This is a genomic window from Labrenzia sp. PO1, assembly GCF_012273635.1.
GTDB lineage: Bacteria > Pseudomonadota > Alphaproteobacteria > Rhizobiales > Stappiaceae > Roseibium > Roseibium algicola.
Map to the genome: position 1 here is coordinate 225953 of NZ_JAAXCR010000004.1, position 57671 is coordinate 283623.

The window sequence follows — 57671 nt, forward strand, 5'->3', positions numbered from 1 at the left end:
TGCAATCCGATCGCTCGACCAGTTCGATCCGGCCACCCGGCTCGACAGCTGGATGTTCCGGATTTTGCAGAATCTGTACTTCAATTCGGTTCGCGACACCGCAAACCGGGCCAGGCTTTTCGACCTTGCCATGCTGGATTTCGAGGAAAGCTACGACGGCGCGAAAGCCGCCGCCGACAGCCTGGAACTCCAGAAAGTGCAGGATTTCATTGGCGAGCTGGAAGAAGACAACCGCGAGGTGCTTCTGAAGATCGCCGTTGAGGGCAGAAGCTACAAGGATGTGGCGGATGAACTCGGTGTTCCGATTGGAACGGTAACCAGCCGGCTTGCCCGCGCAAGACTGAAACTGCGCGAGTGGCTGGACACGAACGATGCCCCGCAGGGCGTCAGGCTGCGCAGCATGCCAGGGGGTATGTGATGACATTTGACGAAAAGCGCGAACAGATCCTGCTTGCAAAGGATATCGGCAAGATCCTGGACGAGGAAGGTTCGGAAGAGGAGCGTGCAGCTCTGCTTCGCCGGATCGAGGCAACTGGTGGCGGACATGAACTGCTGGAGCAGATGTCCAAGGGCAATACCATTCTGCAAAAAGCGGTTGCCGCGCCGGTGCCTGACGAATCAATGGCACGGTTCGAAGCACTCATCGAAAAGGAATTCGCCAAGCGCGAAGGTCCTGCGCCCCGTCACGCGCATGCGTCCTGGACAGGCGTGCTGATCCAGATCGCCGCCGCACTTGTGATGGTTGCCGGTACATTCGGCTTTACCACCTACTGGATGCAGACGCGGATGGACAGTGCCGTGTCTTCTCTTGCCGCACATATGGAAACTGAGCGGATGCTCCTGGCACAGACTGTCCAGGAAGCGCTGGAAACGAAAGTCAGCGGCGAGCCCGTGTTCGTTGGGCAGGAAGGCGACTGGCGCGAGATCCTGACGCCGATCAAGACCTACCGCAGCAAGAGCGGGCACTGGTGCCGCGAGTACCTTCGCGAGACCACCTTCAGCAGGCTGGACCTTTCCATTCGTGGCACGGCCTGCCGGGACGAGAACGGCACCTGGGTAACCGTGTTCGCCGAACCGGTGTCCGACAAGTTCTCGCCGCAGACCCCCGGCATCTGACCGGGGACCGGCACCAGGAAAACAGAGAAGTCGCCGCGTGTTGCCGTAACAGGTGCGCGCGGTTTCTTTTTTGCGGTGAGCCCCGGTTTTCCACGCATTGTTGCGTTGCCGAACTATCATCATTGCGACGCATGTTTTTCCAAGCCCGGCAAATTGCCGCCTTAGACCTTTTACCGCAATTGACAGGTGCCGTGTCGGTCAGTACCGTCCCCCGCCATGCGCCACGATTGGCTCAATTCTGCCGTTTGTAACCTAGCGTCATGAGGGCAGAGAGCCGGAGAATGCGGTGCGGTGAAAGCCGGCCCAGCAAGAGGTTGAGACCAAATGAAGATCCTCGTACCCGTAAAACGGGTCATCGACTACAACGTGAAGGTCCGTGTGAAGGCGGATGGTTCTGGCGTCGATCTTGCCAACGTCAAGATGTCCATGAACCCGTTTGACGAAATCTCCGTCGAAGAAGCCCTTCGGCTGAAGGAAGCGGGCAAGGCGAGTGAAGTGATCGTCGTGTCCGTCGGGCCGCAACAGGCTACCGAAACGCTGCGCACCGGCCTTGCCATGGGCGCCGACCGCGGCATTCTGGTGAAGACCGACGACACCACCGAGCCGCTGGCAGTCGCGAAGATCCTGAAAGCGATCGTCGAAGCCGAAGAGCCGGGTCTCGTGATCCTCGGCAAGCAGGCGATTGACGACGACTGCAACCAGACCGGCCAGATGCTGGCAGCCCTCCTCGGTTGGAGCCAGGGCACGTTTGCTTCCAAGGTCGATCTGGGCGACGGCACTGTCGATGTGACCCGTGAAGTGGATGGCGGCCTGCAGACCGTGAAGCTGAAGCTGCCGGCCATCGTGACCACGGACCTGCGCCTCAACGAGCCGCGCTATGCGTCCCTGCCGAACATCATGAAAGCGAAGAAGAAGCCGATCGACGAAAAGTCTCCGGCCGATTTTGGTGTCGACACCACGCCGCGCCTCACCGTTGTCACCACCACCGAGCCGGCATCTCGCCAGGCCGGTATCAAGGTCGGTTCCGTTTCCGAGCTGGTCGACAAACTCAAGAACGAAGCCGGCGTCCTTTAAGACCCGTCGCAGGAGGATAAAACATGACAACACTTCTTGTGGCCGAATACGCCGGTGGCGAACTGAGCGATGCCACGGCAAAGGCCCTGACGGCTGCCGTCGCTCTTGGTGCCGACGTTCACGTGCTGGTCGCCGGCAAGGGCGTTCAGGGCGTTGCGGATGCCGCGTCCAAGCTTTCCGGCATCGCCAAGGTTCTGCTTGCTGAAAGCGATGCGCTGGAGCACCAGCTGGCCGAGCCGACCGCCGATCTGATCGTCGGCCTCGCAGGCGATTATGACGCGATCGTTGCCCCGGCAACCGCCAACGGCAAGAACACCCTGCCGCGCGTCGCAGCCCTTCTGGACGTGATGCAGATCTCCGACGTGACGGCTGTTGTCGACGCGGATACTTTCGAGCGTCCGATCTACGCTGGCAACGCGATCCAGACCGTGAAATCCGGCGATCCCAAGAAGGTGATCACCGTGCGGACCTCCACGTTCGCGGCAGCGGAAGCAGGCGGTTCTGCCGCTGTTGAAACCGTTGCGGGAACGGACGGTTCGGGTCTTTCGGAATTCGTCGGCGAGGAGCTTTCCAAGTCCGACCGCCCGGAACTGACGTCTGCCAAGATCATCATTTCCGGTGGCCGCGCGCTCGGTTCTTCCGAGAAGTTCCAGGAAGTCATCATGCCGGTGGCCGATGCTCTCGGCGCGGCGGTTGGCGCATCGCGCGCCGCCGTCGATGCGGGCTACGCCCCGAACGACTGGCAGGTCGGCCAGACCGGCAAGGTGGTTGCTCCGGATCTCTACATTGCCTGCGGCATTTCCGGTGCCATCCAGCACCTTGCCGGCATGAAGGATTCCAAGGTGATCGTCGCGATCAACAAGGACGAGGAAGCTCCGATCTTCCAGGTCGCGGACTATGGCCTCGTGGCGGATCTCTTCGACGTGCTGCCGGAATTGAAGGCTGCCGTCGAGTAAGACCTGCGGCAAATTGATCACGGACCCCGGAGCGAATGACAGTTTTCGCTCCGGGGTTCTTGCTGTTCGGCGCAAGACTTGCCAAAAATAGCCGCAACCCGTCCAATCGGGATGTTTTCTAAAGATCGGATTTTCAGGATGGCAGTCGAAATCAAGAAAGTCGGCGTAATCGGCGCTGGTCAGATGGGCAGCGGTATTGCGCATGTGTGTGCACTTGCGGGCTTCGACGTGGGATTGAGCGATCTCTCCATGGAACGGATCGAATCCGGCCTGGCTTCGATCAACGGCAACCTGGCGCGCCAGGTGTCCAAGTCCATGATCACCGAGGAAGAGCGCAACGCTGCGCTGGATCGCATCAAGGCAGCCGAAGATCTCGATCTTCTGCGTGATGCAGACCTGGTGATTGAATCCGCCGTCGAGAACGAGCAGGTCAAACGCAAGATCTTTTCGCAGCTTTGCCCGATCCTGAAGCCCGAAGCGATCCTGGCGACCAACACTTCGTCGATCTCGATCACGCGTCTTGCCGCTTCGACAGATCGTCCGGAACGCTTTATCGGCATCCACTTCATGAACCCGGTTCCGGTCATGGAACTGGTCGAGCTGGTGCGCGGCATAGCCACGGAAGACGAGACTTTCGAAGCCTCGAAAGGGTTCTGCGTCCGTCTCGGCAAGCAGATTGCCGTCGCAGAGGATTTCCCGGCCTTCATGGTCAACCGTATCCTTCTGCCGATGATCAACGAAGCAATCTACACGCTCTATGAAGGCGTTGGTTCTGTTGATTCCATCGACAAGGCCATGCGTCTCGGGGCCAACCATCCGATGGGGCCGCTGCAGCTTGCGGATTTCATCGGCCTCGATACCTGCCTGTCGATCATGCAGGTGCTTTACGAAGGTCTGGCGGACACCAAGTATCGTCCGTGCCCGCTGCTCGTGAAATATGTTGAAGCAGGCTGGCTCGGCCGCAAGACCCAACGCGGTTTCTATGATTACCGCGGCGAGCACCCGGTTCCGACCCGGTAATCGGTTCGCCAGCCACCGCAGAAGCCCGGTAACGATGAACCTAGCCCGCTATTGCCTGACCAGCGCCGCCCCGGACCCGGGCAAGACGGCGCTGGAACTGGTTGGGGCCGGTGGCGCCCTTCTGGAAACATGGAGCTATGGCTCGCTGACGCGGGCTGTTCTTTCGGTTGCCGCGGGTTTGCGCGCCACGGATCTTTCGCCCGGTGACCGTATCCTTCTCAGGATCGGTCACTCCAGTGATTTTCCGCTGGCGTTCTTCGGGGCGATTGCGGGTGGTTTCGTGCCGATCCCGACGTCTTCCCAACTTACTGCATCCGAAGCTGACGCGATCCTGGCCGATAGCGGCGCGCGGATGGTGCTGCACGACGGACATACTGTGCTGCCGAACGCGGGCAGTGCGACGTTGCTGGGTCCAGAGGCCTTGGTCGAACTGAAGCAGGCAGAGCCGGGAGACTTTGCGGAGACCCACGCTGACGACCCGGCTTTTCTTGTCTATACGTCCGGTACCAGCGGCACGCCGAAGGGCGTCCTGCATGCGCAGCGCGCCGCCAGTGCGCGCCGGCCCATGTATTCCGGCTGGTATGGCATCGGCGCTTCCGACCGGCTGCTTCATGCCGGAGCGTTCAACTGGACCTATACGCTGGGTGCCGGCTTGATGGACCCCTGGGCCAATGGCGCGACCAGTGTTGTTTATGACGGGCCTCGAGACCCGAACCTCTGGCCGGACCTGATGACAGACACAAGGGCGACGCTGTTTGCGGCCGTGCCCAGTCTCTACCGGCGTATCCTGAAGTATGGCGCTGTTACGCCCGCCTCCTTTCCCGACCTTCGCCACGGCCTGACGGCCGGAGAAGCGCTTCCGGCAAGTCTTTATCGGGAGTGGAGGGAACGCACCGGCCGGGAACTTTATGAAGCGCTCGGCATGAGCGAGATCTCCACCTATCTCTCCAGCAGCCCCGGCGTTCCGGTAAAGCCGGGTTCCCCGGGCAAACCTCAGGAAGGCCGGAAGGTTTCCATTCTCAGCGAGTTGGATGACACGCCGGTGCCGGTGGCCGGAACGGAGACAGGGCTTCTGGCTGTTCACAGGGATGAACCCGGCCTGATGCTGGGATATTGGAACCGTGCCGAGGAAACGGCGGCCGCATTCAGGGGCGACTGGTTCCTGACCGGCGACAGGGCGCGTACGGATGAAGACGGCTATTTCTGGTACGAAGGCCGTGCTGACGATCTGATGAACGCGTTCGGCTACAGGGTCGCTCCGGAAGAGGTGGAGCGGGTGCTGGCAGCTGACCCGCAGGTGCAGGAAGTGGCCGTGACGGCGGTGCCTGCGCGCGAAGGTGTCAGCCTGATAACGGCCTTCGTGGTGCCGGCCCTCCCCGGAAAGCTGGATGCAGACCGTCTTGCCGCTCATGCGGCAGAAAACCTGGCGGAATACAAGCGTCCCAAGGTTTACAAGGTGCTGGAACAGTTGCCACGCACACCGTCCGGCAAGGTCCGGCGCAGTGTCTTGCGGGAGGGGCACTGACATTCGTTAACACCTGATTAAGGGTAGGGGGTTAGGGTGGCCACAACCTCAGGAGTTAATGATGGACAGCGTTGGCATTGCCACGACATTCGTTGCGCAGACCCAGGCACAGACAGCCCAGACGCTTCAGACAGAGATGATGAAGATGGCCGCCCAGCAGGACGCCAATCTGGTGGCGCTGCTGCAGCAAGGGGCTGACAATCTTCAGGCTCAACAGGCCACACCACCTCCCGGTCTCGGCGGACGGGTTGACGTCAGCGCCTGATCCCGTTCCTTTGCAGTTTTGTTAACGGCCCGTGCGGATTTGCCCCGCACGGGCCGTTTTCGTTGCTCCGCCGGGTGTCTTTTTTCGGGTAAAGCCTGAAAAACGCCTCTCGAAAGATGCTTCTGAAAGTTCCCGTCTTTCAGATGCTTATCCATAATTACGTAAAGTTTTAAGAAAAATATTCTGATCAATTCAGTATTTGAGTCAGCAACTCTGACAGTTGTTTTGGAAATTTACCTTTGAATTCAGGTATTTCATACAAGATGAAGTTTGAAATCGTATCCAAGGATTGGAACGACCATGCCTGAAGCAATAGGATATGGAGCATCCCAGGCGTATCAGCCGAACCAGGCCAACACGCGTGCGGGCCAGGTTGCAGAACAAGCCGAAGCGTTCAAGACCAAACGCTCCGAAGCTGCAGCCGTGATTGCGCAACGCCAGGCGAGTTTCAGCACGAACCGGGCAGAATTCCTGAGCCGGCAAGCTGAGCAACTGGAAAATCGCGCGGAAACGCGTCGGCTGGAAGATGGTGTCGGATTACAGGTCAACATCCTGGCCTGATGTGGCGCATCTTCCGGATAAGCCGACTGGAAGCGTAAGACGAACGAACAAAAGCCGAGTTGCCCGATTGCAAGGATGACGGGTGACTAACGGCTGCGGACAAGCCTCATCACCACGGCGAAGGAGTAACCCATCATGCCGAGTGCTATCGACAGTTCCTCTTCCTCGGCCGCCTATAGCGCTGCAAGTGTTCGCAGCGAACTTGCTGCCAATGCGGTAAGGGACCAGAACCAGCAGGAACGCCAGGTTGCCGAGCGGCTGGAGCAGGCCCAGGCGACCCAGGAAGAAGACCGGCGCGAGTCGCGCCGCATTCCAGGTCTGGGCAACGCGGTCGACATCAGCGTCTGATCCGGCGGAGGGTCACCTCCACCGGCTTCGAAAGGTCTGATGATCTTGATATTTCTGGCGGCAGCCGGACGTCAGGCGTCCGGGGCCGCCATTGCGTTTTTAATAAGCGCCTTGGCCTCGCCGGAGGCCCATTCGGCAGGGCCGTACATGGTGCCGATCTCGCAGCCCTTCGGGCTAACCAGAATGGTTGTCGGCAAACCGGTTGCCCGCGCAACCTTGCGCAGGTCCTTCAGAAGATCGTTCGAACTGTCCTGATAGAAGGTGAGATTGCCGACGCCGATCTCGTTCAAAAAGTCTTTCGGCTTTTCCGGTCCGCCCCGGTCGAGATTGACCGCAACCACCTCGAAATTGTCGTCTCCCATCTCCGCCTGCAGCTCGTCCAGCGCCGGCATTTCCTTGCGGCACGGGGCGCACCATGTTGCCCAGAGATTGAGGAGCACTGTCTTGCCGCCGAAGTCCGACAGCGCCATCTGCTGGTCGTCGGGCCCCTTGAAGGTCAGGTGCTGAAGGTCCAGCGGCGCGCTTGCCGGAAGGAAGGCGGCCACTTCTCCAGTGGCAAATGGCTTGGCCGCCGCCGCAAAATCGAGCGCAGCCGAACAGCTTTGCGCACCGGCGATGTTGCCATTCGGTCCAGCGATCACGTATAGAGCCGCTACGGCGGCCACTGCACCCGCAAGCCCGGCGGCAACAATGCCGCGTCTGTTGGTTTTCGCTGGTTCGGTTGGCTTTGTCATTCGTTCACACCCCGCAAGGGGGCGCCTTCTAAGGGACAGGACATGAGCAATCGCATGTGGGGAGGCCGGTTCGCTGAGGGACCGGACGCCATCATGGAGGAGATCAACGCCTCCATCGACTTCGACCGGAAGCTATATAAGCAGGACATCGACGGCTCGAAAGCCCATGTGCGCATGCTCGCGGAAAAAGACATTGTGACGCGGGACGATGCCGACAAGATCGTTCAAGGTCTAGACACAATCCTGTCAGAGATCGAAAGCGGCAAATTCAAGTTTTCCCGCGCGCTTGAAGACATCCACATGAACATCGAGGCGCGCCTCGCTGAGCTGATCGGCCCGGCTGCCGGACGCCTGCACACGGCGCGCTCACGCAATGACCAGGTGGCGACCGATTTCCGCCTGTGGGTGCGCGACACGCTCGATACACTCGACGACCAGCTGGGTGAGCTGATGCAGGCCCTGGCGGAAAAGGCGGAAACCCATGCTGCCGACGTCATGCCCGGGTTCACGCACCTGCAGTCGGCCCAGCCGGTGACCTTCGGACACCACATGCTGGCCTACGTTGAAATGTTCGGCCGCGACCGGGGCCGTGTACGCGATGCGCGCAAGCGCATGAACGAATGCCCGCTTGGTGCCGCGGCGCTAGCCGGCACGTCCTTCCCGATCGACCGGCACATGACCGCCAAGGCACTCGGTTTCGACCGTCCGTCTGCCAATTCGCTCGATGCCGTTTCCGACCGTGATTTCGTCATCGAGGCGCTGGCGACGGCATCTCTCACAGCCATGCATCTGTCGCGCCTTGCCGAGGAAATCGTCATCTGGTGTTCGGCGCAGTTCGGCTTCGTGAAACTGTCGGACAAGTTTTCGACCGGTTCGTCGATCATGCCGCAGAAAAAGAACCCGGATGCGGCGGAACTTGTGCGTGCCAAGTCGGGCCGCATCTACGGTTCACTGCAAGCGCTTCTGGTGATGATGAAGGGCCTGCCGCTCGCCTATTCCAAGGATATGCAGGAAGACAAGGAGCAGGCTTTCGACGGCCTGGCCAGCGTTTCCCTGGCTCTTGCGGCCATGACCGGCATGATCCGCGATCTGGAGCCTGTCACCAAGGCGCTGAAGAAGGCCGCAGGCTCTGGCTATTCGACTGCAACGGACCTCGCCGACTGGCTGGTTCGCGTTCTCGGTCTGCCGTTCCGCGACGCCCACCACGTGACCGGGCGCATCGTGGCGATTGCCGTCGAGAAGGGCATCGAACTGCACAAGGTTTCGCTGGAAGAGATGCAGGCGGTGGAGCCGAAGATCACCAACGAGATCTTCCAGGTGCTCTCCGTCGACAAATCCGTACGCAGCCGAACCAGCTATGGCGGCACGTCGCCGGTAAACGTGCGCAAGCAGGCACGCCGCTGGCTGAAAGAGCTGGCCAAGGCCTGATGGCCCATTGAAGGTCGGCTTTCCCCGCAACACACGGCGCGAACTGGTCTTGCCGAACGCGCCGTGTCATGCGAGGAGAAGGACCGGTATGTGACTTTGTAAGAACTCCCGTGTCCGCCCGGACGCGGGGCAGTCGATCCAAAAAGGCATGATGGTGATGACAATGCGGTTCAAAACCCTGGCTCTGGTCGGTCTTTGCCTGAGCGTGACCCTGGCAGGGTGTGGCCGCAAGGGCGGGCTGGAAAACCCGGGAGCGCCTGTGCAGCAGGCGGACGCCGCGGTTGATCCCGCTGTGGCAGCACCGGTTCAGCCGGAAGCGCCGCAAAGCGACAAGCCCTTTTTCCTGGATTTCATGATCCGATAAACCATGCGCGCAGCGGCAGAGCCGGCTGCGCATCGGAGCAAGCCGGCTCTGCCAAGGCAACCGATACGCTCCATCGTTTCAATGCCGATCAGCTTCCGCACGGTCTGGTAACACCGACCGGCCCTGAACCTGATCCAGCCGCATGAGGGCCGTCCCTTGCATCACTTCGATTACAAGAATGGCGAGCTGTTTGCCGAAGACGTGGCGATCGAGACGATCGCGCGTGAAGTAGGTACGCCGTTCTACTGCTATTCCACGGCAACGCTCACTCGTCACTACCAGGTGTTTGCCGCCGCATTCAGCGATATCCCGTCGCTGGTCTGCTATGCGATGAAGGCAAACTCCAACCAGGCGGTCCTGAAGACGCTTGCACAGCTGGGCGCCGGCATGGACGTTGTGTCGGAAGGCGAATTGCGCCGTGCACGGGCTGCGGGCGTTCCCGCGTCGAAGATCGTCTTTTCCGGGGTCGGCAAGACCGAGGCCGAACAAGCCTATGCGCTTCAGGAAGACATCTTGTGCTTCAACGTGGAGTCCGAGCCCGAGTTGCGCCAGCTGTCACGGGTCGCCACTGCAATGGGCAAGACCGCTCGGGTGTCCATGCGCATCAACCCGGACGTCGATGCCAAGACCCATGCCAAGATTGCGACCGGCAAGGCCGAGAACAAGTTTGGTATTCCCTGGCAGCGTGCACGTGACGTTTATGCCGAGGCAGCGGCTCTGCCCGGTATCAAGGTCACCGGCATCGACATGCACATCGGCTCGCAGATCACGGAGCTGGAGCCTTTCGACAACGCATTTGCGCGTCTGGGCGAACTGATCACGGATCTGCGCTCGCAAGGCCACACGATCGACCATGTCGATCTCGGTGGCGGGCTGGGCATCCCCTATATCACCGACAACAATCCGCCGCCGCATCCGGACGCTTATGCCCAGGTGGTCAAGAAGCATGTGCGCGAACTGGACTGCATGGTCATGTTCGAGCCGGGCCGCATGATTGCCGGCAACGCCGGCATCCTGGTCACCGAAGTCGTCTATGTGAAGGAAGGCGCCGACAAGAATTTCGTTATTGTCGATGCCGCCATGAACGACCTGATCCGTCCGACGCTTTACGAGGCCTATCACGAGGTTCGCCCGGTGCGCGAACCGGGGAAAGAAACAGACCGAATCAAGGCCGATATCGTCGGTCCGGTGTGCGAAACCGGTGATTTTCTGGCCCAGAACCGGGATATGCCCAGGGTAGAAGCCGGGGAAATGCTGGCGGTCTATTCGGCCGGCGCCTATGGCGCAGTCCAGTCCTGCACTTACAATTCGCGGCTTCTGGTGCCCGAAGTGCTCGTAAATGCAGACCAATTTGCCGTTATCCGGCCCCGGACCAGCTACGAAGACCTGCTCGGTCTGGACCGGATTCCGGACTGGCTCAAGGGTTCGTGAACAGATCGGCTGACAATTAGTTGAACCGACAGGTTGCCGGACAGCCCGCTATGCCTCACCTTATTGTATGGTGGGCAGGTCCAGCGGGCTGCGTTTCCGGAGAAACGGGCAGTTCGGGGGGCAAAACCGGAGGTGCCATTGAGCCCGAGCGACAGCGATCCCGATCAAGAACGGCAGATTTCTTCCGAGACCTACGGCTGGCGGGCCTTGATCCGATCCCGGCTGGACAGCCTGGTGCGCCAAAGCCGCCGTGCCTTGTTCATCGAACGCCTGTGGCGTGCTTTGCTTCCGGTGCTGGTGGTACTCGGCCTGTTTGTCGGGGTGTCCTGGCTTGGTCTGTGGCTGGTTCTTCCTGCCTGGGCAGGCCCGCTCGGACTTCTCGTATTCGCTGCCGCCACCGTTTGGGCGGCGCGGGATCTCTTCCACCTTGCCTGGCCGACGCGCGAGGATGCGCTCTCCCGGGTCGAGAAATCCTCAGGCCGTACCCACCGTCCCCTGACAACGCTTGAAGACGAATTGTCGGTTGGTGCGAGCGATCGCGAAAGCCAGGCCATCTGGGCCCTGCATCAGCGCCGCACAGCCGAAGCAGTCGCCGCGATCCGTTCGAAAGCGCCGGATCCGCAGGCCTTCCGACGCGATCCCTGGGCGCTTCGCGTCCTGGCCGCCAGTGTGCTCCTGATCGGGTTTTCGACAGCAAGTGGCGATCACTTCGGCCGGCTGGTTTCGGCCTTTCAGAACCCGTTCAAGACAGTGGAACCGCCCAGCCGTCTCGATGCCTGGGTCACGCCGCCGCTCTATACCAGCGAGCCACCGATTTACCTGACGGGCGAAAGCGCCCAGTTGCGCGACCCGGGTGCGCCGATCTCCGTGCCGGAAGGGTCGATACTTGTGGTCCGCACGCAAGGCGCACGTGATCTCAAGATGACCTACGCCCGTGCGGAAGACACCGAGCCCCAGGTGATCGAACCTGAACTTGGGACAGAGACGGAAGATCCGGATCTGAAGACGCTTTTGCCGGTTGAACGCAGGCTCGAGCTGGAAACCACCGGCATCGTCGAACTGCTCAACGGCGAAGAGCCGATGCTGAGCTACGTCTTCGCGGTGAAGCCGGACGATGCACCGGACATCCGGTTGACGGACGATCCTGAAGAACAGCTCAGCGGTGCGCTCAAGTTTTCCTATCTTGTGAATGACGACTATGGCGTTGTGGCCGCCGAGGCTCGCATCGCGCCCCTGCCTGATCCGGACAACAACAACCGGGCTCCGCGCCCGCTTGTGGAGGCACCCCAGTTCCCGCTTTCACTCCCGCCGCGCGCCGGCACAGCCAAGACGGCGGAAACCATCCGGGACCTGACGTCGCATCCCTGGGCCGGTTCTGAAGTCAATCTGTCGCTGCTGGCACGTGACCAGGCCGGTCAGGAAGGGCAATCGCCCGCGTACCGCATCACGCTGCCCCAGAGACGCTTCGGCAAGCCTCTGGCCCGCGCTGTCGTCGAACAGCGCCGTAATCTTGCGCTTGATGCCGAAAGCCAGAGCGAGGTCATCATAGCGTTCGACGCCCTGATGCTGGCGCCGGAAATGTTCGACTTCAAGCCGCGCAACTATCTGGGCATGCGCTTTGCCTACGGCTCTCTGGTGAACGCGAGGACCGACGAAGACCTGAAGGCCCTGTTGCCGCTTTTGTGGGACCTGGCCCTGTCGATCGAGGATGGTGACCTTTCCGCAGCCGAACGCAAGCTGCGTGATGCCCAGGAGGCCCTGCGCAAGGCGCTGGAAGAAGGGGCGAGCGACGAGGAAATCGCCAAGCTGACCCAGCAACTGCGGGAAGCCCTGAACGAATACATGCAGGCACTGGCCGAGCAGATGCGCCAGAACCCGCAGGCCATGCAGCCTTTCGACGGCAACCAGCAGACGCTCAGCGAACAGGACCTGAGCGAAATGCTGGACCGGATCGAGGAACTGGCGCGTACCGGCTCCCGTGATGCCGCGCGCGAGCTGCTGGCACAGATGCAGCAGATGCTGGAAAACCTCCAGGCCGGTCGACCGCAGATGATGCCCAACAGCATGTCCAGCGAAATGATGGAGATGCTCAACCAGCTGGGTGAAATGATCCAGCGGCAACAGCAGCTGATGGATGAAACCCACAAGTTCAACCAGGATCAGCAACAGCAGCGTCGCGGTCAACAGCAGCAACCCGGTCAGCAACAAGAGGGCCAGGGACAACAGCTGACCCAGGAGCAACTGGAACAGATGCTTCAGCAGCTTCAGGAGGGCCAGGGGGACCTGGCGCAGCGGCTGCAGGAACTCATGGACCAGCTGAGCCAGAACGGCATGGGCCAGAACCAGGCGCTGGGTGAAGCCGGCGAGTCCATGGGCGAGGCTCAGCAGTCCCTGGGGGATGGACAGGGTCAGCAGGCGCTCGGCGAGCAGGGCGATGCCCTGGATGCCCTTCGGCGCGGCGCTCAGGGCCTGACGGAGCAGATGATGGGTCAGGGCGAAGGCCCGGGATCGCCCAACGGCGCGTCGCCGATGGACGAAGACCCTCTTGGCCGTCCGCGGCGCACCGAGGGCCCGGACTTCAACAACCGGGTGCGCATCCCTGACGAAATCGATGTTCAGCGGGCGCGCCGGATCCTGGAAGAGCTCCGCCGCCGCTTCTCCGATCCTTCCCGGCCGCAGCTGGAACTCGATTATCTGGAACGGCTCCTGAAGCGGTACTAGGCCCGTTTCTGACAAAGGTTCATGACCCCGCTTCGGCGGGGTCAGTTGTTTTTGACGGTGATGTTTGTGTTTGTGGTCCATCCTTCGAGACGCGCACACGTGCGCTCCTCAGGATGAGGTTGTGTTCTTGGGGTGAGGCCTTTTGTAAGCCCCGCGGAGAGCCCAGCCACATTCAGATATCTCTTTGCCGCAAGATCACCCTCATCCTGAGGAAGCGCGAAGCGCTGTCTCGAAGGATGGCCGCTTGCTCAATTCTCTGTGTTCTGAAGGAATATGGTGACTACCGGCGTGATCAGCCCAAACAAAAACCCCGCCGAAGCGGGGTCTTGGGTTTCGGAATTGCGGCGGCAGACCTTACGCGTAGCGGCGGGTCTCGCTTGGCAGATCGCCGGAAATGGCGTTGCGCACGGCCTTGCGGATATCGGCCAGCGAAAACGGCTTGGTGACCACGTCATGGACCAGGGATTCCAGGCCATTGGCCCGTTCACGCTGGTCGGCAAAGCCGGTCATGAGGAGGATCGGCAGCCGTGGATAGTCGCGCGCCGTATGCAGAGCCAGGGCGATGCCGTCCATGACGGGCATCTTGATGTCGGACAGCAGCAGGTCGAAGCTGCCCTTCTCGCGGGTCAGAACCTCGACGGCTTCGCCGCCATCCTCGGCCGCTTCAACGGAATGACCGTCAAGCTCCAGGGCACGCTTTACGAAGCTGCGGACAGCTTCATCGTCTTCAGTAAGAAGAATGCGAGCCATGCTCACTCTCCTGTGTTGCCGTCAGCCGCTCCGTCGTCCGGGGCGACAACGTATCCAATATAGGGCAACTGCCGCCAAGCGTGGCCCATATCCATACCATATCCGACGACAAACTTATCAGGACAGGCAAAACCGACATAATCGGCAGATATGGCAGCTTTACGGCGCTCGGGTTTATCCAGCAGAGCTGCGATCTTCACCGAGTGTGCGCCCCTGTTCAGCAGCCGCTCCCGCGCGAAGGCGAGCGTGCGACCGGATTCCAGGATATCATCCACTAAAATAATATCGCGCTCGTTAACGTCACTTTCAACATCGCGCAAAATCCGGATGGTGTCGGAGCCTTCAGTCCCGGCGCCATAAGAGGACAGGTGCATGAACTCCATTTCCGGCTGCAGCCCTGCCCGGTGCATTGCCCGCACAAGGTCGGCCGCAAAAATGAAGCTGCCTTTCAGAACCGCGACAACCAAAAGATTTTGCGGTTTGCCTTCGGCGATTTCCTCTGCGAGCGCGCCAACACGTTGGGCAATGGCGTCTTCATCGAACAGAGTATGAATATCTGATGTCATGGTCACTCTAGAACTACCTGGCGTTGGCCGCGTTCAACAAACCGGACCTGGATATCGGACGCGGTTTTCGGAGGGTCGGCTAATATCGTCCTGAACCTGGTTTCGTCCAGTGCGTTTAGCGATTTTGTTCTGGGCTCGACAGTCCAGGCATAAACTTCCTGCATGTCCGCACCGCGGATCGAGAGGCGCACGGCGGGCACCGAGTTCAGTTCATCAAGCAGGTTGCGGATCGACCCCTCGACCACGAGAACCTTCTTGCCGTCCTCGACCTCGGTGAAGGTGCGCAGGTTGCGGAATTCAAGCCCGCGCAGATTGACTTCAAACCCGATCATCCGGAACAGGCTTGCCAGGTCAGGAGACTGTTTGACGAGCGAGTCTCGCATGAGGACAAACAAAACACAGGCCGCAACCGCGACGCCGAACAGGGCAACACCGCCAATGCGCCGATAATTTCGCCGCAGGATCCAGTTGAGGATCGCGCCGATCTGGTCTCGCCGGAACTTGTTCGGATTGACGATGATCTTCGGCCGCTTGGCCATGGATTCGATGTCGGCCTTGTTTTCAGACTCACCGGTCCTGGCGTCTTCCTTCAGATCCGCAGCGAATTTTGCCTCGTCGCTGGCCGTACGGGCGGCTGCGGGTTCGGGAGCGACGGCTGCTTCGGGTTCGTCGTCCTCGTCATCCGCTTCCGCGTCGAACGTTTCTTCTTCCGCGTCGGCTGCCCAATCGGCTTCGTCCTGTGCGGGATCTTCTTCAACGGAAGGAGGTGCAATTTCGTCGTCGTTCTTTGCGCTGAACGCAACATCGCCTTCTTCGTCATCGTCGGGCGAAACGAACCAGCGGTTGCCGCACTTGGCGCATTTGACGCTACGCCCTTCCGGGCCAAGCGCCTCTACCTTAATCTCGTAGGACGTACTGCAGTCCGGACATTTGATCTTCATGTGCGAAGACCTTTCGCCATGGCATGCTCTAGCGGTTCACTTTGGAACCGGGGGGTCGAAATCCGGCACGAAATATTGGACAAGGGCCAAGCAAATCCTATGACGGGCTTTCAGGTCCTTAATGGACCTTTATATGATTAATGCACCGTTAACGGCCAGGCTATAGCGTTCGGGCCATCAACAGGAGTAATTTTGTGATCCGCTTCGAAAATGTCGGATTGAGATACGGAATGGGATCGGAAATCCTGCGCGACCTGACTTTTCAGATCGAGCCGCAGTCGTTTCAATTCCTGACCGGTCCCTCGGGCGCAGGCAAGACCAGCCTGATCCGGCTCCTGTTCATGTCCCTGCGCCCGACCCGAGGCCTGATAAAGGTTTTCAACCGCGACCTGAGCGTGATCGACAAGCAGGAATTGCCGAAGCTCCGGCGCAAGATCGGCGTGGTGTTTCAGGATTTTCGCCTGCTGGACCATCTGACAACCTATGAAAACGTGGCGCTGCCACTGCGCGTGGTGGGAAAGGACGAATCCGAATACCGCTCCGATGTGATTGATCTGTTGAAATGGGTCGGACTTGGAGATCGCATGCATGTGCTGCCGCCGGTGCTGTCGGGTGGGGAAAAGCAGCGTGCGGCCATTGCGCGGGCGCTGATCACCCGGCCGGAGGTGCTGCTCGCGGACGAGCCGACCGGTAACGTGGATCCGCCACTTGCACGTCGTCTGTTGCGCCTTTTCATCGAATTGAACAAACTCGGCACCTCTGTCGTCATCGCGACCCACGATATCGCGCTGCTGGAACAGGTGGACGCCCGGCGCATGGTGCTTGCCGACGGGCGCCTCTCAATTTTCGATTAGGCGGCATGATGGCTCAGTCCGACGACACAGACAAAAAACAGGCAAGCGCCGCCAGTGTTCGCCCGCCCAAGCGAGCCGAACGACCGAAGCGTGGCCGAAAGCCGGCGCGCAAGGCCGCCCCCAGGCCGAAGAACGAAGCACCCCAGGGGGACGATGCCAAGTTGCGCCCCTCCGCGGCGATCGTTCCGCCACAGGCAGTCGCCGGGCGGGCTCTCACGCTGGTGGTGGCCATCATGAGCTTTCTGGCCTGTCTGACGGTCGGTGCAGTGTCGGTGGTGTGGGATGCAGCCGATGCGTGGCAGAACGATCTGGTGCGTGAGATTACCATTCAGATCCGCCCGGCTGAAGGCGTCGACATGCTGCGGGAGATCGACAAGGCCGTTGCGCTTGCGCAGGAGTTTCCGGGCATCGATTCCGTACGGGCCCTGTCAGATGCCGAAACCAAGTCATTGCTGGAGCCCTGGCTGGGCGAAGGCCTTCAGCTTGACGGCCTGCCGGTGCCGCGGCTCATTCAGATCACGGTCGGGGATCCGGAGCTTCTGAACCTGTCGCAGTTGCGCTCGATGGTCTCGCAGAACGTGACGGGCGCGAGTGTCGACGATCATTCCGTCTGGACGTCTCGTCTGTCGGCCATGGCAGGCGCGGTGGTTCTGGGCGGCTTTGCGATCATGGTGCTTGTGCTCGGCTCGATGGTCTTGAGCGTCGTCTTTGCGACCCAGGCAGCCATGGCCGGCAACAAGGACGTCGTCTCCGTTCTGCATTTCGTTGGAGCGGAGGACGGTTTCATCGCTCGTGAATTCCAGCGCCACTTCCTGATGCTGGGCCTGAAGGGCGGTGTTTCCGGCGGTGTTGCGGCCATCCTGGCCTTTCTGACGGTTGACATGCTGACCCGGCAGAGCTCCGGCCAGGCGGGGTCGGACCAGATGTCGGCTCTCTTCGGCGGCATCTCCGTCAGCCTGCCCGGCTACCTCGGTGTATTCGGTGTGGTGTTCCTCGTCGCGATCCTGACAGCCCTGACTTCTGGCCTCGCCGTCAAGGCCCATTTGGCAAAAGTGGATTGATTTTATCGCACAATGCCGTGAAATTGGCCGAATCACTTATCATAGTCGCGCCATGACCCATGCTGACACAGTGTTAGACCCCGTTCTGGACGACGGTTCTTCCGTCGTTGGCGATCGGCGTGTGTCCGTTTCAAAGGACAAGGGCACAGCGCGCAGGAACGCCACAAGCGGCGATGCGCGCAAGAAACGCTTCGGTCTCAGGATCCTTTTCGTTGCCGTCATCACGGCTCTTGTTGCGGGAACCGTCGGGCAGTTTGCCATGTTCGCGCAGAAGGTTGCCAATGCCAGAGTGCCGGCTTCCGCAAATGCGGATGCCATTGTCGTGCTGACGGGCGGGCATGCCCGCGTCAACGAGGCAATCCGTCTCCTGGAAGAAGGCCGTGCCAACCGGTTGCTGATTTCGGGCGTTCATCCCGGCACCACGCGTGAACAGCTCGCCGCAGTTACAGCGTCCAGCATGCCGCTGGAAAAAAACAGCGTCGATCTTGACCGGGTCGCGCTCAATACAGCGGGCAATGCAGTGGAAACAGCCAACTGGGTCAAGAAGAACGGGTTCTCGTCCCTCCTGGTCGTGACCAGTGCCTACCATCTGCCGCGTGCCAAGGTAGAACTTGCCGGTGCCCTGCCGAATGTCGCCCTGATTGCCTATCCGGTCTTTTCCAAGGACCTGAAGCTGGACAGCTGGTACAGGGAACCGGCAACGATGCGGCTTCTCATGCGCGAATATGTGAAGTATATCCTCGCCCGACTTCGGATTACCGTGCAGGGTGTGCGCTGACAGCTGTCGGACCACGGCCGAGCGGTGGCTTCACCCACGACCAGTCTTTATGGTGCCATGGTTTTTCTGCGCTCTACCCTTTTCCAGATCCTGTTCTATCTCGTCACGTTCGTGCTGATGATCCTGTTCGCGCCAGTCATGCTGCTGCCGCGGCGCTGGGGCTGGTGGGTGGTGCCGACCTGGTCACGGGTGTTGCAGCTGCTGATGCGTGTCTTTGCGGGCATCAAGGTGGAAGTCCGGGGACGGGAAAACCTGCCTGACGGCGGTTTCATCGCCGCCATGAAGCACCAGTCCGCCTGGGAGACAGTGGCGCTGATCCCCCTCTTCAGAAGCCCGACCTTCATCCTGAAGCGCGAGCTGCGCTGGATACCGATTTTCGGCTGGTACACAGCCAAGTTCAAGCAGATCCCGATCAACCGGGGCAAGCGGTCTGAAGCGCTGGCGGCAATGATGCTGGCCGCCAAGGAGGCGATTGCCGAGAAACGCCAGATCCTGATCTTCCCGGAAGGCACCCGCCGACCGGCCGGGGCAGAGCCGAAATACAAGTTCGGTATCGCGCATCTCTACCGCGACCTGAAATGCCCGGTTGTCCCGATAGCTCACAACGCCGGCCTCTATTGGCCTCGCGCCTCGTGGAAGGTCTATCCGGGCACGGTGATTGTCGAGATTCTGCCGCCGATCGAGCCGGGCCTGGCGCCCAACGCCTTTTACGAAAGAATGGTCACGGATATCGAGACGGCCAGCGATCGGCTGATCGAGGAAGCCCGCACGGCCCGCAAGCCCTCGCCGGTGCTCGAAGAAGTCGACACGCGCCGCAAGGCACAGCCGGTCTGAAAAAAAAGACCGCCCCAATGCGTTGAGACGGTCTTTCAGTTTGAGCGGGTCCAGGCGATATCATCGCCTGAACCTGTCTTCAGGCTGCCTTATTGTGCTGTCTTGCCGGCTTCGGTCGTCTGCAGGCGCATCAGGCCCAGATGCAGCACACCACCCAGAACCGCACCGATGACCCAGCCGTAGCCGGAGAGTTCCGACAGGGCCGGAACCCAAACGGTTGCCACCGAGAACAGTGCGGCGATGGCAAAGGCAAAGATCGCCTTCATGTTCCAGCCGTTGTTGTAGTGGTAGCGGGCGTCCGGATCGGAGGAAAACAGCGCTTCGACATCGATGTTCTGCTTGCGAACCAAATAGTAGTCCGCGACCAGAATGCCGTAGAGCGGTGCCAGGAAGGCGCCAAGCGTATCGACGAATGCGGCAATGCCGATGTTCGAGATGACCGACACCCATAGCGCGCCGATGAAGAAGGCAATGATAGCGGTGATGATGCCGCCGGTCCTGGCCGAGATCTTTTCCGGGTTGAGGTTGGCAATGTCATAGGCCGGCGGAATGAAGTTTGCCACCAGGTTGATGCCGACCGTTGCCGCAAAGAAGGTGACGGCAGCAATCAGCGTCAGCAGGACGTTGTCGACACGGTCGACAATATCAGCAGGGTTCACCAGTTTTTCTCCGAACAGCACAACGGTGCCTGCCGTCACGAACAGGGCGATGAAGGAGAAGAAGGCCATGGAAACCGGCAGGCCCCAGAAGTTGCCGCGCTTCATGGCGCGTTCATCCGACACGAAGCGGGAAAAGTCGCCGAAGTTGATCACGACGGCGGCGAAATAGGCGATCATCGTGCCGACCACCGCGACAAAGGCCGCAACAGGACCGCGCGGGTCGGTTGCTTCGCTGCCTTCGAAGATGGTGCCGAGAGCCGAGAAGATGCCGTTGCCGGCCTTCCACCAGATCACCAGGCACAGCGCGATCATGACGATGTAGACGAACGGACCTGCCCAGTTCAGGAATTTGCCGACCCAGTCGATGCCTTTCATGAACAGGGCAACCTGGAAGACGCAGACGATGAGATAGGAAATCCAGCCGACCGTTGTCATGCCGAGGAATTCCGCGCCACCCTCAGTGCCGAGCAGCGTGTTGAACAGCAAGGCAACCGCCGTGGAGGCGAAGTAGGTCTGCACGCCATACCAGAAGATGGCGACGATGCCGCGTACCAGCGCCGGGAAACGGGCGCCGTAGACGCCCATCGAGGCGCGTGCGATCACCGGATAGGGCACGCCGTGCTTTACCGACGGGCGGCCGGTGAGATTGACCAGCACCATGACGAAGAAACCGGCCAGCACGATTGCCGCGAAAACCATCCAGCCGTTGAGGCCATAGGTGATGAACAGCGATGCGGCCAGCGTGTAGCCGAACAGGCTCTGGATATCGTTGTTCCAGACGTTGAAGATTTCGAAGGCGCCCCACTTGCGCTCCGAAGCCGGGATCGGCGCCAGGTCCTCGTTGTAGAGGCCTCCGTCTCGCGGACCCGATTTGCCAGATAAATTCGCCATAGTCTCCTCCATGTGGCCGCATCCCCGGCGGCTTCGGTGTTTTTCCGGACATTCGCAGGTCTTCTTGCGTTCTCCCGGACGCAGGAAGCTCTTGGCTGTGCATTGCAAAAAGTTTGTGCTTGCATCTAACATTTTACAAAGCATGTTAGGTAACAGACTATACGGAATTTCAAGCAGGTCCTTTCGGCTTTGCTTGGAAATGCCAGTGGCGACAACCTGCGATCATCCGGACCGGATCGACGGAGCTGCAATGAAGGACGCAAACAAGGGTGAATTGCTGAACGACAAGGCTTTTCAGGCGCTTGTCGAAGCCTTGCGCAGCGGTTCGCTGCGCAATGGCCAGTTCCTGTCGATGTCCCAGCTTGTCGACCAGCTGGACTATCCGATCGCGCCCGTGCGCGAAGCCGTCAAATACGCCAGCTCGCAGGGGTTCCTGACGACAGTGCCCAAACGCGGCCTGCAGGTGATGGAAGCTAGCCCGGACAACATTCGCGAATGTCTGGACGTGCGTCTGGTGCTGGACCAGGAAGGTGCGCGCCGGCGGATATCACAGGGAAATCTGGAGGGCCTCGACGCCTTGCGCCGGCGTCACGAGACCATGCGCGACGAGGTGCGGACGGGGCCTGCGGCCAGCCTGCCACCCAAGGCGATCGAGGTGGACCTGTCCCTGCACACATACCTTGGTGAAGGACTTGGAAATTCGCTGCTGTCGGCTGCCTATGCCGCAAACCGCATCCGGATCGCCGTCATCCAGCACGCGCGGCCGTTTCTTGCCGATCGGATCGCCTCGGCGATGGACGAGCATCTGGCGGTCATCGAGGCGCTGGAAACCGGGAACGAGGCCGCTGCGGTGCGAGCCTTGAAATATCATTGCGAGCAGACATTGCGCTGGTGGGGTGTTCCCTGAGCGTTAGCATCCTGCAAGACCTGTACTGCCGTCCCTGAGCCTGGCTCAGGCTTTCAGGCGCTCGGCCAGCCAGGCAAGACCCGTATCGGGAATGCCCATTTCCTGGAGGTGGGCGGCGGTGTTGATGACATAGTCCGGATTGGCGCCGGACTTGCCGACAGCGCCTCTTACGATTTCCAGCTGCTCTTCAAGCGGCAAGGAACCCGCATATTGGGCATGGCCGTGATCGACCATGTAGACCAGCGCTTCCACCTTCTCGCCGCTGTCGAGCTCTACGTGATGATGGTGCTCCTTGTAGACCATCGTCGTCTGTTCCCGGGCGCGCAGATATTCCAGCACCTGCGGCCAGATATCCCCGGAGACCTGATAGGCGATGCCCCGGCATGCGCCGCCGTTGTCGAGGCCGAAGACGAGACCTGGTCTCTGCTGCGTACCCCGATGTACCCAGGAATAGACGCAAAGCGAGCGATGTGCACCGCGCAGCAGCGCCGGTTCGGCGCGCTGGTGATCAAATCCTGGGTTCCACATCAAAGAACCGTAGCCAAAGACCCAAAAATCGCTCATATCGACCTGTCTTGTGTTACCGCAGCTGCGGAGATAGCAAGCTGCACCGGTCGTTTCAATGGCACTCCGGCAGCGCCTGTCCTGCAGGTGGCCCTTGTCGGCAGTGTGACCGGTCCGGAAATCGCCCGAACCAGAAGAGAGTGTCTCCCAGTGTCCGATATCAAGACCAAGCCGCCGAAACCCACCAGACGCGGGTATATCCTGCTGGCAGGAGCTGTCGTTCTGGTAATTGCTGGCTGGTCGGCCGCCTGGTTTTATGGGCAGTCCGTGCTGCGGGAACAACTCGACCGGCAAATTGTCCGCATGGCGGATCAGGGCCTGGATGTGAGCTGCGCGGATCTTGCCATTGCCGGCTATCCGTTCCGCTATGAGGTCTCCTGCGCGGACATGCGTTCGGCCGACCGCTGGGGAACAGCCGCATCGCTCGGCGGGCTGAATGCCGTCGCCTTGATCTATAATCCGTGGCACGTGATCTTCGAGGCAAAGTCGCCTGCGGCCATGTCGGTGCCGGTGAACGGCCTCGAGGGTGGCCTGACGTGGCAGACGGCCCGCGCCAGCGTGAAGTTCAGCGACAATGCGCTCGGATCGTTCGATGCGGTGATCGACAAACCGGAAGCAGCGTTCGACACCGCCCTCGCCCGGGGGCTGTTTGCGGCTGAAAAGTCCGAAGTCCATCTGCGCAAGCAACCCGAGAGCGCGGCGACGCTGGAAAGTTTCGTCACGGTTCAGGACCTCAGCCTCAAATCTCTGCCGGAACTTCAGCAGACGATTTCCCTGCGCAGCCATGCCCGTATCGAAGGCGGCACGGCCCTGCTTGCAGGGACTGACCTCGTTTCGCTTGTGCGGGCGCAGGGCGGAGAACTGCCGGTCGAACTGGTGCTTACCGAGATACTGCTCGGGGCTGGCAAGGCCACGGCAAGCGGCAATCTTGTGCTTTCGGGTGACGGCACCTTGAGCGGATCACTGGAGTTGAACCTCGGCAATCCGGACGCGCTTCTGGACAGCGTGAAGCCCTTGTTCCCGCCTGAAGACCAGACTTTCTCACTGCTGCAGAATGTGGTGAAGAGCCTGGAGCCTGCCGCCAAGGAGGTCGACGGTGTGCGGACCATCACGCTGCCGGTCTCGGTCGACCGCGGCGTGGTTCGCATCGGTTTTCTGCCGCTTGGCCAGATCCCGCCGTTGTTTCCCGCGGGATCCTGATCACTTGATGGCCTCAGTCCGCACCCTGAACAGCGGTATGCGGACTGAAACCTGCCTGAAGGCGAAGCTCGGTCAGTCGCCGGCGATGCGGTCGATCGGGATCAGGTAGCTCTTGCGATGATCGGGTTCAGCGATCTTTTCGTAGAGCGCAACCGCCGGGGTGTTCTTGCCCGGTACAAGCCAGCGCAAATGCAGCCATCCGCGGTTCTGGCCTTCGCTGACCAGGGTTTCGATCATCTTGCGGCCGGTGCCCTTGTTGCGGTGATCGGGATGGACATAGATGTCATCCATCTGGCCGATCCTGAGACCCGTAATGAGTTCCGGCAGGTCGAAGAAAACTGCGAAGCCGACCAGCTTGTCGCCTTCGAAAGCTCCCAGAACCTCGGCCGTCTTGTCCGACAGAATGCGTTCGGCGTAATAGGCGTCGGGACGACGCGGTGCACCGCGCCGCAGCGCCTGAGCATTTTCGGCAATAAGCGGCGCAAGCTTATGAGCATCATCCAGCCGAAGGGCCCTGATTTGCGTTGTCGTCATGATTTCCCCGGAAAGCAAATCGATTAAGAGTGTGACTTTGGTCCACCATGTCCCGAAACGGGTTCGCTGATCAAGGACTTCGATCAATTAATGGCTGCGGCATTGCTGACGGTCGGCTACGCAGGCCCTGTCCGGGGTCTGCGGCCTTTCGCTTGCGGCAATTTCGTGCCATGAGCGATGCACGGAAAAGACGGGAACAGGAAATGGCGGACAAGCAAAAGTTGAGGGCGACGCTGATCGGACTTACAGCTGTGCTGATGTGGGCGACCCTCGGCCTGTTCGGTGCCGGTTCCGGCAATGTGCCTCCGTTCCTGTTGAACACGCTCTGTTTCGGCTTCTCCGGCATCATGGCGCTGATCTGGCTGATCGCGACAGGCAGGACCCGGTTGCTCAGGCAGCCGCTCGGCGTCTGGGCATTCGGCACGTTCGGCCTGTTCGGCTTTCATTTTTTCTATTTCACTGCCATCCGCAACGCGCCGCCTGTGGAAGCAAATCTGATCAACTACACCTGGCCGCTCCTGATCGTGCTGTTTTCCGCCCTGTTACCGGGGGAACGGCTGCGTCTGCATCATGTCATTGGAACGGTTCTGGGCCTGGCCGGCGCGGTGCTTCTGATCACCGGCGGGGAAGGTGTCGGTTTTTCCTCCGGCTCGATGCTCGGTTATGGGGCGGCGGTGGCCTCGTGTCTGTTCTGGTCCAGCTATTCCGTGCTGTCGCGCAGACTGGGTGCGGTGCCGACCGAAGCCGTTGCGGGGTTCTGTGTGATGACCGCAATCCTTTCGGGTATCTGCCATCTGGCGCTGGAGGAAACGATCCTGCCTGCATCGTCGCTGGAATGGGCATCGGTGCTGGCGCTTGCCGCCTTTCCGGTGGGACTTGCGTTTTTCACCTGGGACGTCGGCGTCAAGCATGGCGACATCCAGGTGCTGGGCGCAGCGGCCTATTCGGCACCGCTCCTGTCCACCCTGTTACTGATTGCCTTCGGCTTCGGGGCGCTGACACCTGCCGTTGGCATCGCCTGTGTGGCGATTACGCTGGGGGCGGTGATTGCCGCAAAGGACATGATCTTCAAGCGCCGGCAGAAAGCGCCGGTGAGCATGCAGGCAGACGAACTTCCGTGATCGACGGCAGCGACTGCGTTTGGCGGTACCCTGGTGCACGAACGCAGCCGTTCCCCCTTCGGCGAATTCCCCTGGCCGCCGCGATCCACTAGGGTGTGGACTCAAAAATGAAGATGAAATGGTTTGAGGCGGATTGGTCTTCCTCAAGGCGCGGAGGCGCAGGAAATGTGGTTCATTTTCAAGCTTTCGCAACGCTGAGGAGGACCAATCCGGTCAAATCCGAAGGACATGAAAATGGCTTCACCGCGTGTCGTCAGCGTGCTTGACCGGGCAGAAAGCCCGCTCCGCGCACCCTTCCTAACGCGGTTTCGCCATTTCTCATGCCATTTCGTCTTCATTTTTGAGTCCACACCCTAGGTTAACCGGAAATCCGTTTTCCCGACTTGCAGGATCGACCCATGACAACACAGCCAAGACCCCGCCGTTCCGCTCTCTACATGCCCGGCTCCAACGCCCGGGCGTTGGAAAAGGCGGCAACGCTGGATGTGGACTGCCTGCTGCTGGACCTTGAAGACGCGGTCGCTCCCGATGCCAAGGACATGGCGCGCACCCAGATCGCCGAGGCCGTTTCGGCCCGTCCCTATGGCAATCGCGAGGTGGTGATCCGCATCAACGGGCTGGAGACACCCTGGGGCGAAGACGATCTGGCGGCAGCGGTGAAGGCCAATCCGGATGCCATTCTGGTGCCCAAGGTCAACGGCCCGGCCGACCTGCAGATGGTTGCGCACAAGCTATCGCTTCTGGGGGCGTCCGCGGACCTGAAACTCTGGGCCATGATGGAAACGCCGCTCGCCATGCTGAATGCCGCCGCCATCGGCGCCTGCGGTCTGGATCCGGCTGTGCGGCTGTCCTGTTTTGTGATGGGCACCAATGATCTGGCCAAGGAAACAAGGGCACGCCTCACATCCGGCCGGGCTGCCATGATGCCCTGGCTGATGACCTGCGTTGCGGCAGCGCGTGCCGGCGGCATCGACATTCTGGACGGTGTCTACAATGCGTTTCAGGACGAGGAAGGTTTCGCCGCCGAATGCGCCCAGGGTGTCGACATGGGCATGGACGGCAAGACGCTGATCCACCCGAAACAGATCGCCCCCTGCCACGCAGCTTTCAGTCCGTCGGAAGAGGAAGTTGCCTGGGCACGCAAGATCAATTCTCTGTTCGATGAGCCTGAAAATGCGGGCAAGGGCGCAATCCAGGTGGACGGCAAGATGGTTGAAAGGCTACATGCGGACATGGGCAAGCGGGTGATCGCCATTGCCGACGCCATCGCTGCCCGGACCTGACACACAAGAGAGCTCTCATGAAACTCTACCGCTTCATCACCGGCATCGACGACAGCGAATTCTGCCACCGGGTTACCCAGGCTCTCAACAAGGGCTGGCAGCTGTCCGGTTCTCCTTCGCTTACCTACGACGCAACGCGTGGCGCGACCATTTGCGGCCAGGCAGTGACAAAGGAAGTCGAAGGCGTTGAATACTCCCGGGACATCAAGCTCGGCGACTACTGATCGCAGTCGGTTCCATGAATCAGGTTGCTCTGAGCGAGCGCTGAAAATTCAACGGCCCCGGAAAGTTCCGGGGCCGTTTCGCTTTGTCGGGTCATGAAGTTCGGTTCGCTACTGCATCCCCTTCGACAGGAAGTCCTCGACAATGTTCGACATGTTGAACGACGCCCCACCCTGAACCGGGGGATAGTCTGCAAGGCTCTGCAGATGCTGACCCATGAGCACGCCCATCGGCTGGATAAGCCACGATATCTTTTGCATCAGATGTCCGTAGCCATCGGTTGAATCGTAGCTCTCGAATGGATCCGCACGGATGTTGAACACCAGTGGGACGGTCCGCGGAATCAGGTTGGCGTAATAGTCTTCTTTGGTCGAGAAGTGGAATTTCCAGGGTCCCATCCTGATCGCCGTCAGCACGCTTTCGTAATAGTGAAAGATGTGAGTGCGATTGGAATTGGCCTGTTCGCCCTTCCAGTAGGCCAGATTGTTGACCCCGTCGATGAACTGCTGCTTCTCGGCCATCACTTCGGCGTTCACGTCGTCAATGCCGGCAGCTGCGGCAAGGGTGGTGAACATGTCTTGGTGCGCCTGAATTCCGTTCATGACCTGGCCGGGTTCCAGCACATTCGGCCAGCGCACCATGGAAATGACACGCACACCGCCCTCATAGGTGGTCATCTTTTCGCCCCGGAACGGGGTGGTAGCGCCATGAGGCCAGGAGGCATGCTCCGGGCCGTTGTCGGTCGAATACCAGACAATGGTGTTTTCCGTCAGGCCCTGTTGGTCGAGCCAGTCCAGCACCAGGCCGATATCATGATCGTGCTGCAGCATGCCCGAGCCGTGGTAGTCGGCTTCGGTCGTATAGGCTTCGGCGGCGTAGCGCCACTCGTCGTTCAGCCGCGTATAGAGATGCATGCGGCTGGTGTTCAGCCAGACAAAGAACGGTTCGCCTGCTTCCTGGGCGTTTTTCATGAAGTCCTTGGCCAGAGGGATGACTTCTCCCTCGTCGAAGTTCTTCATCCGCTCCTGGGTGAGCGGACCGGTGTCCTCGACCGTCTGCTTGCCTATGACACCAAACCTGGGCTGTTCGGTATCGTCGAAGGTTTCCGATGCAAAGCTGTGTATGACGCCCCGTGTTCCGAACTGCTTCTCGTATTCCTCAAGGCTGCCGGAAAAGGCTTCGCCGAAACGCTGGTAGTCGCGCTGTTCGGCTTCTTCCTGCGTATTGAGATGATAGAGATTGCCGAAGAATTCGTCGAAGCCATGGACGGTGGGCAGGTGCTCGTTCCGGTCACCCAGATGGTTCTTGCCGAAATGTCCCGTGCGGTAGCCGATCTGTTTCAGCTCTTCCGCAAGCGTTGGCGATTCTGCTTTCAGACCGAGCGACGACCCGGGTTGACCCACGGTGGTCATGCCGGACCTGATCGGGTACTGGCCGGTCAGAAAGGCCGCACGGCCTGCGGTGCAGCTCGGCTGGGCATAGTGATCGGTGAAGCGGAGGCCTTCATTCGCCAGGCGGTCGATGTTGGGTGTGGTGTAACCCATGGTGCCCATGCCGTAGGCGGAAACATTCTGCCAACCGACATCGTCGCCCCAGATGACCAATATGTTTGGTGGTTTTGACTCTTGCGCCATGGACGTTGTGCACGTCATGAGAAGTGCGATGGGCAAGCCTGCAAGCAGATGTCGAAAAGACATGATCCCCGTCTCCCTTGAACACACTCGAAAAGTTCCTCAGGCAGAGTAGGCGCAACACGGCAATAAGCCAAGCTGTGATAGTGCTTACGTTTAATGCACGGAATGGTCGCATCCGGGAATCGCCCAGGATTTGCCCGGGATATGTTCGGGTTCTGGTGTCGCCATACAGATTCAGGCCTCAGCGGATACCGTGGTCCTGTCCGCAATGCCGTCCTGAAGCAGGTCCTCAACGAACCAGGCCGCGAACTGGTGACGGCCCGAAACACCGGCCTTTGCGTAGATCCTGGTCAATTGGGCGCGCACGGTTCCCTGTGCCGCGCCCCGCAGCTGAGCGATTTCGGAAAGATCCAGGCCTTTCAGGGCCAGGAGGCCGACATCGCTTTCGGCAGGCGTCAGGCCCCATTCGGCAAACTGGGCGTCAATGATCCGGGCAAGGTCGCCACGGGCGGCTCCAAGGGCGCGCTCCTGATTGCGCAGTCTTTCCAGGGTGAGCCGCAACTGCCAGCCGGCCAGAAAAATGCCGACGATCAACACGAAGGCGACAAAGAATTCGAAAATGGAATGCGGGCTGCTGACGTCGGTCACAAGATCGGTAAAGGCATCGCCGACAAAAAAGATCGCGGCAACGGACTGCAACAGCATGAACGCGGCAAGGGCGGTCGTCTCCCGCCGCCCCTGTCGAAGGTTGATCCCTGTAAATGTCATTTGTCCTTGATCCGGCCAACCAGCATGGGTCGGACCAGATTACGCCTCGTCGCGCGACTTTCAACTGCGACACCTGCGACATGGATCAGGGCCAGCACCAGCATCAGGTTGGCTGCGATTTCATGAACTTCCTTTGCAGCTTCCCCCAGCACCTTGCTGTCTTCGCCCTTTTCATCATCGTCGTCCTTGACGAGCACCGACCAGTCTCCGGCGGCAACCGCCGCCTTTTCCTCGGCAATCGTGATGGGGCTCTTGGCGCCGGTCATGTAAAGGCCGGTTCCGGTTACCACTACAAGGCAGGCCCAGAGCGCATAGACCATGATCGCTCCAGCGGGATTATGGGAGCGGTAGTGGCGCGGGCTACCGCGAACGAGATCGATCAGGTGAGACACCGCAGCGCGCGGATCAGGTGGAAAGGCGGAGAACCTGGCTTCCGCCGGTCCGAGAAATCCCCAGACAAAGCGGAGCGCAAGCAGGGCAAGAACACCCCAGCCAATCCAGATGTGAATGGTGCCGCCCGCCTTGTTGAGGAGGCCGTTGGCAATCACCGCGACTGCGATCAGCCAATGGCTGATACGCACCAGCGGATCCCACAATTCGGGGGGGCTTTGCGCCCCCTCGTTCGATTGCGGGGTGTTTGAGGCACCCATGATCAGTCTTCGTTCTTGACGTTGGTGACCTTGCCGGATTTCGGGTCGATGTAGACTTCCCAAAGCTTGTTTTGCGCATCGGTGCACTTCGCTTCGATCTTGCCGTCCTCGGCTTCGAATTCCTTGACGGTGCAACCGGCCTTGGCCAGCGCCGCGGTGGCTTCCTCGGGATTGGTGCCGACCATGTCACCAACGGCGGGCATGGCCTGCGCGGCGACCGGAGCAAGGCAGAGGCAGAGTACGGCGAGAGATTTCTTCAGCATGATTGTGTCCTTCATCAGGTTTCTGCGACCGTTGCGGTCTTCGTCCTGATTGGCCGCAAACTCGGCTTCGGTCGATTGACGGACTGCTGACGCCAAGCATCATAAGCAGGTGCTTACGCGCGGATTTCGATCCTTCGACAGCCGTCCAGAAGGTCAAACCAGGCAAATGGTCTTGCCAGGGTTGAAACGGCTGAAATGAATTGCGAAGTCATGGGAACAAGAATTGCTCCGGCACATTTGCGAGCCGGTATTTTCAATTTGCATCAAGGAAACAGGCCGTTGCGCATCTTTTCCCTTCTGGCGCACCCCAGGGACAACAGCTTCTGCCATGCGCTGTCGAAACAGGCGCGTGATGCTCTGGAGGCCGAGGGGCACCAGATAGATCACCACGATCTTTACGCCGAAGAGTTCGATCCCTGTCTGACAGCAGAGGAAGCCTACTCGATCGGCGATACTCTGGAAGAAGTGCTGTCCCGTTCAGAGGATGCCGTCGTTGCGCGGCACAGGGAAGGTATTTCGAACGCCGATGGTCTGCTGGTCGTCCATCCGAACTGGTGGGGCAAACCGCCGGCGATCCTTGCAGGCTGGATGGACCGTGTGCTGGTGCCGGGCGTTGCCTATCGGCTGCAGACTGCCGACGGTCTGCCGGAAGGACTGCTGTCGATCCGCAAAGCCGTCATCTTCAACACGTCCGACACCGAGGCGGAGCGAGAGCGACTTGATCTTGGAGACCCGCTGGAGCTGATCTGGGGCCGGTGCGTGCTGCCGTATTGTGGCGCTCTGGATTATGAGCGCCACGTCTTCAGGCCCGTTGTGGGCAGCTCCTATCCCCAGCGGCAAGACTGGCTGGAAGAAACCGCCCATATTTGTCGAAGCGCCTTTGATGGTTGACTAAGCTGTCACGAGATCCTTCAGGACGTCGGCCGCGAGCTGGAAGGATTTCACGCGGGCGCCGTGATCATGGATCATGCCGGTGATCATCAGTTCGTCGGGCTGATAGCGGTTGATGATTGCCGACAGTTGGTCGTGGATCGTCGCCGGAGATCCCGTTGCCGAGCAGGACAGGGCGTGTTCGACCTGCGCCAGAACGGCGGGCGGAATTTCGGCGGGGACATTTTCCACCGGCAGGGGCAGTTTACCGGGGTTGCCCATGCGCAACCGGGCGAAAGCGAGCAACTGGGAAGAGCGCAGGTAATCTGCCTCTTCGTCGGTGTCGGCAGCAAAGACGCCAGCTGCCACCATCACATGCGGTCTGGCGAGCTGCGGTGACGGCTGGAAGGTTGCCCGGTAGATCTCCAGTGCTTCTTCCAGCATGTCCGGTGCGAAATGGGAGGCAAAGGCATAGGGCAGCCCGAAGGCCGCCGCGAGTTGCGCCCCGTAAAGGCTCGAGCCAAGGATCCAGATCGGTACCTGCGTGCCTTCGCCCGGAATCGCGCGCACCCTGCTGGTTTCAGAAGCGGGTCTGAAATAGCCCATCAGCTCCTGGACATCCTGCGGAAAACTGTCCTCACCGGCCATGTGGCGACGCAGGGCCCTGGCCGTCGCCATGTCCGTGCCCGGGGCGCGGCCCAGGCCCAGGTCGATCCGGCCCGGGTAAAGCGTTGCCAGCGTGCCGAATTGCTCGGCGATGATCAGCGGCGAGTGGTTGGGCAGCATGATACCGCCTGCGCCGACGCGCATGGTGGAGGTTGCTGCCGCCACCTGCCCGATGACAAGGGATGTAGCGGCGCTGGCGATGCCCGGCATGTTGTGATGCTCGGCCAGCCAGTAGCGATGGTAGCCTGCTTGTTCCGCGGACCGCGCCAGATCGACCGTGTTTGCCAGAGCCGCGGCCGCTGTCTTGCCTTCCGGCACAGGGGACAGATCGAGAAGGGAAAAATGCTGCATGGATATCTCCGTTGGAGCTCCATGTAGGATCTGAAAACCCACCCGCCAAGGTCAAGTTTTGTCGGCAGCCTTCCCAGGCGCTTAAACGGGCATGGCTCCCGGGGTCAGCGGGATCTATTCGGCGAATGTCGCTTCGAACACACGCTCGTAGATATGCTTCACCACTGCGGTCTCTTCAGACCCCTGCCGGGCGAGGTTGCCGAGACCTGGCGCGGCGTTGACTTCCAGGACAACAGGTTCTGCGTTGGCCGCAGTTGGCAAGATCAGGTCAACGGCGGCATAGCGCAGAGACAGGGCCTGTGCGGCCTCGCGGGCAAGGGCTGCAAGGCCCGGGGCGAGCGAGCCGGTGACAATTCTGGCCGTGCCGCCCGCGGACAGATTGACCACGGGCAGAAGCGTGACCGTCTGGCCTGGCGCGGGAACCGTTTCCAGCATCAGCCCTTGTTGCTGCAGTTCGAGGACGAGGCGAGGGTCGGCAGCGTCGAAGCGCGGATCGGCGCCGATGATCTCGGCAATGTTGCGATGACCGTCGCCCGTGATCTGAGGCGGATGGCGTTCGATGGCGCACAGCACATCGTCGTCCAGAACGATAATTCTCAGTTCCTGTCCGCGGATTTCCGGTTGCACCAGCAGCTGGTCGTTGCTCTTGGCGAGGGTGTGCAGGGCCGTTTGAAGGGTGTGACTGGTGTCGACCCGCACTACGTCCCGCCCTTCCCGGCCACAGTTCGGTTTGACGTAAAGCGGGAACCCCTGGTTCCCGGCAAAATCCAGAAGGTCTTGCGGCGCAGTTCGGCTCGTGCGGATGTCGTGTGCGAAAACCAGAAGTCCGTCCGGCACTGTCAGGCCTGCGGTCTTCAGAAAGGCCGCGGCATAGGCCTTGTCGGTGGCGATTTCCGCTGCGCCGAGCGTGTTGAGGTCGAACCTTGTGCCCTTGAAGAACCAGCGCTTGCCAGACGGGCTTTCGACCATGCCGGCATGGCCATGGGCGTCGCCCGCCGTCAGGCGGTAGCCTTTGCGGGCGCAATAGGCCTCAAGCAGGTCAAAGACGAGTGCGCGCCGGCCGGCCGTTTCCGTCATGCTGGGGCCAGCCGGGCTGTCAGTTGTTTTTCTGGCGGGCGTTGGCCAGATAATCGATCTTGAAAAGGTCCGGATTGGTCGGGCCGTTGGACACAACGTTATAAACCGCAACGGATGTGTCGTAGCCCTGCTGGTCGGTAACGGTCCACTGCTTCAATGCGTAGTCCTTGGCATCGAAGATCAGCGTCAGGGTACCGGAGTTGAACTTGGTCTTGTCCAGGATGGTGACGGTGATCAGGTCTTCTTCCACCAGAACGTTGGTGACGTTGGTGTCCTTCTGCAGGTCGATGTCGTCGGACAGCAGGAAGCGCAGCGGCGTCTGGCCAAGAGGCCAGATGTCCTGGGTGTTCAGCTTGCGGTCGCGCACGGAAACCGACTTGCCGTCGGCCACAATGTCGAGCACGGAAGGCTTGTTGTAGTAGAAGCGCACCTTTCCCGGGCGGGCCATGTAGAACTTGCCGTCGGACTGGTTTCCGTCAGGACCGAACTGGATGAAGTCGCCATGCATGGTCTTCACCGAGTTGAAATAGGAGTTGAGATCCCTGAGGGCATTTTGTTCCTGCTCGGTCAGCGCCGCGGCGGGCAGCAGTGCCGACAGGGACAGAGCCGCAGCAATACCGGCTGCCAGCATAGGTTTGATCAGGCGGGAAGCGAAGCGTTTCAGCATGATGCAATGTCCTAAATCGTTCTCTGTGTGACACGTTTCCCCCTAGCTAGGGAGCGTGTGTGGCAAAGCTTTGGCAGTTTACCATCAAAAATCTTCTTCCACGCCGTTCTGCACGAGAATTTCGCGTTTTCCGGCATGGTTGGCGGCGCTGATCAGGCCTTCGTTTTCCATCCGCTCAATCAGCGAAGCAGCACGGTTGTAACCGATCGAAAGGCGCCGCTGCACATAGGAGGTCGACGCCTTCTTGTCGCGCAGCACGATGGCAACCGCCTTGTCGTACAGATCGTTGCCCTCCTCGCCGCCTGCAAGTCCGCCGCCACCGTCGTAGGGGCTTTCGGCCTCGTCATCTTCCTCGGTCACGGCTTCCAGATATTGCGGCGTGCCCTGAACCTTCAGGTGCTTGACGATATCCTCGACCTCGTCGTCGGAGACGAACGGCCCGTGCACACGCTGGATGCGCCCGCCGCCGGCCATGTAGAGCATGTCGCCCATGCCCAGAAGCTGTTCGGCGCCCATTTCACCCAGGATGGTGCGGCTGTCGATCTTCGACGTCACCTGGAAGGAGATACGGGTCGGGAAGTTGGCCTTGATGGTGCCGGTAATGACATCCACCGACGGCCGCTGCGTGGCCATGATCAGGTGAATGCCGGCGGCACGGGCCATCTGAGCCAGGCGCTGGATAGCACCTTCGATGTCCTTGCCGGCCACCATCATCAGGTCGGCCATCTCGTCGACGATGACGACGATATACGGCATCGCCTCGAGCGGCAGCTGCTCTTCTTCGTAGATCGGCTGGCCGGTGTCGCGGTCGAAGCCGGTTTGAACGGTGCGGGTGAATGTTTCGTTCTTTTCCAGCGCCTGCTTGATGCGGGTGTTGTAGCCGTCGATGTTGCGGACGCCCATCTTGGACATCTTCTTGTAGCGGTCTTCCATCTCGCGGACGGTCCACTTCAAGGCAACGACGGCTTTCTTCGGATCGGTCACAACCGGTGTCAGCAGATGCGGAATGCCGTCGTAGATCGACAGTTCCAGCATCTTGGGGTCGATCATGATCATCTTGCACTGCTCGGGCGTCAGCCGGTAGAGCAGCGACAGGATCATGGTGTTGATCGAGACCGACTTGCCCGAGCCGGTGGTACCGGCCACAAGCAGGTGAGGCATGCGGGCCAGATCCGCGACAACGCTTTCGCCGTTGATGGTCTTGCCCAGGGCCAGCGCCAGCTTGGCCTTGGACTTTTCGAAGTCCTGGGCGGCCAGCAGTTCACGCAGGTAAACCGTCTCACGACGGGCATTCGGCAGTTCGATACCGATGGCGTTCTTGCCCGGGATCACCGCCACACGGGCGGAAATCGCGCTCATGGAGCGGGCGATGTCGTCCGCAAGGCCGATGACACGCGAGGACTTGATGCCCGGTGCCGGTTCCAGTTCGTACAGGGTCACGACCGGACCGGGGCGAACCTCGATGATTTCGCCGCGAACACCGAAATCCTCAAGCACGCCTTCCAGGATGCGGGCATTCTGCTCCAGCGCATCGGCGGACAGACCCGGCACCTTGCCGGCAACCTTCGGCTCGGCCAGCAGCCGCAACGGAGGCAATTCGTACTCTTCCGGGGCTCCGAGGAAGGATGGCTGTGCTTCCTCGATCGCACGCTTGCTCTGCTTCGGACGCGGTGCCTGCGGAATGACGCGGCCGTTCGCTGCCGGTTGCGCAGGCGCTTGCTGAGCCTCCGGCGCGGCAATGCCGACCGGGACCGCGGGACGACCGTTGACGGGGCCCTTGTCGATCATCAGATCGTCCGGCTCGAAGGTGTCGCCTTCCTCGTCGTAGTATTCTTCCGCGTAAGGTTCGTCTCCGTCGTCCGCATGACGGCCGCGCTGGTAGAAGTCGTCCAGGCCGTCGTCATCTTGCGGCATCAGCCGGCCGGCAAGGGCCTTGCGGAATGCTTTCAGGCGGCTGCCCTGGCGGGTGTCTTCCGGCTCGTAGTCAGTGTCGTCCTCATCCTCGTCCCAGTATTCTTCTTCATCCTGGGCCTGGCTGCGCTTCAGGCCGGTCAACCGGCGCACCTGTGCAGCAGCCTGAAGACCGAAATGCTCCATCTGGCCGACGAAGGCACTCATGAAGATACCGATGCGGGACTCGCCATCGTCGTCGTCAAAGTCGAGTTCATGCTCGGCGGCCTTGCCGTGACCGACAGGGCCGGCCACAGGCTCGATCCGTTCGGACGGAGCGCCGATGCTGCCCAGCCAACCGGCAGCTGCCAGCAGGCACAGGATAGCCGGTACGCCAAGACCAAGCACGCCGACGATCGTGGCGGCGCCGCTTGTCATGTTGTCGGTAACGAGCGCAGGCAAATGGTGAACGGTGTCGCCGAAAAAGCCGCCGAGACCGGTCGGCAGCGGCCAGCTTTCGGGAACCGGCAGCGACGCCAGGGCACCTGCGGCAAGGCTTGTGCCGATCAGCCAGTAGACCAGGCGCTTGCGGCCGATGCCAAGCGCGTGGCCGGTCAGAAGCCGCCAGCCCCACAGAACCAGAGGAATCAGGAAGACGGCCGTCGCAAGGCCGATGGTCTGCATCAGAATGTCTGCAAGGACAGCGCCCGGTGTTCCCAGGGCGTTGCGCACCTGGCCACCGGTGGCATGATTGAAGCTCGGGTCGCTGACGGACCAGGTGGCAAGGCTTGCCGCGAGCATTGCCGCCAGCGCAATGATACCGAGGCCCGCGGCCCCGACAAGATTGCGCCGGATGAACCGCTTCAGTGGGCTCTCGGTGTCCAGAAGGTCAACCGAAGATCTGCGGCCGTTGCCGCGAACTGCGCTGGCCCGCCTCATGCCTTGTCCCCCAACCATTTTGCCAGACGCTCCAGAGCGATCTCTGTCTGCTCAAGAGGAGCCGTCAGGCTGATGCGAATATAGTTCCGCCCCGGATTGCTGCCGTCCGACTGGTCCGAGGCAAGGTAGCTGCCCGGCAGCACCTTGAGCCCGATTTCGGTCCAGAGTGCCTTCGTGACCGCAACGGCGTCGCCCCAACGGCTGATATCCAGCCACAGGAAGAACCCGGCGTCAGGCGTGACCGGCCCAAGGATCGGGCCGAGGTGTTTTTCGGCAGCTTCGAATTTTTCGTTGTAGAGCCTGCGGTTTTCAATGACGTGGGATTCGTCCTGATAGGCCCGGACGGCAACTGCCTGTGCCGGCAGCGGCACCTGCGGTGCGGCAAGGCCTCTGAACTTCGCCCATTTTTTCAGGAACTCGGGATCGCCTGCCGCAAAGCCGCAGCGCAGGCCCGCCAGGTTGGAGCGTTTGGACAGCGAATTGAGAACGATGATGTTGGCAAAGCCACCGCCCTGCTCTTCATTCAGATCCCTGGCCGCTTCCAGAATGCCGATTGGCGGCGTCTCGCGATAGATTTCCGAATAGCATTCGTCTGCAAAGATATAGAAGCGATGCTTGCGGGCGAGACCGATCAGGCGCTGCCAATAGGCGGTGTCGGCCACAAACCCTTCCGGATTTGTGGGCGAGGCAACATAAAAGGCGACGGTCCTTTCCAGCAGCTCCGCATCGAGGCTGTCGAGATCAGGCAGAAAATTGTTTCCCGCAATCGCGTCGAGCAGCACGGCCTCCGCATCGGCGACATGCGCTGCGGCAGCATAGGTCTGGTAGAACGGGTTGGGCAGAATCACCACAGGGTGGTCCAGGCCCTTGTTCAGCTGATCACGCGCGGCAATGGCGCCGAAAGAAAGTCCTTCGCGGGATCCATTCAGTGGCAGCACACCATGGTCGGCGTCGATCAACCCACCCAGATTGTATCGGCGATCCAGCCAGGATGCGACGGCCGAACGGAATTCAGGCGAGCCGTCGATCGGTGGATAACGGCGGAAACCGGCCATATTTTCAGCCAGAACTTCCGCGGTAAAATCAGGAATGGCGTGTTGCGGTTCGCCAATCGTCATGACAATCGGGTCGAGCCCCGGTGTCTCGCCGCTCAGGAGTTCGGCAAGGCGTTGAAACGGATTGGAGCTCGGCAGGGACACACCGCGCTGGTAGGCTTTTTTGCTGGCAAGCATGAATGATCCGGCACTCGTTACGCATAACTTTGCTCAGACCCTATAGCCGGTGTGGTAAATCCCTTATTAACCAAGCGGGGCAGGGCACAGGAAATGCTGCAAATGGTTGCGGATTTTCCCGCACTGCCTGCCCGGGCGTCTGACCTGTCCAAAGGGACAATTTCACCCCTCCGTCCTTGGTTGGCGGGAATTGCCCGGAAGTCCTTGATCGTCAACGAAGACTCTGTAGAAATTGAAGGCATCGGCGCGGTCGGCAGAAATGAAATATGCCTGACCTTTTTCAAAGTGCGCCCACCTGGACAGGCTCTACGATGTCGAAAACAACAAAAAATCCGATAAGCGTCGTTTGCTTCGGCGATTCTCTCACCTGGGGATTCAATCCGGTCGACAAATCCAGGTACGGCCACGACATCCGCTGGACCCGGCTTCTGCAGAAAGAACTGGGTGACGGGTTTTATGTGGCCGAAGAAGGCGTCAACGGCCGAACAACCGTTTTCGAGGATCCGGTCAAGGGCGACAAGAACGGTCTTGCGCATCTGGCCACCGTTCGCAAGACGCATATGCCGATCGACATTCTGATCATCATGCTCGGCACCAACGACCTTCAGGCCCGGTTCTGCATGAACGCGGAAACAATCGCGATTGCCATGGGACGCCTTCTGGATTTTGCCCGCAGGCCAACCGACGATGTCGAAGGCCGGGCGCCAAAGGTGCTGCTGATGTCACCGCCGCCGCTGGCACCACTGGCAGGCACACCCTTCGTGGCACAGTTCAGCGAACAGAGCGTCACGGAATCCCATCGCCTGGCCGCCTGCTACCGGGAGAAAGCTGCTGAATATGGTGCAGCTTTCTTCGATGCAGGAACGGTGATTTCCGCCAGCCCGGTTGATGCCGTCCATTTCGATGCGGAGCCGCAGGCCGATCTCGCCAGGGCAGTGGCAGCGGAAGTGCGCAAGCTGGCAAACTGAATTGGCAGACTGGATTGCCTGCTGCGGTTAGAGCTGTCTCCGACAGGCAGACCGGCTGAACATTGCCTCAGAAATCCGAGGTCAGTCCCTTGATCTCCCAATCGTCGTAGCGGGTGGGTTCCAGGCCGCCGCGTCCGTTGACCTCTTCGGCCATGTTCTGCTGTCTTGCGTCGATTTCCTTGCGCCGTTCTTCAGCTTCCTTCAGGGCGCGCTGGGCTGCCGGTGGCAGGTCCTCGAATTTCCGCTTCGGAGCTTCCTCGACATTGGTCTTCAGGGAGGGAGCCTCGTTCTGGCTGTAGCGGCTCGTCAGGTTGTCCGGTGTTTCTGTCATGGCTCTTCGGGTCGTTCAGATTGCAGTCTTGTCTGGCGTATATAAGGTAATCTTGCCAAGAATGGCAGCACTCCCCATCTGTTGGACGGATACAAAGGCCATTATGCGCCTTCTTGCAAGCAGTCGAAAACAGGACAGAAACGGAAACAAGCGGCGATGAACTACATTCGCACGGCAATGCTTCTGGCGGGGATGACCGCCTTGTTCATGGGGATCGGTTTCATGATCGGCGGTCAGTCGGGCATGCTGATCGCGCTGCTTATTGCAGCCGCCATGAACCTGTTCAGTTACTGGAACGCGGACAAGATGGTCCTGCGCATGCATCATGCCAGGGAAGTGGGTGAGCGCGAAGCGCCGGAGTTCTACCGGATGATACGGGAGCTGGCGCAGAATGCCGAGTTGCCGATGCCCAAGGTCTACATCATCGACAATCCGCAGCCGAATGCCTTTGCGACCGGCCGCAACCCGCAAAACGCCGCCGTCGCGGCAACGACGGGCCTGCTCGACATGCTGACGCCCGAGGAGATTGCCGGTGTGATGGCCCATGAGCTGGCCCATGTGAAGAACCACGACACGCTGATCATGACGATCACGGCGACAATCGCCGGTGCGATTTCCATGCTGGCCAACTTTGCCTTCTTCTTCGGCGGCAACCGCAACAATCCGCTGGGCATCGTCGGGGTTATCCTGATGATGGTCGTGGCGCCGCTGGCGGCAATGGTCGTGCAGATGGCGATCTCCCGGACGCGCGAATATGCGGCCGACCGGATGGGCGCACAGATCTGCGGCGAACCCATGTGGCTGGCTTCAGCACTTGCGAAGATCTCGCGCGGGGTGGAGCACATCCATAACCCGGACGCGGAAGCGAACCCGGCAACCGCACATATGTTCATCATGAACCCGCTGTCAGGCGAGCGGATGGACAATCTGTTCTCCACTCACCCGAACACCCAGAACCGGATTGACGAACTGCGCAAGCTGTCGGATGCAGGTCTGGGCACCGGTGGCAGGGGCGGCAGAAGCGGTCCCATGTCGTTTACCCGCCAGGCTCCACAGCAGGCCGGCCCGTGGAGCGGCGCCGGTCCGACGGGGCCGTCCTCCGCGCCTCGCCGTCCAAAAGGGCCGTGGGGATAGGCCACAGTCCCCCGGAACGTCAGCTTCTTTGACAAAAACAACTTTGCCGGATGACCACCCGGCTTTAGTATGACCAGATGCGCCGCGACCGGCAGACCGGTCTGCGGCGCTTGATTTTGATACCGGCCGTAACAGCAGGGCCGGGCGCGTGAATGGATTGAGCCTTGACCAAACGGCCGAACAACAAACAGAAGCCTTCAGGCAAACCGGCACCCGAACAGGCCGAAAAGCCGGGGTTTGCCGCACGCAAGGTGGCTGCCGATATTCTTGGCAACGTCGTTCACAAGAAACGGCCTCTCGATGGCGAGCTGGATATCACCTCCGGCCACTCCGGATTTCGCGCGCTGGCCGGCAATGATCGTTCGCTGGTTCGCGCAATCATCGGTGCGGCCTTGCGCCACCGGGGTGAAATCGCTGAAATCCTGGATCGGTTGCTTGATCGGCCGATCCCTGAAAAGACGGGCCGGATCCTGGATATCCTGCATGTGGCCATAGCCCAGATGCTGTTTCTCGACATTCCGGACCGTGCTGCCGTCTCTCTTGCTGTTGATCATGCCGGTCTCGACCGCCGGGCTCGTCCCTACAAGGGTCTGGTCAACGGTGTGTTGCGCCGGCTCGGGCGCGAGCGGGACGAAGTGACCGGTGATCTCGATCCGGCGGTGCTGAACACACCGGACTGGCTGATGGAAAGCTGGCAGGCAGCCTATGGAGTGGAGACAGCGCGCGAGATCGCGCGGGCTCACGAAAGCGAAGCGGCGCTGGATCTGTCGGTGAAAGCGGATCCGGAAGAGTGGGCCCGGAAACTGGACGGCCAGATTGTGGGTGCGGGCAGCATCCGCCTTGTGCGCAAGGGCGCTGTCGATGCACTTGAAGGCTATGGCGACGGCCAGTGGTGGGTGCAGGATGCCGCCGCGGCGCTTCCCGCCCGGCTTCTTGGTGACGTGAAGGGTCTGCGTGTTGCCGATCTTTGCGCTGCACCGGGCGGCAAGACCGCACAATTGGCGGCCGCGGGTGCAAGCGTAACCGCGGTCGATATTTCAAAGGCGCGCCTGAAACGTCTTGAAGAAAACATGACGCGGCTCGGCCTGAGTGTTGAAACGGTTGCGGCGGATTTGCGGGCCTTTGAGCCGGAAGAGCTCTTTGATGCAATCCTGCTCGATGCGCCCTGCAGCGCGACAGGCACGATCCGCCGGCACCCCGATGTGCCCTGGATCAAGAAGCCATACGACATTGAAAAGCTGACGGAAATCCAGAGCGAATTGCTGGACAGGGTGATGGGCTGGGTCAAGCCGGGTGGGCTGGTCGTCTATTGTACCTGTTCGCTGGAAGCGGCGGAAGGCGAAGCCCAGGTGGCCGGTTTTCTGGAGCGGCAGGCCGGAAAAATCGAACTGGTTCCGGTCGAGGCCTCAGAGGTGGGCGGCCTTGCCGAATGCGTCACAAATGAAGGTTATCTTCGCTGTCTGCCCTGCCATAGCGCCGCCTTGGATCCGGTGAGCAAGGGCATGGACGGCTTTTTTGCCGCAAGGTTCCGCCGGTTTTAACGCGGAATAAACTGTTCACTTGCAATGATTCTTTAAATGAAATGCTAACCTTAATGGTTCGTTTCCTGAATTAGACACCGGAGATTCCCCATAAACGCGCAGAAACCATCAGTTTTGGAGATGGTTTGGTGAATACTGCAAGCCTGAGTGAAAGAAGCCGCATCTGGCGGCTTGTGGCCCTGCATATTTGGCAACGCTCCTTGAAATGGATGCATGGCGGGCCGCTGTTCCGCATGCAGCCGTTTTCGGCTGTGCCTGCGCGCCTGCTCATTGCGCCGCAGGATCTGCGCACTGCCGACGCGACCAATGCTGCCGATATCTACGGCGGCCGCTTCCTGTTCTCCGGCCATCTGGTGGAGACGCAAGGCAGATCTCCGTTCGAGCTTCAGGCCGTTCACGAAGACTGGCAGCGTGAGCTTCACAGCTTCGGCTGGATGCGGGACCTTCGCGCCGCCGACAGCCAGATTTCCCGGCAAAATGCCCGGGCGCTGGTGGAGGATTGGATCAAGTTTTGCGGTCGTTGGCACGACATCGGCTGGGAAGCGTCGGTTGTGACCCGCCGCATTCTGTCCTGGCTGGCGCATTCGCCCTTCATTCTTCAGGACGGCGATCACGAGTTCTACCGCAGTTTCGTGCGGTCGCTGGCTCGCCAGGTGCGTTACCTGCGCCAGACCATCAACGAAACGGAAGACGGCGTCGAGCGACTGCATGCAGCCCTTGCCATGGCATCCGCCTGTATCTCCATGGCCGGACAGGGCCGCTTTGCACGCCAGAGCATCCGTCGTCTCGATCAGGAGCTGACACGCCAGATCCTGCCCGATGGCGGCCATATCTCGCGCAATCCGAAAGCGCTGATCGACATTCTCGCGGACCTGCTGCCGGTTCGCCAGGCCTTCGTAGCGCAAGGGCTGGAGGTTCCACCGGCGATGGTGCAGTCGGTGGACCGGATGATGCCACTACTGCGCTTCTTCCGTCATGGCGACGGGGCTCTTGCCCATTTCAACGGCATGGGCTCGACGCCGAGCGACCTTGTCGCCACCATCCTTGCCTATGACGATGCACGGGGCGCCCCACCGCAGAATGCGCCGCATTCCGGCTATCAGCGCTTAACCGGTGGCAATTCCGTTGTCCTGATCGACACCGGCCCTGCCCCGGCCATCGGCGTTTCCGGCGACGCTCATGCAGGCTGTCTTTCGTTCGAATTCTCCTCCGGCAACAACCGGATCGTCGTCAATTGCGGCGTCTCGCCCAAGTCCAATCCGGCCTGGCGCCGGGTCAGCCGCTCGACGCCTGCACACTCAACGGCGGTGATCGAGGATACGTCCTCCTGCCGGTTCCTGTCGAACCGGCCGTTCGGGCATATTCTGGGCGCACCCATCCTGTCCGGTCCGGTCAGGGTGCCGGTGGAGCGGGAAGACGATGCGGCCGGCAGCCGGATCACGGCCTCCCATGATGGTTATGCCAGCGAGTTCCATGTCCTGCATGAGCGCGACATTCGCCTTGCAGGCGACGGCACGGTGCTGGACGGCATCGACACGTTTTCGGCAATCGGTCCTGTGGACAGCGAAAACCGCTACGCAATCCGCTTTCACCTGCATCCGGGCCTGCGCAGCTCGCTCATCCGCGGCGGATCAGCGGTGCTCCTGGTGTGCCGGGACGGCGAAGCCTGGGAATTCGAAGCGCCCGGGACCGAGGTCATGCTGGAAGAAAGCATCTATCTTTCGGATGTCTACGGCCACCGCAAGACCGAGCAGATCGTGATCTCCGGTGCCGTGCTCGAGGCCCCCTCCGTGGGGTGGCAGTTCCGCAAGACGGCGACGGCCAAACTCAGCCGGCGCGGCACCAGCGATTTTGACGAGCCGGACGAACTCCCGCTGGAAGAATAGAGACCTTCCGCTTTTGCTGAAGACGTGATAGGGCGACGGCAACTCCCGGACCGTCCCCAATTGCGAGGCAAATTCATGGCCATTGTGTCCAAAGCCGTACCCGTTCCCGAGCTGGTTCCCGTCAAGCGCGCCCTTCTGTCCGTCTTCGACAAGACCGGTCTTGTCGACTTTGCAAAAGCGCTGTCCGAGCGCGGTGTCGAGCTGGTCTCCACCGGCGGTTCTTACAAGGCGCTGAAGGAAGCCGGGCTTGCGGTTCTGGACATTTCGGAAGTCACGAGCTTTCCGGAAATCATGGACGGCCGCGTGAAGACGCTGCATCCGAAGGTGCACGGCGGTCTGCTGTCGATCCGCGATGATGCCGACCACCAGAAGGCGATGAGCGAGCATGACATCGTCGGCATCGATCTCTTCTGCGGCAATCTCTATCCGTTCGAGGACGTTGTCGCCTCCGGCGCCGACTACGCCACCGGCATCGAGAACATCGACATTGGTGGACCGGCAATGACCCGTGCGGCCGCCAAGAACCATGCCTATGTTACCGTGGTCACCGACCCGGCCGACTACGATGCAGTGATTTCCGAGCTTGATGCCAACGGCGGCAAGGCCCCGCTGGCCCTGCGCAAGAAGCTGGCGCAAAAGGCCTTTGCCCGCACGGCTGCCTATGATGCCGCCGTCTCCAACTGGATGGCGGATCAGCTGGACGAAGCAACGCCCGCCCATCGTGCGGTTGGCGGTTCGCTTGCCGAAGTCATGCGCTATGGCGAAAACCCGCATCAGACGGCCGGTTTCTACACCACCGGTGAGCAGCGACCGGGTGTTGCCACGGCCAGGCAGCTTCAGGGCAAGACCCTATCCTACAACAACATCAACGACACCGATGCCGCGTTTGAGCTGGTGAGCGAGTTCGATCCGGCCCGCACCAGTGCTGTTGCCATCATCAAGCACGCAAACCCGTGCGGTGTGGCCGAAGGCGCAAGCCTGAAGGAAGCCTACGAGCTGGCCCTGCGCTGCGATCCGGTTTCAGCCTTCGGCGGCATCGTCGCCCTGAACCAGACACTGGATGCCGCTGCGGCCGAGGAAATCGTCAAGATCTTCACGGAAGTGATCATCGCGCCTGATGCGGACGACGCGGCACGCGAAATCATCGCGGCGAAGAAGAACCTGCGCCTTCTGGTCACCGGCGGCCTCGCCGATGCACGCGCCAAGGGCCTCTTCGTCAAGTCCGTTGCCGGCGGTCTCCTGGTCCAGTCACGCGACAACGGTGTGGTCGATGACCTTGACCTCAAGGTCGTTACCAAGCGCCCCCCGAGCGAGCAGGAACTGGCCGATCTGAAATTCGCCTTCCGGGTTGCCAAGCACGTGAAGTCCAATGCCATCGTCTATGCCAAGGACGGTGCGACCGTTGGTGTCGGGGCCGGTCAGATGAGCCGGGTGGATTCCGCACGCATCGCTGCCCGCAAGGCTCTGGACGCGACCGAGGCCGCCGGTCTTTCCGAACCGCTGACGAAGGGATGCGTGGTCGCCTCCGATGCGTTCTTCCCGTTTGCCGATGGTCTTCTGTCTGCCGCCGAAGCCGGAGCAACCGCCGTTATCCAGCCGGGTGGTTCAATGCGCGATGACGACGTGATTGCGGCAGCCGATGAAGCTGGCCTTGCCATGGTCATGACCGGCATGCGTCATTTCCGGCACTGATTTCGGGTATTCGCCGATGAATTGAAGTGCCGGTTTTCATTCGAACCGGCACTTCATCTGAGCTTGTAAAACATTAGCAAGCTAACGATCCAAAATTACTGTCAAAAATGACAGGGGTCATTAAGAAAAACCCTCCCACTGAAGACCTTGTTAACGCCCAACGGGTAGTCTGCAGCAAGCTTTGGCAGGTATTCGCCTGCCGTTTTCTTGCGATTCGCGGAGATTGCCGGTGTTTAGAAGAGCGAAGGTCACAACAAAGCTCATTGGGGCCAGTGCGGCGACCCTGACGGTTGCCCTTGTGGTCGGCATCAGTTTTATCGGATGGGAAGCGTCCCGCATTACGGGTGATCTTGCACGGTCCGAGGCCGAGACAGTGGCACGCGAGCAGGCGCAATTCGTCCAGCGCGGCCTTGAAAACGGCCTGAAATCCGCACAGACGCTGGCAAGTTCCCTCGGCGGCATGAAGAAAGCCGGAGCGGTAGACCGTGAAGCCTGGAACGCCGTCGTTGAAAACCTGACGCTGACCAACAAGGACCTTTCGGGCACTTGGGGCGTGGTTGCCGGAGACGAGCTTGACGGCAAGGATGCCGAGTTCAAGGGCGACGAGAAATGGGCCGAAGATGGCGAATGGCAGCCCTATTACTTCCGCAAGGCGGACGGAACGCTGGCCTACCGGCCCATCGAGAAGATCGCCGTCGGTGATCTGAGTGCAACCAGCGACCTCTGGTTCAATGGTGCCTATGTGTCCGGCAAGGACTACATGACCGAACCTTACAGCTGGGAAGCTGACGGCAAGACCGTGACCGGTGTGTCGTTCTCCTCGCCGATCCGAGACGGGTCCAAGGTGATTGGTGCTGCCGGTGGCGACATCCTTCTGACCCCGCTGTCCGAAGTGCTTGGCCAGCAACGGCCACTGGACACGGGATCGGTTCACCTCCTGTCGCAGAACGGCGTCTGGATTGCCCACGCCGACTCGGCCGTTCTCGGCAAGCCATGGATGGAAGGCCAGTCCGAAGCCGACCTTGCCGTGCAGGACAAGCTTCTGGCGGCGGTCAAGAACGGCGAGCCATTTGCCTATGACGGATATTCCAACACGCTTGGCACGGAAGTGCACCGCATCGTCATGCCGGTGCATGTGACCGGTACCGATGCCAAGCTTGCCGTGGTGGTCAACGTGCCGCTGGCGACCCTCAATGCGGCTTCGTCTTCGATCACGACCATGATCGTCGGCGTCGGTGTCGTGTTGCTCATCGTCGTGGCTCTTTCCATCTATCTTGTCGGTAACACGATTGTTCGCCGTCCGCTGGAGCGCGCCGTGGGCAGTATCCAGGCGCTCATCGATCGCCGTTACGACGAGCCGATCCACGATACCGACCGCCAGGACGAAATCGGCGAGATCAGCAAGGCGCTGGAAGTCTTCCGCGACAAGGCCCGGCAGGCCGAGGCACTGGCCGCCGAGCAGGAAGAAGCGCAGCGTCAGCAGCTGGCGCGTGCAGGCCGGATCAGCGAGCTGTCGCAGGATTTCGACCGCCAGATCTCAGAGCTGACCCAGACGGTGATGCACCAGGTGCAGGACCTCAACGCGGCGTCGATGACGCTGACGGCGGGAGCCGACGACACCAGCGAGAAGAGCACGGCAGTGGCTGCCGCTTCCGAGGAAGCGTCGTCGAACGTGGAAACGGTTGCGTCCGCGGCTGAAGAACTGATGGCATCGGTCGGTGAAATTTCCCGCCAGATGACCCAGTCCACCGAGATTGCCTCCCACGCCGTCGAACAGGCCCAGTCGACGAACCGCAAGATCGAGGGGCTCGCGGAAGCTGCCAACCGGATCAGCGAAGTGGTCAAGCTGATCACCGACATTGCCGAACAGACCAACCTGCTGGCGCTGAACGCCACAATCGAGGCGGCACGTGCCGGCGAAGCGGGCAAGGGCTTTGCCGTTGTCGCCGCCGAGGTGAAGGAACTGGCCAACCAGACTGCCAAGGCGACCGAGGAAATCTCCCTGCAGATCCAGTCGGTGCAGACGGAAACCGCCGGATCGGTCGATGCCATCAAGGGCATTTCCGAAACCATCGAAAAGATGAACGAGATCTCCTCGTCCATCCAGGCTTCGGTCGAACAGCAGGGCCTTGCCACCGACGAGATCGCCCGCAACATCCAGGAAGCCTCCAACGGCACCCAGGAAGTGGCGCAGAACATCGTCAAGGTGGCAGCCTCTGCTGACGACACTGGCAATGCCGCACGCCAGGTCTCGGCCTCCGCCAACGTCCTGCAGACTGAAGCCGACCGGCTCAAGCAGGAAGTCGAAGGTTTCCTTGCCAGCGTCCGTCAGGTCGCCTGAGGCGAGACTGGCAACATCTGAACATGAAACGCGCCGGATTTTCCGGCGCGTTTTTGTTTGGGCAATGCCCGCACCGGTTCCTGGCAAAGGCGTCTGTTAGCGCTCCCGCACCCGCAACAACAACAGGAGGCCAACTCCGAAAAAGACCAGGATGACGGACATGCCTGCGGGTTGGCTGGCAGTCAGGGCGGTTACCACGCCGACGGTAAGCGGGGCCAGGAAGCTGGTGACCTTTCCGGAGAGCGCCAGAAGACCGAAATACTGGGTCACGTGCTGTGGCGGGGCTATGCGGACCAGAAGACTGCGGCAGGAGGCCTGCAACGGGCCGGACACCGCGCCGATGACACCGCCGAGTGCAATGAACACCTGTTCCGGCAGCGATGCGAAGAGGGCACCCTCGGTGGCAGCGGCGGTCTTGATGACAAAGAACACCGTTGTCCGGTCGATGGAGATCATGCCGAGGCCGCAGATCATCAGAACGATGAGCGAGAAGACAATCACCGGCTTGGCCCCGAAACGATCATCCATTGGCCCGCCCAGCAACAGGCCCAGTGTTCCGGTGATGGTCAGGATGATGCCGAAAGTGCCGATTTCGATGGATCCCCAGCCAAGCTGGCCGGCGGCATATATTCCGCCGAACGCGAAGAGGGCGACAAGGCCATCCTTGAAGATCATGTTGGAGAGGAGAAACAGGAAGATATTCCTGTTGGTGCGTGCCTGGGCTAGGCTCATGCGCAGGTTTGCAAGGCCAGCGCGGATGGCTGGGCCGATCTTTGCCTGGTGCGGCACGTCCGGCACGAAGAGAAACATCGGCAACACGAAAACGAGATACCAGAGCGCAGAAAACGGCCCGACGGCGCGATCGCCTTCCTGGGTCGCCGCATCAAGACCCAGAACCGGCTCGAAACCCAGCAGGGTCTTGCCCGACTCGGGGCTGGCGGCGAAAAATCCGAGGGCGATCACCAGCGTGACCAGCCCACTGGCGTAGCCGAGTGCCCAGCCGAAACTGGACAGGCGTCCGATGCGTTCCGGCGGCACCAGTGAAGGCATCATGGCGTTGTTGAAGACGGTCGCGATTTCGATGGACAGCGTGCCGATGGCAAAGGCGATGAGCGCGATGGCGATGCCGTTCGGGCTTCCCGGAGCAGCGTACCAGAATGCCCAGCAACAGATGACAAATGGCAACGAGAAGAGAAGGATCCAGCGTTTTCGCCGGCCTGTTGCGTCCGCGATCGAGCCCAGTACCGGTGCTGCAAAGGCAATGCACAGTCCGGCGGCCGCAGTTGCGTATCCCCAAAGCGATTGGCCTTCGGCCGGGGTCGCGGCCAGTGTCGAGGCAAAGTAAGGCGCGAAGACGAATGTGGTGATCAGCGTGAAAAAGGGCTGCGCCGCCCAGTCGAACAGCGCCCAGGAGAGAACGGCGCGCCTGTCGGTAGATTGCAACGGGATGTCTGAAACGGTTGTCATGGAAAAGGGCAACTCGCTGCCTGGGGGATCAAGACCGGGACGAGCCCAACTCATTCATGCATATCGCTTCCCGCTCCTGAAGCCTACTGATGTTTGCGAATATCCGGTGTCTGTTGCAGGAGAGAGTTTCGGTTGGCGTATGCGGCCCATCCTTCGAGACGCCGCTTGCGCGGCTCCTCAGGATGAGGGTTTGGGAAGGTAGGCCTCTCACCAGCCTGGCAACACATATCACCTCAACCTGAGGAAGCGCGTAGCGCTGTCTCGAAGGATGAGCCTCAGCCTCCATGCGCTTCCAGCGGATCCAAAAAGCGGACAACGAAGCGTCCGTGAGCAAGGTTCTCGAAGCACCAACCGCGTCATCCCGGACACCGCGCAGCGAATATCCGGGATCGGTGAGCCAAAGACCATCTTGGGAAGGTACGCTTTGCCTTGGGTGCCGCTGGCTCTCCATTCCCCGCTCGCGCATAGTGTTGCCGGGGCGACGGCAATACCGCTGAAAAGCCAAGGCCGGCAGCGGTATTGCCGGCCCCAGAACGCGATTTCCGCTGGCTTACGCAGTGCCGCAAATTTCCGCGAGCAGGCTTGCCGCCACGGAGAATTTCGACACGCTGAGACCGCCATCAAGGATTTCGGAAACCGAGCGTTTGCGCCGGCCCACTTCCGCCTCGTGTTCCTCCAGCCAGCTTGTAAAACCGCCGGCGCGAACCGCCGCGATGGCCAGGGCGCGCTGCGCGGAGACCAGCATGGCCCGTGCCCGGTCGAGCGCGAGGCCGTCGTAGTAGTCCCGGACGTCGAGATCGTTGGCGAGCTCGAGCATCGCACCGAGCTGGAAATGGTGAGCAACTTCGAAATAGGCCCTTGCCGCCGTATCCAGATCAGCCCCGGTTTCTTCCGACACGATGACGATATCGGGAATGGCCCGCTCGGCCGGCAGCCAGGCGATCCGCCGGGCGAGGCTTTCCGGAACACCCTGCTCCACGAAGGCTGCGGTGCGCTCCGCCAGGACCGCGGCGGGTTCTTCCGGCAAGACCGCTTCCAGGCGGTCGCGCAGCGCGGCGATACCGGCACGGAACCGTTCGACAACGGCAAACAGGCCCTTGTCGAAGGACACGTTGCGCTTGAACCAGACGACCCGTTCCAGAAGCAGCGACTGGATTTCCGAATAGAGCTCCAGCTGCAGAGCGCCGTCGATCTTCGTGTCGAGCTGGTCGATCTCCGTGTTGAGATCGGTCAGGTCGTAGCTGTTGCGCACGGCAACGAAGCCCTGAGCGATTTCGGTCGCGGTTGCGTCGGTCTGGTCACGCAGACGGGTGATGAAGGTCGCCCCGCCCCGGTTGATCATCGAGTTGGCCAGCATCGTGGCGATGATTTCACGCCGCAGGCGGTGGCCGCTGATCTCGTCCTTGTAGGTGTCGGCCATCTGGTCCGGGAAATAGCGGAACAGTTCGCGCGCCAGATAATCGTCGTCCGGAACCGAGCTTTCCAGCAGCGCGTCGTAAAGCGTGATCTTGGCATAGGCCAGCAGCACGCCCAGTTCGGCGCGGGTCAGCAGCAGCCCGGCCTTGCGCATCTCGTCGAGTGTTGCCTCGTCCGGCAGCTGTTCAACCACCCGGTCCAGAAGGCCTGCCTGTTCCAGCTGGCGCATCATGCGCACCTGGTAGCCGAAGTCTTCCATACCGCGCAGTTCGGTCATGGAGATGGCCAGGGTCTGCAGGTAGTTGTTCCGCAACACGAGTTCGGCGACCTCGTCGGTCATTTCAGCCAGAAGTTCGTTGCGCTGCTCGATGGTCAGCTTGCCGGATTTCACCGCGGCGCCGAGGGCGATCTTGATGTTGACCTCCATGTCCGAGGAGTTCACCCCGGCGGAATTGTCGATCGCATCGGAGTTGCAGCGTCCACCCTTCTTGTTGAACTCGATACGGGCGAGCTGGGTCAGGCCGAGGTTGGCACCTTCGCCGATCACCTTAGCGCCGATTTCCGATGCGGTGATGCGGATCGGGTCATTGGCGCGATCGCCCACATCGGCGTCCGTCTCGGACTTGGCGCGAATATAAGTGCCGATACCGCCGAACCACAGCAGGTCGACTTCCATCTTCAGGATGGCGGTCATCACTTCCTGCGGCGTTGCGCTGCCCTTGTTCAGGTTGAGCAGGGACTGCATCTCCGGTGAAAGCGGAATGGACTTGAGCTGGCGCGAGAAGATGCCGCCACCCTTGGAAATCAGGTCGGTATTGTAGTCCTTCCAGGACGAGCGGCCGAGGTCGAACATCCGCTTGCGCTCTTCCCAGGTCTTTGCCGGGTCCGGATCCGGATCAATGAAGATGTCGCGGTGATCGAAGGCCGCGATCAGTCTGGTTGCCTTCGACAGCAACATGCCGTTGCCGAAGACGTCGCCGGACATGTCGCCGACACCGGCCGCCGTGAAGGGCTGGGTCTGGATATCCCGGTTCATCTCGCGGAAGTGCCGCTTGACCGCTTCCCAGGCGCCGCGTGCGGTGATGCCCATCTTCTTGTGATCGTAGCCGGCGGACCCGCCGGAGGCGAAAGCATCGCCCAGCCAGAAGTGCCTTCCTTCCGAAATGCCGTTGGCCGTATCGGAGAAAGTGGCTGTGCCCTTGTCGGCTGCAACCACCAGATAGGGGTCGTCACCGTCATAGCGCTGCACGCGCTCCGGCGGCAGGATGTTGTCCTCGCCGAGGTTGTCGGTCACGTCCAGAAGGGCGTTGATGAAGATCTTGTAGCTTTCGGTGCCTTCCTTGAACCAGGCATCGCGATCGCTCATCGGCGGCAGGTTCTTGGGCACGAAACCACCCTTGGCACCGACCGGGACGATCACTGCGTTCTTCACCTGCTGTGCCTTCACCAGACCCAGCACTTCGGTGCGGAAGTCCTGCGGCCGGTCAGACCAGCGCAAGCCGCCACGGGCAACCATGCCGAAACGAAGGTGCACGCCTTCCACGCGGGGGCTGTAGACGAAGATTTCCCGGAACGGACGCGGTTGGGGCAGGTCGTCGATCTGGCGGCTGTCGATCTTGAAGGCAAAGGTCGGCTTGGGCTGACCCTTCTTGTCGAGCTGGTAGAAGTTCGTGCGCAGGATCGATTCAATCGTGTTCTGGAACCGGCGCAGGATGCGGTCGTCGTCAAGGCTGGCGACGTCCTCCAGATCGGCGGTCAGTTCGCTTTCCAGCCGTTCCGTGCCGAGGTCCCGGTCCTTTTCGGTGACATCCGGGTTGAAGCGCAGGTGGAACAGTTCCACCAGTTTGGCCGCGATCTTCGGGTAGTTGTTGAGCGTGGACCACATGTAGTCTTCGGAGAAGCGGATGCCGGCCTGGCGCAGGTATCTCGACAGCGCGCGGATCACCGCCACGTCGCGCCAGGCAAGCTCCGCCGTCAGCACCAGGCGGTTATAGCCGTCGTCTTCCGCCAGCCCGGTCCAGACTGCCATGAACATGCTTTCCAGCCGGGGTTGCAGCTGATCGGAAAAGACGATGTCTTCACCGCTGCGCGATTCCAGCGTCATTTCGTGCAGGTAGGACAAGGGGGCATCGGCCGGCGTGATGCGGTAGGTCCGCTCGTTGATCACGCGGAAGCCCATGTTTTCCAGGAGCGGCACGCGCGCGGACAGCGGGATCGGCGAACCGCGGTGATAGACCTTCAGCGACAGGCGGCTGTCCCTGGTGCCTGCCTGGCGGTGGAACGTGATGGTGGTGTCGTTCTTGTCGGACAGGGTTTCCAGCTTGACGATGTCGAACAGCGCGGACTGGGCGTTGTAGACTTCCTTGTAGCCACCATGAAACGAAAGCGCGTAGCGATCGGCCAGCTTGCGGGCCTGTGAGGGCGCGAATTCGTCCTTGAGCGCATCGCGCACACTGTCGGACCAGGTGCGCACCATGTCGGCAACGGCAGCCTCCAGCTCTTCCTGCTGGGGCGTCGGCGTTTCCCCGCGATCGCGGCCAATGATGTAGTGAACCCGCGCAAGCGGACCTTCTGGATAGGTAACGTACCAGGCCGACACGCGTCCTTCATAGACTGAGGCCAGATAGGTGCCGACGTTCAGGCGAACTTCGGTGGAATAGCGGTCACGCGGGACGAAGACCAGAATGGAGACATAGCGGTCGAACTTGTCCGGGCGGGACAGCACGCGAATGCGCGGGCGCTCGTCCAGCTGCAGGATGGCGATGGAAAAGTCGAACAGGCGCTCCCGTTCGATCTGGAACAGCTCGTCACGCGGGAAAGCTTCCAGAACGTTGCGGAGGGCACGGCCGGAATGGCTTTCCGAGCCGTAGCCGGCGCGGGCCAGAACGCTGGCAACCTTGCGGCGCAGGAACGGGATGGTGCTGGTCGGTTCGGTATAGGCGGTCGAGGCGAACAGGCCGACGATGCGCAGCTCGCCGTTCATGTTGCCTTCGTCGTCATAAAGCTTGGCGCCGACGTAATCCATGTGCACGCGTCGGTGCACGGTGCTCTTCACGTTGGCCTTGGCGATGATCAGCGGTTCGGGTTTCTTCAGGAACTCGCGAATTTCCGGCGTGATCTGCACGAACTCCGTGCCGCGGCGGAGAACGCGCACGTCCGGGTCGGACAAGAGGCCGAGACCCGTACCCTCATGGGGGGAAAGCTCGCCCTCCTCGACGCCGCCTTCGAACATGTATTCGCGCATGCCGAGGAAAATGAAGTTGTCGTTCTCCATCCACTCCAGGAAGTGGATTGCCTCCCATAACTCATCGCTGCTGCCGGGAATTTGCGTGGTCTTGTAGGTGTCGATGGCCTCCGCCAGGCGTTCCTGCATCGGCTTGAAGTCCGACACGACGGCGCGGACATCGGACAGAACCTTGTCGAGCCGCGCCTTGAGGGCCGCGCGGGCTTCGGGCGAATCAATCCGTGTCACGTGGATATGGATGAGGCTTTCCTGCCGGTCGGTCCGCTTCGGTGGTTTCTTGCGGGCCGTGGCGCTTGTCAGTTTGCCGTTGTCATCCCGTTCCACGATGAAGATCGGGTGCAGAACCAGATGCACTTCGATCTTGCTTTCCTGCAGCTCGTCCATGACGGAATCGACCAGGAAGGGCATGTTGTCGTTGACGATCTCGATAATCGAGACGCCCTTGACCTTGCTGCCCTGGGCCTTGAACGCCGGATCGGCGATGCTGACACGATGCGTGCCGAGTTCGTGGTTCTGGAAATCCTGCCAGGCGTCCCGGGCAAAGCCGGTCAGCTCTTCCGCGGTGTAGGCCACGAGGTCTTCCGCTGCGCCCCGGTCATAAAAGGCGCGGGAAAACTCGGCGAGAGCCGGATCTTCCTGATTCAAGGTTGCTTGGACCGCGTCGATGAGTTTGAGTTTCTCGACGTCGTGTTTGTCCGGCATTTTCCATCCCCTTAGGCGATCGTATGGTTTGGCTCTGTCGCTCGCTCGTTCTAAGACTTAAGTTCATATTTCAGCGACATAAACGGTTTCATGACGGGAGGAGCAAATTGTCAAGTAAAGTCACGGCCTTGCAAATCGATTCAAATGTAACATTGAGTGAAAAGACACAGGCTTATTTCGACTTGTGCCAGGAGAAGCTGGGTCTCGTTCCCAACGTCCTCAAGGCATATGCGTTCGACGAAACGAAGCTGCGCGCCTTCACCGACATGTACAACGACCTCATGCTGGGCGAATGTACACTCTCCAAGCTCGAGAGAGAGATGATTGCCGTTGCGGTATCAGCGGTCAACCGCTGTTTTTATTGTCTGACGGCTCATGGTGCTGCGGTGCGCGAGCTTTCCGGGGACCCCGTGCTGGGGGAACTGATGGTGATGAACTACCGCGTTGCGGACCTTTCGCCAAAGCAGCGGGCGATGCTCGACTTCGCCGTCAAGTTGACGGAGAAGCCGGCGGAAATCGTGGAAAGCGACCGGCAAGCCCTGCGTGATGTCGGGTTTACGGATCGCGACATCTGGGACATCGCCTCGGTAACGGGCTTCTTCAACATGTCCAACAGGGTGGCTGCGGCGTCCGACATGCGCCCGAATGATGAGTATCACTCAAGGGCCCGTTGAGATAACGGAGCGTCGCGCGGCGGTGACAAGCCGCGCGATTGGGTGTATGACGCTTGCGATTTTGCACCGATCTGCCTGACGGCTTTCGGGCCCTGGGGTTCGAAACTGGCGGCGATCATGAGAGGGAGAGGAACGGGCGATGGTTGCGCGCGTGTTTATTGATGGTGAAGCCGGTACGACGGGTCTGCAGATCCGCGAGCGCCTTGCCATGCGCCGCGACCTTGAGCTGATCTCCATTCCGGACGAAAGCCGGAAGGATCCGGCGGCCCGGGCCGACTACCTCAACAAGGCCGATATTGCCATTCTTTGCCTGCCGGATGCGGCGGCCAAGGAAAGCGTTGCCCTGATCGAGAACGACACCACCCGTGTGATTGACGCCTCCAGCGCCCACCGGGTTGCCGAGGGCTGGGCCTACGGTTTTGCCGAAATGGACCTCGACCAGGCCGACATCATCGCCGCGGCCATGCGCGTTGCCAATCCCGGCTGCTGGCCGCAAGGCCTGATCGCGGCGGTTCGTCCGCTGATCACCGCAGAGCTGCTGCCGTCGGACTTCAACCTGACCTATTTCGGCATCTCCGGGTATTCCGGTGGTGGCAAGGGCATGATTGCCGATTACGAAGCCGCCGGAACCAGCGCAAATTCTTTTGCGCCGTACGCGCTCGGGTTCAATCACAAGCACCTTCCGGAAATGACGGAATACGGGTTGCTCGACGCAGCTCCACTGTTCACCCCGACCGTCGGCGATTTCTACAAAGGCATGCTGACGGTGGTTCCGTTGAACCTGGCAGGCCTTGCCAAGGTGCCGACGGGCGAGCAGCTGCATGCGGCGATCGCCGATCATTTCGCTTCGGCACCCGGCGGTTTTGTCGAGGTCGCGCCGCTGGAAGCGCTCGAGAAATCCGACAGCCTCAACCCGCAGGCGCTCAACGACACCAACAAGCTGCATCTGCACGTCTTTGCAAATGACGCCAGGGCGCAGGCTGCGATCGTTGCCGTCTACGACAACCTGGGCAAGGGCGCGTCCGGCGCTGCGGTCCAGAACCTCAATCTGATGCTCGGTGTCGATCAGACAACCAGCCTTGCTGCGTAAGCGGCATCCGTTTTCAGGCCTTTCAGGAGAGAAGAAGAATGGAAAAATTTGAGACCCTGACCGGTGTCGCAGCGCCGTTGCCGATCGTGAACATCGACACGGACATGATCATTCCGAAGCAGTTCCTGAAGACGATCAAGCGCACCGGCCTCGGCACCGCGCTGTTCCACGAAATGCGCACCAACGACGACGGATCGGAGAACGAGAGCTTCGTTCTCAACAAGGCCGCCTACCGCAATGCCAAGATCCTGATCGCCGGTGACAACTTCGGCTGCGGTTCCTCGCGCGAGCATGCGCCCTGGGCGCTGCTTGATTTCGGCATCCGTTGCGTGATCTCCACCTCGTTCGCCGACATTTTCTACAACAACTGCTTCAAGAACGGCATTCTCCCGATCCAGGTTTCCGAAGACGAGCTGGAAACCCTGATGCATGCGGCAGAGCGCGGCGCCAACTTCACGCTGACGATCGATCTGGAAAGCCAGGAAATCAAAGGTCTTGAAAGCGGCGACATCGCCTTCAAGATCGACAGCTTCCGCAAGCATTGCCTGATCAACGGCCTCGACGACATCGGCCTGACCATGGCGAAGGCCGGTGAAATCGACACCTTTGAAAGCAAGATGGGCAACGACCGTCCCTGGGTCTGAGCCGGACTGCAAAGACTTTTGAAAAGCCGGGTTTCACGACCCGGCTTTTTTGTTTTGGTTGCCTCAGGTTCTTTAAGGCGCGCGACGCGTCGCCAAGACATGATCCCCCACTCACAGGGGCAATCCTCCGGATTTCGATCACGGCTACCGCATTCAGCCATGTTGTCCTGAAGCCCATCAACCTTGTCATCCCTGCGAAGGCAGGGATCCAGTATTCATTGTGTTCGCGAGGTTTTCCGGGTCTGATCCCTCGGTGTACTGGATCCCGGTCTTGCCGCTGACGCGACAAACGGGGATGACAAAGAATGCGGGAATGAGTGGTTCCTGTCGGATTGAATACAAAGGGGCGGCGCCGAAAGGCGCTTGCCGGTGAAGCGGGACAGGGAAAGCTGGATAACCGCCTCTCATCTTCTTCACGCAGGCTTGAAAAGCTTTTCAGTGTCCTTGAACGTTTCGTGCGATAGTCCGAACGCATGGATATGATGACCTTGGCACCATACGCTCCCTGGACCGATCGACGCGGCAACCTTTCCGGTCTGCGATTGGCTGTATTCATTGCCGTGCTTCTTCCGGCGTTGCAGATCTTCTACAGCCTCGCCTTCGGACCAGTGCTGCCGGAGCCCTTCGAGATGGAGCTTCATGCCAGTGGCGACTGGACGGTGCGCTTCCTGCTCGTGACCCTGGCGGTAACGCCGCTCCGGAGGATCTTCTCCTGGAACAGGATCGTCGGTGTCAGGCGCATGCTGGGTGTGACAGTGCTTGCCTATGCGCTCTTGCACCTGGGGCTGTACGCTGCGCAGGAAAGCTGGAACCTCGGCAAGGTCGT

52 protein-coding genes (2 of these 52 running past the window's edge) are annotated in these 57671 nt (G+C 60.7%); 33 read left to right on the plus strand and 19 right to left on the minus strand.

The window, feature by feature from the left end:
- The 9 genes from HCG46_RS21150 to HCG46_RS21190 all read left to right on the plus strand — a co-directional run.
- A protein-coding gene (locus HCG46_RS21150) for an RNA polymerase sigma factor (protein ID WP_023002517.1) crosses the window boundary here: on the plus strand, nt 1-418 show its 3' portion. Its footprint begins 95 nt before the window's first position; 418 of the gene's 513 nt are visible here — the last part of the coding sequence; its start codon lies off the left edge, out of view; the stop codon is at nt 416-418.
- The gene (locus HCG46_RS21155; protein ID WP_168687305.1) at nt 418-1116 is read left to right on the plus strand and encodes a hypothetical protein; all 699 of its coding nucleotides are present in this window, start codon (nt 418-420) and stop codon (nt 1114-1116) included. Before HCG46_RS21150 ends, HCG46_RS21155 begins: the two co-directional genes overlap by 1 nt.
- A gap of 324 nt (nt 1117-1440) precedes the next feature.
- Nucleotides 1441-2190, plus strand: coding sequence for an electron transfer flavoprotein subunit beta/FixA family protein (locus HCG46_RS21160; RefSeq protein WP_023002519.1), 750 nt, complete (start codon nt 1441-1443; stop codon nt 2188-2190).
- 23 nt (nt 2191-2213) lie between these two features.
- On the plus strand, nt 2214-3146 hold the full coding sequence (locus HCG46_RS21165) for an FAD-binding protein (RefSeq protein WP_168687306.1): 933 nt from the start codon (nt 2214-2216) through the stop codon (nt 3144-3146).
- Nucleotides 3147-3284: 138 nt separating this feature from the next.
- Nucleotides 3285-4166: a 3-hydroxybutyryl-CoA dehydrogenase gene (locus HCG46_RS21170; protein ID WP_023002521.1), complete on the plus strand. Its 882-nt coding sequence runs from the start codon at nt 3285-3287 to the stop codon at nt 4164-4166.
- Between the two features lie 34 nt (nt 4167-4200).
- Nucleotides 4201-5691: an AMP-binding protein gene (locus tag HCG46_RS21175; protein ID WP_168687307.1), complete on the plus strand. Its 1491-nt coding sequence runs from the start codon at nt 4201-4203 to the stop codon at nt 5689-5691.
- A 61-nt stretch (nt 5692-5752) separates the two neighbouring features.
- On the plus strand, nt 5753-5956 hold the full coding sequence (locus HCG46_RS21180; RefSeq protein WP_031270014.1) for a hypothetical protein: 204 nt from the start codon (nt 5753-5755) through the stop codon (nt 5954-5956).
- A gap of 300 nt (nt 5957-6256) precedes the next feature.
- The gene (locus HCG46_RS21185) at nt 6257-6517 is read left to right on the plus strand and encodes a hypothetical protein (RefSeq protein ID WP_023002524.1); all 261 of its coding nucleotides are present in this window, start codon (nt 6257-6259) and stop codon (nt 6515-6517) included.
- Nucleotides 6518-6652: 135 nt separating this feature from the next.
- Entirely contained in the window at nt 6653-6865 is a 213-nt protein-coding gene (locus HCG46_RS21190) for a hypothetical protein (RefSeq protein WP_055660176.1), read from the plus strand.
- A gap of 71 nt (nt 6866-6936) precedes the next feature.
- Here the strand turns inward: HCG46_RS21190 and HCG46_RS21195 are convergent, their stop codons facing one another.
- Entirely contained in the window at nt 6937-7599 is a 663-nt protein-coding gene (locus HCG46_RS21195) for a TlpA disulfide reductase family protein (RefSeq protein ID WP_152505082.1), read from the minus strand.
- 42 nt (nt 7600-7641) lie between these two features.
- On the opposite strand from HCG46_RS21195, the gene argH reads away from it, so the two are divergent.
- The 4 genes from argH to HCG46_RS21215 all read left to right on the plus strand — a co-directional run bounded on the left by argH (nt 7642) and on the right by HCG46_RS21215 (nt 13543).
- Nucleotides 7642-9027, plus strand: a complete 1386-nt coding sequence (gene argH / locus HCG46_RS21200) for an argininosuccinate lyase (protein WP_023002527.1) — start codon at nt 7642-7644, stop codon at nt 9025-9027.
- Between the two features lie 163 nt (nt 9028-9190).
- The gene (locus HCG46_RS21205; RefSeq protein WP_145903830.1) at nt 9191-9391 is read left to right on the plus strand and encodes a lipoprotein; all 201 of its coding nucleotides are present in this window, start codon (nt 9191-9193) and stop codon (nt 9389-9391) included.
- 156 nt (nt 9392-9547) lie between these two features.
- A complete protein-coding gene (lysA, locus tag HCG46_RS21210) occupies nt 9548-10822 on the plus strand; it encodes a diaminopimelate decarboxylase (RefSeq protein ID WP_077291392.1) in 1275 nt (424 codons plus the stop codon).
- A 138-nt stretch (nt 10823-10960) separates the two neighbouring features.
- On the plus strand, nt 10961-13543 hold the full coding sequence (locus HCG46_RS21215) for a TIGR02302 family protein (protein ID WP_209009567.1): 2583 nt from the start codon (nt 10961-10963) through the stop codon (nt 13541-13543).
- Between the two features lie 354 nt (nt 13544-13897).
- On the opposite strand, the gene HCG46_RS21220 is transcribed toward HCG46_RS21215, so the two are convergent.
- The 3 genes from HCG46_RS21220 to HCG46_RS21230 are packed head-to-tail and all read right to left on the minus strand — an operon-like array spanning nt 13898 to nt 15800.
- Nucleotides 13898-14293, minus strand: coding sequence for a response regulator (locus tag HCG46_RS21220; RefSeq protein WP_023002531.1), 396 nt, complete (start codon nt 14291-14293; stop codon nt 13898-13900).
- A 2-nt stretch (nt 14294-14295) separates the two neighbouring features.
- Nucleotides 14296-14859: a hypoxanthine phosphoribosyltransferase gene (gene hpt, locus HCG46_RS21225; protein ID WP_035907880.1), complete on the minus strand. Its 564-nt coding sequence runs from the start codon at nt 14857-14859 to the stop codon at nt 14296-14298.
- A gap of 2 nt (nt 14860-14861) precedes the next feature.
- Nucleotides 14862-15800 carry a zinc-ribbon domain-containing protein gene (locus HCG46_RS21230; protein ID WP_168687308.1) on the minus strand — a complete coding sequence of 313 codons (939 nt, stop codon included), beginning with the start codon at nt 15798-15800 and terminating at the stop codon, nt 14862-14864.
- A 194-nt stretch (nt 15801-15994) separates the two neighbouring features.
- Here HCG46_RS21230 and ftsE point away from each other — a divergent pair, with 194 nt between their 5' ends.
- Genes ftsE through HCG46_RS21250 form a run of 4 tightly spaced genes read left to right on the plus strand, consistent with a single transcriptional unit; the run spans nt 15995 to nt 19327 of the window.
- The gene (gene ftsE / locus HCG46_RS21235; RefSeq protein ID WP_031270017.1) at nt 15995-16654 is read left to right on the plus strand and encodes a cell division ATP-binding protein FtsE; all 660 of its coding nucleotides are present in this window, start codon (nt 15995-15997) and stop codon (nt 16652-16654) included.
- Nucleotides 16655-16662: 8 nt separating this feature from the next.
- Nucleotides 16663-17715 carry an ABC transporter permease gene (locus tag HCG46_RS21240; protein WP_031270020.1) on the plus strand — a complete coding sequence of 351 codons (1053 nt, stop codon included), beginning with the start codon at nt 16663-16665 and terminating at the stop codon, nt 17713-17715.
- A gap of 52 nt (nt 17716-17767) precedes the next feature.
- Nucleotides 17768-18493 (plus strand): YdcF family protein, encoded by a 726-nt coding sequence (locus HCG46_RS21245; protein WP_023002536.1) that lies wholly within the window; start codon nt 17768-17770, stop codon nt 18491-18493.
- Nucleotides 18494-18517: 24 nt separating this feature from the next.
- Complete coding sequence (locus tag HCG46_RS21250; RefSeq protein ID WP_209009568.1) at nt 18518-19327, plus strand: 1-acyl-sn-glycerol-3-phosphate acyltransferase; 810 nt, start codon at nt 18518-18520, stop codon at nt 19325-19327.
- Nucleotides 19328-19416: 89 nt separating this feature from the next.
- On the opposite strand, the gene HCG46_RS21255 is transcribed toward HCG46_RS21250, so the two are convergent.
- Nucleotides 19417-20877, minus strand: coding sequence for an NCS1 family nucleobase:cation symporter-1 (locus HCG46_RS21255; protein ID WP_168687309.1), 1461 nt, complete (start codon nt 20875-20877; stop codon nt 19417-19419).
- A 199-nt stretch (nt 20878-21076) separates the two neighbouring features.
- Here HCG46_RS21255 and HCG46_RS21260 point away from each other — a divergent pair, with 199 nt between their 5' ends.
- The gene (locus HCG46_RS21260) at nt 21077-21784 is read left to right on the plus strand and encodes a GntR family transcriptional regulator (protein ID WP_286185471.1); all 708 of its coding nucleotides are present in this window, start codon (nt 21077-21079) and stop codon (nt 21782-21784) included.
- 45 nt (nt 21785-21829) lie between these two features.
- Here HCG46_RS21260 and HCG46_RS21265 read toward each other — a convergent pair whose 3' ends face one another.
- Complete coding sequence (locus HCG46_RS21265; RefSeq protein ID WP_023002540.1) at nt 21830-22348, minus strand: gamma-glutamylcyclotransferase; 519 nt, start codon at nt 22346-22348, stop codon at nt 21830-21832.
- 150 nt (nt 22349-22498) lie between these two features.
- Between HCG46_RS21265 and HCG46_RS21270 the strand changes: the two genes are divergently transcribed.
- Entirely contained in the window at nt 22499-23548 is a 1050-nt protein-coding gene (locus tag HCG46_RS21270; RefSeq protein ID WP_168687310.1) for a DUF2125 domain-containing protein, read from the plus strand.
- Between the two features lie 72 nt (nt 23549-23620).
- Here HCG46_RS21270 and HCG46_RS21275 read toward each other — a convergent pair whose 3' ends face one another.
- A complete protein-coding gene (locus HCG46_RS21275) occupies nt 23621-24082 on the minus strand; it encodes a GNAT family N-acetyltransferase (RefSeq protein WP_023002542.1) in 462 nt (153 codons plus the stop codon).
- Between the two features lie 203 nt (nt 24083-24285).
- Between HCG46_RS21275 and HCG46_RS21280 the strand changes: the two genes are divergently transcribed.
- From HCG46_RS21280 to HCG46_RS21290, 3 genes are all read left to right on the plus strand, one after another.
- Nucleotides 24286-25203: an EamA family transporter gene (locus HCG46_RS21280; protein WP_168687311.1), complete on the plus strand. Its 918-nt coding sequence runs from the start codon at nt 24286-24288 to the stop codon at nt 25201-25203.
- A 398-nt stretch (nt 25204-25601) separates the two neighbouring features.
- Nucleotides 25602-26486 (plus strand): CoA ester lyase, encoded by an 885-nt coding sequence (locus tag HCG46_RS21285; RefSeq protein ID WP_168687312.1) that lies wholly within the window; start codon nt 25602-25604, stop codon nt 26484-26486.
- 17 nt (nt 26487-26503) lie between these two features.
- Nucleotides 26504-26710, plus strand: a complete 207-nt coding sequence (locus HCG46_RS21290) for a DUF1737 domain-containing protein (RefSeq protein WP_023002545.1) — start codon at nt 26504-26506, stop codon at nt 26708-26710.
- A 108-nt stretch (nt 26711-26818) separates the two neighbouring features.
- On the opposite strand, the gene HCG46_RS21295 is transcribed toward HCG46_RS21290, so the two are convergent.
- From HCG46_RS21295 to HCG46_RS21310, 4 genes are all read right to left on the minus strand, one after another.
- Nucleotides 26819-28405: an arylsulfatase gene (locus HCG46_RS21295; protein WP_209009570.1), complete on the minus strand. Its 1587-nt coding sequence runs from the start codon at nt 28403-28405 to the stop codon at nt 26819-26821.
- 171 nt (nt 28406-28576) lie between these two features.
- Nucleotides 28577-29110, minus strand: coding sequence for a helix-turn-helix transcriptional regulator (locus tag HCG46_RS21300; protein ID WP_168687313.1), 534 nt, complete (start codon nt 29108-29110; stop codon nt 28577-28579).
- Nucleotides 29107-29760, minus strand: a complete 654-nt coding sequence (locus HCG46_RS21305; RefSeq protein WP_055660156.1) for a cytochrome b/b6 domain-containing protein — start codon at nt 29758-29760, stop codon at nt 29107-29109. Before HCG46_RS21305 ends, HCG46_RS21300 begins: the two co-directional genes overlap by 4 nt.
- 2 nt (nt 29761-29762) lie before the next feature.
- The gene (locus HCG46_RS21310) at nt 29763-30023 is read right to left on the minus strand and encodes a PepSY domain-containing protein (protein ID WP_075282756.1); all 261 of its coding nucleotides are present in this window, start codon (nt 30021-30023) and stop codon (nt 29763-29765) included.
- A gap of 279 nt (nt 30024-30302) precedes the next feature.
- Here HCG46_RS21310 and HCG46_RS21315 point away from each other — a divergent pair, with 279 nt between their 5' ends.
- Nucleotides 30303-30914, plus strand: coding sequence for an NAD(P)H-dependent oxidoreductase (locus tag HCG46_RS21315; RefSeq protein ID WP_286185473.1), 612 nt, complete (start codon nt 30303-30305; stop codon nt 30912-30914).
- On the opposite strand, the gene HCG46_RS21320 is transcribed toward HCG46_RS21315, so the two are convergent.
- The 5 genes from HCG46_RS21320 to HCG46_RS21340 all read right to left on the minus strand — a co-directional run bounded on the left by HCG46_RS21320 (nt 30915) and on the right by HCG46_RS21340 (nt 37715).
- Nucleotides 30915-31910: an LLM class flavin-dependent oxidoreductase gene (locus HCG46_RS21320; RefSeq protein WP_168687314.1), complete on the minus strand. Its 996-nt coding sequence runs from the start codon at nt 31908-31910 to the stop codon at nt 30915-30917. It lies immediately after the preceding gene.
- A gap of 114 nt (nt 31911-32024) precedes the next feature.
- Nucleotides 32025-32987, minus strand: coding sequence for an ATP-dependent carboxylate-amine ligase (locus HCG46_RS21325; protein ID WP_168687315.1), 963 nt, complete (start codon nt 32985-32987; stop codon nt 32025-32027).
- A 19-nt stretch (nt 32988-33006) separates the two neighbouring features.
- The gene (locus tag HCG46_RS21330) at nt 33007-33654 is read right to left on the minus strand and encodes an outer membrane lipoprotein carrier protein LolA (protein ID WP_023002553.1); all 648 of its coding nucleotides are present in this window, start codon (nt 33652-33654) and stop codon (nt 33007-33009) included.
- Between the two features lie 84 nt (nt 33655-33738).
- On the minus strand, nt 33739-36483 hold the full coding sequence (locus HCG46_RS21335; RefSeq protein WP_168687316.1) for a DNA translocase FtsK: 2745 nt from the start codon (nt 36481-36483) through the stop codon (nt 33739-33741).
- The gene (locus HCG46_RS21340) at nt 36480-37715 is read right to left on the minus strand and encodes an aminotransferase class I/II-fold pyridoxal phosphate-dependent enzyme (RefSeq protein WP_023002555.1); all 1236 of its coding nucleotides are present in this window, start codon (nt 37713-37715) and stop codon (nt 36480-36482) included. Before HCG46_RS21340 ends, HCG46_RS21335 begins: the two co-directional genes overlap by 4 nt.
- A 311-nt stretch (nt 37716-38026) precedes the next feature.
- On the opposite strand from HCG46_RS21340, the gene HCG46_RS21345 reads away from it, so the two are divergent.
- Complete coding sequence (locus tag HCG46_RS21345; RefSeq protein WP_023002556.1) at nt 38027-38683, plus strand: SGNH/GDSL hydrolase family protein; 657 nt, start codon at nt 38027-38029, stop codon at nt 38681-38683.
- A gap of 67 nt (nt 38684-38750) precedes the next feature.
- On the opposite strand, the gene HCG46_RS21350 is transcribed toward HCG46_RS21345, so the two are convergent.
- Nucleotides 38751-39014, minus strand: coding sequence for a DUF1674 domain-containing protein (locus HCG46_RS21350; RefSeq protein WP_205838624.1), 264 nt, complete (start codon nt 39012-39014; stop codon nt 38751-38753).
- A gap of 156 nt (nt 39015-39170) precedes the next feature.
- On the opposite strand from HCG46_RS21350, the gene htpX reads away from it, so the two are divergent.
- The 5 genes from htpX to HCG46_RS21375 all read left to right on the plus strand — a co-directional run bounded on the left by htpX (nt 39171) and on the right by HCG46_RS21375 (nt 47608).
- Nucleotides 39171-40148 carry a zinc metalloprotease HtpX gene (gene htpX / locus HCG46_RS21355; protein WP_168687317.1) on the plus strand — a complete coding sequence of 326 codons (978 nt, stop codon included), beginning with the start codon at nt 39171-39173 and terminating at the stop codon, nt 40146-40148.
- A 164-nt stretch (nt 40149-40312) separates the two neighbouring features.
- Entirely contained in the window at nt 40313-41689 is a 1377-nt protein-coding gene (gene rsmB / locus HCG46_RS21360; protein WP_168687318.1) for a 16S rRNA (cytosine(967)-C(5))-methyltransferase RsmB, read from the plus strand.
- A 128-nt stretch (nt 41690-41817) separates the two neighbouring features.
- A complete protein-coding gene (locus HCG46_RS21365) occupies nt 41818-43575 on the plus strand; it encodes a heparinase II/III family protein (RefSeq protein WP_208984644.1) in 1758 nt (585 codons plus the stop codon).
- 75 nt (nt 43576-43650) lie between these two features.
- Complete coding sequence (gene purH / locus HCG46_RS21370; protein WP_168687319.1) at nt 43651-45267, plus strand: bifunctional phosphoribosylaminoimidazolecarboxamide formyltransferase/IMP cyclohydrolase; 1617 nt, start codon at nt 43651-43653, stop codon at nt 45265-45267.
- A 229-nt stretch (nt 45268-45496) separates the two neighbouring features.
- Nucleotides 45497-47608 carry a methyl-accepting chemotaxis protein gene (locus HCG46_RS21375; protein WP_168687320.1) on the plus strand — a complete coding sequence of 704 codons (2112 nt, stop codon included), beginning with the start codon at nt 45497-45499 and terminating at the stop codon, nt 47606-47608.
- 96 nt (nt 47609-47704) lie between these two features.
- On the opposite strand, the gene HCG46_RS21380 is transcribed toward HCG46_RS21375, so the two are convergent.
- The gene (locus tag HCG46_RS21380; RefSeq protein WP_168687321.1) at nt 47705-49075 is read right to left on the minus strand and encodes an MFS transporter; all 1371 of its coding nucleotides are present in this window, start codon (nt 49073-49075) and stop codon (nt 47705-47707) included.
- Nucleotides 49076-49625: 550 nt separating this feature from the next.
- Nucleotides 49626-54437 (minus strand): NAD-glutamate dehydrogenase, encoded by a 4812-nt coding sequence (locus HCG46_RS21385; protein ID WP_168687322.1) that lies wholly within the window; start codon nt 54435-54437, stop codon nt 49626-49628.
- Between the two features lie 107 nt (nt 54438-54544).
- Here HCG46_RS21385 and HCG46_RS21390 point away from each other — a divergent pair, with 107 nt between their 5' ends.
- The 4 genes from HCG46_RS21390 to HCG46_RS21405 form a co-directional block, all read left to right on the plus strand.
- Nucleotides 54545-55111 carry a peroxidase-related enzyme gene (locus HCG46_RS21390; RefSeq protein ID WP_031270047.1) on the plus strand — a complete coding sequence of 189 codons (567 nt, stop codon included), beginning with the start codon at nt 54545-54547 and terminating at the stop codon, nt 55109-55111.
- Between the two features lie 139 nt (nt 55112-55250).
- A complete protein-coding gene (argC, locus tag HCG46_RS21395) occupies nt 55251-56201 on the plus strand; it encodes an N-acetyl-gamma-glutamyl-phosphate reductase (RefSeq protein WP_023002567.1) in 951 nt (316 codons plus the stop codon).
- Nucleotides 56202-56239: 38 nt separating this feature from the next.
- Complete coding sequence (gene leuD, locus HCG46_RS21400; RefSeq protein WP_023002568.1) at nt 56240-56845, plus strand: 3-isopropylmalate dehydratase small subunit; 606 nt, start codon at nt 56240-56242, stop codon at nt 56843-56845.
- 479 nt (nt 56846-57324) lie between these two features.
- Nucleotides 57325-57671: the beginning of a protein-methionine-sulfoxide reductase heme-binding subunit MsrQ gene (locus HCG46_RS21405; protein WP_209009572.1), read on the plus strand. Its footprint extends 520 nt past the window's final position; 347 of the gene's 867 nt are visible here — the first part of the coding sequence; its start codon is at nt 57325-57327; the stop codon falls past the right edge of the window.

Coding starts and splice junctions, on each gene's coding strand:
- HCG46_RS21280 (WP_168687311.1), top strand. CDS start 24,286: ATGGCGGACAAGCAAAAGTTGAGGGCGACGCTGATCGGACTTACAGCT.
- HCG46_RS21260 (WP_286185471.1), top strand. CDS start 21,077: ATGCCAGTGGCGACAACCTGCGATCATCCGGACCGGATCGACGGAGCT.
- HCG46_RS21310 (WP_075282756.1), bottom strand. CDS start 30,023: ATGCTGAAGAAATCTCTCGCCGTACTCTGCCTCTGCCTTGCTCCGGTC.
- HCG46_RS21325 (WP_168687315.1), bottom strand. CDS start 32,987: ATGACGGAAACGGCCGGCCGGCGCGCACTCGTCTTTGACCTGCTTGAG.
- purH (WP_168687319.1), top strand. CDS start 43,651: ATGGCCATTGTGTCCAAAGCCGTACCCGTTCCCGAGCTGGTTCCCGTC.
- HCG46_RS21380 (WP_168687321.1), bottom strand. CDS start 49,075: ATGACAACCGTTTCAGACATCCCGTTGCAATCTACCGACAGGCGCGCC.
- HCG46_RS21255 (WP_168687309.1), bottom strand. CDS start 20,877: ATGGCGAATTTATCTGGCAAATCGGGTCCGCGAGACGGAGGCCTCTAC.
- argC (WP_023002567.1), top strand. CDS start 55,251: ATGGTTGCGCGCGTGTTTATTGATGGTGAAGCCGGTACGACGGGTCTG.
- HCG46_RS21300 (WP_168687313.1), bottom strand. CDS start 29,110: ATGACATTTACAGGGATCAACCTTCGACAGGGGCGGCGGGAGACGACC.
- HCG46_RS21290 (WP_023002545.1), top strand. CDS start 26,504: ATGAAACTCTACCGCTTCATCACCGGCATCGACGACAGCGAATTCTGC.
- HCG46_RS21195 (WP_152505082.1), bottom strand. CDS start 7,599: ATGACAAAGCCAACCGAACCAGCGAAAACCAACAGACGCGGCATTGTT.
- HCG46_RS21330 (WP_023002553.1), bottom strand. CDS start 33,654: ATGCTGAAACGCTTCGCTTCCCGCCTGATCAAACCTATGCTGGCAGCC.
- HCG46_RS21345 (WP_023002556.1), top strand. CDS start 38,027: ATGTCGAAAACAACAAAAAATCCGATAAGCGTCGTTTGCTTCGGCGAT.
- HCG46_RS21165 (WP_168687306.1), top strand. CDS start 2,214: ATGACAACACTTCTTGTGGCCGAATACGCCGGTGGCGAACTGAGCGAT.
- leuD (WP_023002568.1), top strand. CDS start 56,240: ATGGAAAAATTTGAGACCCTGACCGGTGTCGCAGCGCCGTTGCCGATC.
- HCG46_RS21335 (WP_168687316.1), bottom strand. CDS start 36,483: ATGAGGCGGGCCAGCGCAGTTCGCGGCAACGGCCGCAGATCTTCGGTT.
- argH (WP_023002527.1), top strand. CDS start 7,642: ATGAGCAATCGCATGTGGGGAGGCCGGTTCGCTGAGGGACCGGACGCC.
- HCG46_RS21220 (WP_023002531.1), bottom strand. CDS start 14,293: ATGGCTCGCATTCTTCTTACTGAAGACGATGAAGCTGTCCGCAGCTTC.
- HCG46_RS21305 (WP_055660156.1), bottom strand. CDS start 29,760: ATGGGTGCCTCAAACACCCCGCAATCGAACGAGGGGGCGCAAAGCCCC.
- HCG46_RS21170 (WP_023002521.1), top strand. CDS start 3,285: ATGGCAGTCGAAATCAAGAAAGTCGGCGTAATCGGCGCTGGTCAGATG.
- HCG46_RS21205 (WP_145903830.1), top strand. CDS start 9,191: ATGCGGTTCAAAACCCTGGCTCTGGTCGGTCTTTGCCTGAGCGTGACC.
- HCG46_RS21350 (WP_205838624.1), bottom strand. CDS start 39,014: ATGACAGAAACACCGGACAACCTGACGAGCCGCTACAGCCAGAACGAG.
- HCG46_RS21175 (WP_168687307.1), top strand. CDS start 4,201: ATGAACCTAGCCCGCTATTGCCTGACCAGCGCCGCCCCGGACCCGGGC.
- HCG46_RS21240 (WP_031270020.1), top strand. CDS start 16,663: ATGGCTCAGTCCGACGACACAGACAAAAAACAGGCAAGCGCCGCCAGT.
- HCG46_RS21285 (WP_168687312.1), top strand. CDS start 25,602: ATGACAACACAGCCAAGACCCCGCCGTTCCGCTCTCTACATGCCCGGC.
- htpX (WP_168687317.1), top strand. CDS start 39,171: ATGAACTACATTCGCACGGCAATGCTTCTGGCGGGGATGACCGCCTTG.
- HCG46_RS21180 (WP_031270014.1), top strand. CDS start 5,753: ATGGACAGCGTTGGCATTGCCACGACATTCGTTGCGCAGACCCAGGCA.
- HCG46_RS21190 (WP_055660176.1), top strand. CDS start 6,653: ATGCCGAGTGCTATCGACAGTTCCTCTTCCTCGGCCGCCTATAGCGCT.
- HCG46_RS21320 (WP_168687314.1), bottom strand. CDS start 31,910: ATGCAGCATTTTTCCCTTCTCGATCTGTCCCCTGTGCCGGAAGGCAAG.
- HCG46_RS21385 (WP_168687322.1), bottom strand. CDS start 54,437: ATGCCGGACAAACACGACGTCGAGAAACTCAAACTCATCGACGCGGTC.
- HCG46_RS21340 (WP_023002555.1), bottom strand. CDS start 37,715: ATGCTTGCCAGCAAAAAAGCCTACCAGCGCGGTGTGTCCCTGCCGAGC.
- hpt (WP_035907880.1), bottom strand. CDS start 14,859: ATGACATCAGATATTCATACTCTGTTCGATGAAGACGCCATTGCCCAA.
- HCG46_RS21245 (WP_023002536.1), top strand. CDS start 17,768: ATGACCCATGCTGACACAGTGTTAGACCCCGTTCTGGACGACGGTTCT.
- HCG46_RS21230 (WP_168687308.1), bottom strand. CDS start 15,800: ATGAAGATCAAATGTCCGGACTGCAGTACGTCCTACGAGATTAAGGTA.
- HCG46_RS21155 (WP_168687305.1), top strand. CDS start 418: ATGACATTTGACGAAAAGCGCGAACAGATCCTGCTTGCAAAGGATATC.
- HCG46_RS21160 (WP_023002519.1), top strand. CDS start 1,441: ATGAAGATCCTCGTACCCGTAAAACGGGTCATCGACTACAACGTGAAG.
- HCG46_RS21275 (WP_023002542.1), bottom strand. CDS start 24,082: ATGACGACAACGCAAATCAGGGCCCTTCGGCTGGATGATGCTCATAAG.
- HCG46_RS21295 (WP_209009570.1), bottom strand. CDS start 28,405: ATGTCTTTTCGACATCTGCTTGCAGGCTTGCCCATCGCACTTCTCATG.
- HCG46_RS21265 (WP_023002540.1), bottom strand. CDS start 22,348: ATGAGCGATTTTTGGGTCTTTGGCTACGGTTCTTTGATGTGGAACCCA.
- HCG46_RS21185 (WP_023002524.1), top strand. CDS start 6,257: ATGCCTGAAGCAATAGGATATGGAGCATCCCAGGCGTATCAGCCGAAC.